Annotated in this window: 59 protein-coding genes, 1 tRNA gene and 1 pseudogene (1 of these 61 only partly in view); 32 read left to right on the top strand and 29 right to left on the bottom strand. The window is 70.2% G+C overall.

Annotated elements, in window-relative coordinates:
• A protein-coding gene (locus ABZ128_RS22330) for an MSMEG_1061 family FMN-dependent PPOX-type flavoprotein (RefSeq protein ID WP_356850529.1) crosses the window boundary here: on the bottom strand, positions 1–463 show its 5' portion. It extends 203 nt beyond the left edge of the window; 463 of the gene's 666 nt are visible here — the first part of the coding sequence; its start codon is at positions 461–463; the stop codon falls past the left edge of the window.
• 112 nt (positions 464–575) lie between these two features.
• Between ABZ128_RS22330 and ABZ128_RS22325 the strand changes: the two genes are divergently transcribed.
• The gene (locus ABZ128_RS22325) at positions 576–1,307 is read left to right on the top strand and encodes a hypothetical protein (protein WP_356850528.1); all 732 of its coding nucleotides are present in this window, start codon (positions 576–578) and stop codon (positions 1,305–1,307) included.
• A 516-nt stretch (positions 1,308–1,823) separates the two neighbouring features.
• Here ABZ128_RS22325 and ABZ128_RS22320 read toward each other — a convergent pair.
• On the bottom strand, positions 1,824–2,306 hold the full coding sequence (locus ABZ128_RS22320) for a nuclear transport factor 2 family protein (protein ID WP_356850527.1): 483 nt from the start codon (positions 2,304–2,306) through the stop codon (positions 1,824–1,826).
• Positions 2,307–2,329: 23 nt separating this feature from the next.
• The gene (locus tag ABZ128_RS22315) at positions 2,330–3,064 is read right to left on the bottom strand and encodes an SDR family oxidoreductase (RefSeq protein WP_356850526.1); all 735 of its coding nucleotides are present in this window, start codon (positions 3,062–3,064) and stop codon (positions 2,330–2,332) included.
• A 147-nt stretch (positions 3,065–3,211) separates the two neighbouring features.
• Between ABZ128_RS22315 and ABZ128_RS22310 the strand changes: the two genes are divergently transcribed.
• A complete protein-coding gene (locus tag ABZ128_RS22310) occupies positions 3,212–4,051 on the top strand; it encodes a helix-turn-helix transcriptional regulator (RefSeq protein ID WP_356850525.1) in 840 nt (279 codons plus the stop codon).
• 96 nt (positions 4,052–4,147) lie between these two features.
• Here the strand turns inward: ABZ128_RS22310 and ABZ128_RS22305 are convergent, their stop codons facing one another.
• Together ABZ128_RS22305 and ABZ128_RS22300 are read right to left on the bottom strand one after the other, a co-directional pair.
• Entirely contained in the window at positions 4,148–4,567 is a 420-nt protein-coding gene (locus ABZ128_RS22305; RefSeq protein ID WP_356850524.1) for a subtilase-type protease inhibitor, read from the bottom strand.
• 405 nt (positions 4,568–4,972) lie between these two features.
• Positions 4,973–5,473, bottom strand: a complete 501-nt coding sequence (locus ABZ128_RS22300; RefSeq protein ID WP_356850523.1) for a lamin tail domain-containing protein — start codon at positions 5,471–5,473, stop codon at positions 4,973–4,975.
• A 440-nt stretch (positions 5,474–5,913) separates the two neighbouring features.
• Between ABZ128_RS22300 and ABZ128_RS22295 the strand changes: the two genes are divergently transcribed.
• Together ABZ128_RS22295 and ABZ128_RS22290 are read left to right on the top strand one after the other, a co-directional pair.
• Positions 5,914–6,414, top strand: a complete 501-nt coding sequence (locus ABZ128_RS22295; protein WP_356850522.1) for a hypothetical protein — start codon at positions 5,914–5,916, stop codon at positions 6,412–6,414.
• Positions 6,415–6,930: 516 nt separating this feature from the next.
• Positions 6,931–7,143 carry a hypothetical protein gene (locus tag ABZ128_RS22290; protein WP_356850521.1) on the top strand — a complete coding sequence of 71 codons (213 nt, stop codon included), beginning with the start codon at positions 6,931–6,933 and terminating at the stop codon, positions 7,141–7,143.
• Positions 7,144–7,219: 76 nt separating this feature from the next.
• On the opposite strand, the gene ABZ128_RS22285 is transcribed toward ABZ128_RS22290, so the two are convergent.
• Positions 7,220–7,690, bottom strand: coding sequence for a flavodoxin family protein (locus ABZ128_RS22285; protein WP_356850520.1), 471 nt, complete (start codon positions 7,688–7,690; stop codon positions 7,220–7,222).
• A 197-nt stretch (positions 7,691–7,887) separates the two neighbouring features.
• Here ABZ128_RS22285 and ABZ128_RS22280 point away from each other — a divergent pair, with 197 nt between their 5' ends.
• Complete coding sequence (locus ABZ128_RS22280) at positions 7,888–9,258, top strand: pyridoxal-dependent decarboxylase (RefSeq protein WP_356850519.1); 1,371 nt, start codon at positions 7,888–7,890, stop codon at positions 9,256–9,258.
• A gap of 92 nt (positions 9,259–9,350) precedes the next feature.
• Here ABZ128_RS22280 and ABZ128_RS22275 read toward each other — a convergent pair.
• Positions 9,351–9,425 (bottom strand) — tRNA-Trp (locus ABZ128_RS22275).
• A gap of 175 nt (positions 9,426–9,600) precedes the next feature.
• Between ABZ128_RS22275 and ABZ128_RS22270 the strand changes: the two genes are divergently transcribed.
• The 3 genes from ABZ128_RS22270 (at position 9,601) to ABZ128_RS22260 (ending at position 12,678) form a co-directional block, all read left to right on the top strand.
• The gene (locus ABZ128_RS22270; protein ID WP_356850518.1) at positions 9,601–10,209 is read left to right on the top strand and encodes an AraC family transcriptional regulator; all 609 of its coding nucleotides are present in this window, start codon (positions 9,601–9,603) and stop codon (positions 10,207–10,209) included.
• A gap of 372 nt (positions 10,210–10,581) precedes the next feature.
• Positions 10,582–12,042: a chloride channel protein gene (locus ABZ128_RS22265; protein WP_356850517.1), complete on the top strand. Its 1,461-nt coding sequence runs from the start codon at positions 10,582–10,584 to the stop codon at positions 12,040–12,042.
• A 69-nt stretch (positions 12,043–12,111) separates the two neighbouring features.
• The gene (locus ABZ128_RS22260) at positions 12,112–12,678 is read left to right on the top strand and encodes an NADPH-dependent FMN reductase (protein WP_356850516.1); all 567 of its coding nucleotides are present in this window, start codon (positions 12,112–12,114) and stop codon (positions 12,676–12,678) included.
• Positions 12,679–12,816: 138 nt separating this feature from the next.
• Here the strand turns inward: ABZ128_RS22260 and ABZ128_RS22255 are convergent, their stop codons facing one another.
• On the bottom strand, positions 12,817–13,083 hold the full coding sequence (locus ABZ128_RS22255) for a protealysin inhibitor emfourin (protein ID WP_356850515.1): 267 nt from the start codon (positions 13,081–13,083) through the stop codon (positions 12,817–12,819).
• Positions 13,084–13,208: 125 nt separating this feature from the next.
• On the bottom strand, positions 13,209–14,144 hold the full coding sequence (locus tag ABZ128_RS22250) for an NADP-dependent oxidoreductase (protein ID WP_356850514.1): 936 nt from the start codon (positions 14,142–14,144) through the stop codon (positions 13,209–13,211).
• Between the two features lie 195 nt (positions 14,145–14,339).
• On the opposite strand from ABZ128_RS22250, the gene ABZ128_RS22245 reads away from it, so the two are divergent.
• Positions 14,340–14,975, top strand: coding sequence for a helix-turn-helix domain-containing protein (locus ABZ128_RS22245; protein WP_356850513.1), 636 nt, complete (start codon positions 14,340–14,342; stop codon positions 14,973–14,975).
• Positions 14,976–15,035: 60 nt separating this feature from the next.
• Here the strand turns inward: ABZ128_RS22245 and ABZ128_RS22240 are convergent, their stop codons facing one another.
• From ABZ128_RS22240 to ABZ128_RS22220, 5 genes are all read right to left on the bottom strand, one after another.
• A complete protein-coding gene (locus ABZ128_RS22240) occupies positions 15,036–18,830 on the bottom strand; it encodes a tetratricopeptide repeat protein (RefSeq protein WP_356850512.1) in 3,795 nt (1,264 codons plus the stop codon).
• A gap of 70 nt (positions 18,831–18,900) precedes the next feature.
• Positions 18,901–19,218, bottom strand: a complete 318-nt coding sequence (locus tag ABZ128_RS22235; protein ID WP_356850511.1) for a trypco2 family protein — start codon at positions 19,216–19,218, stop codon at positions 18,901–18,903.
• 287 nt (positions 19,219–19,505) lie between these two features.
• Positions 19,506–19,796 (bottom strand): hypothetical protein, encoded by a 291-nt coding sequence (locus tag ABZ128_RS22230; protein WP_356850510.1) that lies wholly within the window; start codon positions 19,794–19,796, stop codon positions 19,506–19,508.
• A gap of 115 nt (positions 19,797–19,911) precedes the next feature.
• Positions 19,912–20,061 (bottom strand): hypothetical protein, encoded by a 150-nt coding sequence (locus ABZ128_RS22225; RefSeq protein ID WP_356850509.1) that lies wholly within the window; start codon positions 20,059–20,061, stop codon positions 19,912–19,914.
• Positions 20,058–20,390, bottom strand: a complete 333-nt coding sequence (locus tag ABZ128_RS22220; protein ID WP_356850508.1) for a MazG-like family protein — start codon at positions 20,388–20,390, stop codon at positions 20,058–20,060. The genes ABZ128_RS22225 and ABZ128_RS22220 overlap by 4 nt, the downstream gene beginning before the upstream one ends.
• Before the next feature lie 450 nt (positions 20,391–20,840).
• Here ABZ128_RS22220 and ABZ128_RS22215 point away from each other — a divergent pair, with 450 nt between their 5' ends.
• Entirely contained in the window at positions 20,841–21,095 is a 255-nt protein-coding gene (locus ABZ128_RS22215; protein WP_356850507.1) for a DUF6332 family protein, read from the top strand.
• A 318-nt stretch (positions 21,096–21,413) separates the two neighbouring features.
• Here the strand turns inward: ABZ128_RS22215 and ABZ128_RS22210 are convergent, their stop codons facing one another.
• Both ABZ128_RS22210 and ABZ128_RS22205 read right to left on the bottom strand, forming a co-directional pair.
• Entirely contained in the window at positions 21,414–22,136 is a 723-nt protein-coding gene (locus ABZ128_RS22210; protein ID WP_356850506.1) for an alpha/beta hydrolase, read from the bottom strand.
• 567 nt (positions 22,137–22,703) lie between these two features.
• Entirely contained in the window at positions 22,704–22,961 is a 258-nt protein-coding gene (locus tag ABZ128_RS22205) for a hypothetical protein (protein ID WP_356850505.1), read from the bottom strand.
• A gap of 143 nt (positions 22,962–23,104) precedes the next feature.
• Here ABZ128_RS22205 and ABZ128_RS22200 point away from each other — a divergent pair, with 143 nt between their 5' ends.
• Both ABZ128_RS22200 and ABZ128_RS22195 read left to right on the top strand, forming a co-directional pair.
• A complete protein-coding gene (locus tag ABZ128_RS22200; protein ID WP_356850504.1) occupies positions 23,105–23,917 on the top strand; it encodes a HipA family kinase in 813 nt (270 codons plus the stop codon).
• Positions 23,914–24,564 carry a TetR/AcrR family transcriptional regulator gene (locus ABZ128_RS22195; protein WP_356850503.1) on the top strand — a complete coding sequence of 217 codons (651 nt, stop codon included), beginning with the start codon at positions 23,914–23,916 and terminating at the stop codon, positions 24,562–24,564. Before ABZ128_RS22200 ends, ABZ128_RS22195 begins: the two co-directional genes overlap by 4 nt.
• Positions 24,565–24,702: 138 nt before the next feature.
• On the opposite strand, the gene ABZ128_RS22190 is transcribed toward ABZ128_RS22195, so the two are convergent.
• Positions 24,703–25,386, bottom strand: a complete 684-nt coding sequence (locus tag ABZ128_RS22190; RefSeq protein WP_356850502.1) for a TetR/AcrR family transcriptional regulator — start codon at positions 25,384–25,386, stop codon at positions 24,703–24,705.
• 170 nt (positions 25,387–25,556) lie between these two features.
• Here ABZ128_RS22190 and ABZ128_RS22185 point away from each other — a divergent pair, with 170 nt between their 5' ends.
• Positions 25,557–26,675: a serine hydrolase domain-containing protein gene (locus ABZ128_RS22185; protein WP_356850501.1), complete on the top strand. Its 1,119-nt coding sequence runs from the start codon at positions 25,557–25,559 to the stop codon at positions 26,673–26,675.
• A 284-nt stretch (positions 26,676–26,959) separates the two neighbouring features.
• Here ABZ128_RS22185 and ABZ128_RS22180 read toward each other — a convergent pair whose 3' ends face one another.
• Positions 26,960–28,354 carry an MFS transporter gene (locus ABZ128_RS22180; protein WP_356850567.1) on the bottom strand — a complete coding sequence of 465 codons (1,395 nt, stop codon included), beginning with the start codon at positions 28,352–28,354 and terminating at the stop codon, positions 26,960–26,962.
• Positions 28,355–28,508: 154 nt separating this feature from the next.
• Between ABZ128_RS22180 and ABZ128_RS22175 the strand changes: the two genes are divergently transcribed.
• Positions 28,509–28,895, top strand: a complete 387-nt coding sequence (locus ABZ128_RS22175; RefSeq protein WP_356850500.1) for a helix-turn-helix domain-containing protein — start codon at positions 28,509–28,511, stop codon at positions 28,893–28,895.
• A 270-nt stretch (positions 28,896–29,165) separates the two neighbouring features.
• Positions 29,166–30,194: a hypothetical protein gene (locus ABZ128_RS22170; protein WP_356850499.1), complete on the top strand. Its 1,029-nt coding sequence runs from the start codon at positions 29,166–29,168 to the stop codon at positions 30,192–30,194.
• 79 nt (positions 30,195–30,273) lie between these two features.
• Here the strand turns inward: ABZ128_RS22170 and ABZ128_RS22165 are convergent.
• The 3 genes and pseudogenes from ABZ128_RS22165 to ABZ128_RS22155 form a co-directional block, all read right to left on the bottom strand.
• Positions 30,274–30,513: pseudogene (locus tag ABZ128_RS22165) on the bottom strand (hypothetical protein); the annotation flags it as partial.
• Positions 30,514–30,594: 81 nt separating this feature from the next.
• A complete protein-coding gene (locus ABZ128_RS22160; RefSeq protein WP_356850498.1) occupies positions 30,595–31,239 on the bottom strand; it encodes a glyoxalase in 645 nt (214 codons plus the stop codon).
• Positions 31,240–31,414: 175 nt separating this feature from the next.
• Entirely contained in the window at positions 31,415–32,296 is an 882-nt protein-coding gene (locus tag ABZ128_RS22155) for an AraC family transcriptional regulator (protein ID WP_356850497.1), read from the bottom strand.
• Between the two features lie 138 nt (positions 32,297–32,434).
• Here ABZ128_RS22155 and ABZ128_RS22150 point away from each other — a divergent pair, with 138 nt between their 5' ends.
• The 6 genes from ABZ128_RS22150 (at position 32,435) to ABZ128_RS22125 (ending at position 37,396) form a co-directional block, all read left to right on the top strand.
• Entirely contained in the window at positions 32,435–33,550 is a 1,116-nt protein-coding gene (locus ABZ128_RS22150) for a serine hydrolase domain-containing protein (RefSeq protein WP_356850566.1), read from the top strand.
• A gap of 306 nt (positions 33,551–33,856) precedes the next feature.
• Positions 33,857–34,273: an Ig domain-containing protein gene (locus ABZ128_RS22145; protein ID WP_356850496.1), complete on the top strand. Its 417-nt coding sequence runs from the start codon at positions 33,857–33,859 to the stop codon at positions 34,271–34,273.
• 369 nt (positions 34,274–34,642) lie between these two features.
• A complete protein-coding gene (locus ABZ128_RS22140; protein WP_356850495.1) occupies positions 34,643–35,287 on the top strand; it encodes a DUF4360 domain-containing protein in 645 nt (214 codons plus the stop codon).
• Between the two features lie 47 nt (positions 35,288–35,334).
• Complete coding sequence (locus ABZ128_RS22135) at positions 35,335–36,006, top strand: DUF4360 domain-containing protein (protein WP_356850494.1); 672 nt, start codon at positions 35,335–35,337, stop codon at positions 36,004–36,006.
• Between the two features lie 137 nt (positions 36,007–36,143).
• Complete coding sequence (locus ABZ128_RS22130; protein WP_356850493.1) at positions 36,144–36,710, top strand: TetR/AcrR family transcriptional regulator; 567 nt, start codon at positions 36,144–36,146, stop codon at positions 36,708–36,710.
• Positions 36,711–36,781: 71 nt separating this feature from the next.
• Positions 36,782–37,396, top strand: coding sequence for a DUF4865 family protein (locus ABZ128_RS22125; RefSeq protein WP_356850492.1), 615 nt, complete (start codon positions 36,782–36,784; stop codon positions 37,394–37,396).
• Positions 37,397–38,666: 1,270 nt separating this feature from the next.
• On the opposite strand, the gene ABZ128_RS22120 is transcribed toward ABZ128_RS22125, so the two are convergent.
• Positions 38,667–39,905, bottom strand: a complete 1,239-nt coding sequence (locus tag ABZ128_RS22120; RefSeq protein WP_356850491.1) for a hypothetical protein — start codon at positions 39,903–39,905, stop codon at positions 38,667–38,669.
• 495 nt (positions 39,906–40,400) lie between these two features.
• Here ABZ128_RS22120 and rox point away from each other — a divergent pair, with 495 nt between their 5' ends.
• Positions 40,401–41,837, top strand: coding sequence for a rifampin monooxygenase (rox, locus tag ABZ128_RS22115; RefSeq protein WP_356850490.1), 1,437 nt, complete (start codon positions 40,401–40,403; stop codon positions 41,835–41,837).
• A gap of 64 nt (positions 41,838–41,901) precedes the next feature.
• Positions 41,902–42,510: an Imm21 family immunity protein gene (locus tag ABZ128_RS22110; RefSeq protein ID WP_356850489.1), complete on the top strand. Its 609-nt coding sequence runs from the start codon at positions 41,902–41,904 to the stop codon at positions 42,508–42,510.
• 235 nt (positions 42,511–42,745) lie between these two features.
• Here ABZ128_RS22110 and ABZ128_RS22105 read toward each other — a convergent pair whose 3' ends face one another.
• The 3 genes from ABZ128_RS22105 to ABZ128_RS22095 all read right to left on the bottom strand — a co-directional run bounded on the left by ABZ128_RS22105 (position 42,746) and on the right by ABZ128_RS22095 (position 46,060).
• On the bottom strand, positions 42,746–43,840 hold the full coding sequence (locus ABZ128_RS22105) for a PI-PLC domain-containing protein (RefSeq protein ID WP_356850488.1): 1,095 nt from the start codon (positions 43,838–43,840) through the stop codon (positions 42,746–42,748).
• 168 nt (positions 43,841–44,008) lie between these two features.
• Positions 44,009–45,094 (bottom strand): SRPBCC family protein, encoded by a 1,086-nt coding sequence (locus tag ABZ128_RS22100; protein WP_356850487.1) that lies wholly within the window; start codon positions 45,092–45,094, stop codon positions 44,009–44,011.
• Between the two features lie 3 nt (positions 45,095–45,097).
• Positions 45,098–46,060, bottom strand: a complete 963-nt coding sequence (locus ABZ128_RS22095) for a histone protein (protein WP_356850486.1) — start codon at positions 46,058–46,060, stop codon at positions 45,098–45,100.
• Between the two features lie 213 nt (positions 46,061–46,273).
• Here ABZ128_RS22095 and ABZ128_RS22090 point away from each other — a divergent pair, with 213 nt between their 5' ends.
• The 8 genes from ABZ128_RS22090 to ABZ128_RS22055 all read left to right on the top strand — a co-directional run bounded on the left by ABZ128_RS22090 (position 46,274) and on the right by ABZ128_RS22055 (position 50,148).
• The gene (locus ABZ128_RS22090) at positions 46,274–46,648 is read left to right on the top strand and encodes a gas vesicle protein (RefSeq protein ID WP_356850485.1); all 375 of its coding nucleotides are present in this window, start codon (positions 46,274–46,276) and stop codon (positions 46,646–46,648) included.
• A gap of 28 nt (positions 46,649–46,676) precedes the next feature.
• Positions 46,677–47,138 (top strand): gas vesicle structural protein GvpA, encoded by a 462-nt coding sequence (locus ABZ128_RS22085; RefSeq protein WP_356850484.1) that lies wholly within the window; start codon positions 46,677–46,679, stop codon positions 47,136–47,138.
• A gap of 3 nt (positions 47,139–47,141) precedes the next feature.
• Positions 47,142–47,858 carry a GvpL/GvpF family gas vesicle protein gene (locus ABZ128_RS22080; RefSeq protein ID WP_356850483.1) on the top strand — a complete coding sequence of 239 codons (717 nt, stop codon included), beginning with the start codon at positions 47,142–47,144 and terminating at the stop codon, positions 47,856–47,858.
• A gap of 82 nt (positions 47,859–47,940) precedes the next feature.
• Positions 47,941–48,189: a gas vesicle protein GvpG gene (locus tag ABZ128_RS22075; protein WP_356850482.1), complete on the top strand. Its 249-nt coding sequence runs from the start codon at positions 47,941–47,943 to the stop codon at positions 48,187–48,189.
• A gap of 22 nt (positions 48,190–48,211) precedes the next feature.
• The gene (locus ABZ128_RS22070; RefSeq protein ID WP_356850481.1) at positions 48,212–48,634 is read left to right on the top strand and encodes a gas vesicle protein; all 423 of its coding nucleotides are present in this window, start codon (positions 48,212–48,214) and stop codon (positions 48,632–48,634) included.
• Positions 48,631–49,491: a GvpL/GvpF family gas vesicle protein gene (locus ABZ128_RS22065; RefSeq protein ID WP_356850480.1), complete on the top strand. Its 861-nt coding sequence runs from the start codon at positions 48,631–48,633 to the stop codon at positions 49,489–49,491. Before ABZ128_RS22070 ends, ABZ128_RS22065 begins: the two co-directional genes overlap by 4 nt.
• Entirely contained in the window at positions 49,488–49,727 is a 240-nt protein-coding gene (locus ABZ128_RS22060; RefSeq protein ID WP_356850479.1) for a gas vesicle protein, read from the top strand. Before ABZ128_RS22065 ends, ABZ128_RS22060 begins: the two co-directional genes overlap by 4 nt.
• A complete protein-coding gene (locus ABZ128_RS22055; RefSeq protein ID WP_356850478.1) occupies positions 49,720–50,148 on the top strand; it encodes a gas vesicle protein K in 429 nt (142 codons plus the stop codon). Before ABZ128_RS22060 ends, ABZ128_RS22055 begins: the two co-directional genes overlap by 8 nt.
• 55 nt (positions 50,149–50,203) lie before the next feature.
• Here ABZ128_RS22055 and ABZ128_RS22050 read toward each other — a convergent pair whose 3' ends face one another.
• The 4 genes from ABZ128_RS22050 to ABZ128_RS22035 form a co-directional block, all read right to left on the bottom strand.
• The gene (locus ABZ128_RS22050) at positions 50,204–50,635 is read right to left on the bottom strand and encodes a cupin domain-containing protein (protein WP_356850477.1); all 432 of its coding nucleotides are present in this window, start codon (positions 50,633–50,635) and stop codon (positions 50,204–50,206) included.
• Positions 50,636–50,672: 37 nt separating this feature from the next.
• The gene (locus tag ABZ128_RS22045; RefSeq protein ID WP_356850476.1) at positions 50,673–51,557 is read right to left on the bottom strand and encodes a hypothetical protein; all 885 of its coding nucleotides are present in this window, start codon (positions 51,555–51,557) and stop codon (positions 50,673–50,675) included.
• A gap of 96 nt (positions 51,558–51,653) precedes the next feature.
• The gene (locus tag ABZ128_RS22040) at positions 51,654–52,079 is read right to left on the bottom strand and encodes a subtilase-type protease inhibitor (RefSeq protein WP_356850475.1); all 426 of its coding nucleotides are present in this window, start codon (positions 52,077–52,079) and stop codon (positions 51,654–51,656) included.
• Positions 52,080–52,525: 446 nt separating this feature from the next.
• Positions 52,526–53,218 (bottom strand): flavin reductase family protein, encoded by a 693-nt coding sequence (locus ABZ128_RS22035; protein WP_356850474.1) that lies wholly within the window; start codon positions 53,216–53,218, stop codon positions 52,526–52,528.
• A 360-nt stretch (positions 53,219–53,578) separates the two neighbouring features.
• Here ABZ128_RS22035 and ABZ128_RS22030 point away from each other — a divergent pair, with 360 nt between their 5' ends.
• Entirely contained in the window at positions 53,579–54,100 is a 522-nt protein-coding gene (locus tag ABZ128_RS22030; protein ID WP_356850473.1) for a GNAT family N-acetyltransferase, read from the top strand.
• Positions 54,101–54,156: the final 56 nt, after the last annotated feature.

Here is a 54,156-nt window from a genome sequence, read left to right as displayed (position 1 = left end):
TCGCGCTGCGCGGCGGTTTGCCGACGGGGGTCAGCTGCTCCAGGAGGCGGGCGTCGGTGGAGATGCACGCTCTGCCGTTCACCCGCAGAGTGGACCCCCGCCCGGGCACCAGGAAGATCAGGCCCGCCCGGCCCGTCTCCACGATGTTGTGGGCGCTGTCGAGCCGCTTGTTGCCGGTGGCGTCGGGAACGGCCAGCGTGAACTCGTCCAGCACGGCGACGAAACCGGCCGGGCCGCCACGGGGTGTCACGTCACAGCGGCCGTCGGCGTCTGCGCTGGCGATGAACACGAGGGAGGAACGGCCGATGAAGGCGCGGGCCACGTCGTGGATCCGGTCCACCGCCTTGCGCCGGACCAGTTCGCTGGGCTGCTCGTAGAGGTCGCGCAGCTGGGCAGCGTCCTGCACGGCGGTCGGTTTCAGGGCGTCGAATATGCGGCCGGCGGGCCGCGGCGTTGTCTTCACGCACCGGAAAGGTAGCCCATTGCCGATCTTGCGGCACCGACCGCCGGGCGGCAGCGACGACCGGGGCGAAATACGGATGTGCCGGGTGCAGGGCTGCTGCTAGGTTCCTCCCGTGCCGAAGCTGAATCAGATCATCGCAGTGGAGAAGGGCGTCAAGTCCAAGTCTCTCCAGGAGTTGACCCAAGCCCACCACGACGTCCAGAAGCCTGCGCTGCTCGCCGGTATCTCGCGTACGTACCAGCCCAAGGACGAGGAGGGCGAGCAGCTGCCGCCCGAGTCGACCAGGGTCCAGGTCAAGGCGGAGGACGTGCTGCGCACGACGGCGCAGACGCTGACGCGGCTGTTCGACGTGACGGCCACCAAGGACTGGGCCAACCGTACGGCGGCCGCCGACGTCGTCGTGGACGGAACGGTTCTGCTGTCCCAGGTGCCGGTGCCCTACCTGCTCTTCCTCGAAAAGCAGCTCACCGACCTGCACACCTTCGTGCGCAAGCTGCCGGTGCTCGACGCTTCGGAGGCGTGGAACCTCGACCCCTCGACGGACGCGTGGAAGACCGACCCGGTCCGTACGATCCGCACGAAGAAGGTGCCGCGCAACCACGTGAAGGCCGAGGCCACGGAGAAGCACCCGGCGCAGGTCGAGGTGTACTACGAGGACGTCCCGGTCGGTTACTGGACGACGGTGAAGTTCTCCGGTGCGTTGCCGGCCCGTCGCGTGAACGAGCTCCTCGACCGCGTCGAGAAGCTCCAGCAGGCGGTCAAGTTCGCCCGCGAAGAGGCCAATGGCGCAGAGGTCACCGACCAGCGGGTCGGGGACGCGGTGTTCGGCTACCTGTTCCGGTAGCCTCGTGATCGCCCCCTGTGCGAGCAGGGGGTTGCGTGAAGAGCGCAAGCTGAAACTGATGTTGAAGCTGACCAAGGGGTGTCACGTGGGGGTTCGAATCCCTCCCCCGGCCCGACGAGCCGGGGTGGCCCAAGCCGGCAGAGGCGGCCCCGTAAAACTCAGATTCTCGCTCCAGTCTCAGTATTCGCCGCCGAACACCGGATCGACCGAGCGCGGACGATCATCGACGGATGGGGGTTCAAGTCCCCTCTGCGCCTCTCTCGTGGCGCGGTAGTTCAAAGGCAGAACACGTCGGTCTAAGAATGATCCGCGACTCTTAAACGCCGCCGGTGTGCGCAAATGGGTGGCACACAGGAGCCCGGGAGCTGGATATGCTCCCGGGCTCCGTCACGTGCCCCTGCCCGGGCCCATGCCAGGCGCGGCACGAGGATCGGCGTGGCGGTTGCCGGCGTGGTCACGTTGTCGCTGACGGCGAGCTGCGGCCGTCGGGGTCGGTGGCCGGCCGGCCGGGTGGCCCTACCCGAAGGCGTTCGCAGTGTCCTCGCCCGTGGTCCACCAGATGCCGAGGCGCTGGCGGGCCAGCAGCCACCCGCCGTCCGGGCCCCGCCGGAACTCCCAGTCGTACGGACCGCCCATGGCATAGGGCGTGGACGTCCGGCCGGGTGCGGTCACGGCGACGAACCACATGTAGCCGATGCCCGTCGCCCGGTCACCGTCCTCGTCGACGTCGACGTGCATGTTGAGGATGTGGTGCTGCATGCTCGTGAAGGGCGCCTCCGCCTCTTCCACCTTGGCCCGGATCGCCTCCCTGCCGCGGGTCTTGTCCCACGGTCCGAATTCCAGCACCGCCTCCTCCGCCCAACAGGCGCTCCAGGACCGCCAGTCTTTGCGGTCCAGCGCCCGCCACCCGCGGACCATGAGCGCGCGCAGGGCCTCCTTGTCCTCAAGGATGCGCAGCCTGCGCACCAGGTCCTCGGGATCGACGGCACGGTCCGGCACGGCAGTTCCTTCCGGGATACGGATCACTGGGCACTCGCGGCGGGGCGGACGACGATCTCGTTGACGTCGACCTCCGGGGGCTGCGACAGCGCGTAGGCGATGGCGTCCGCGACGGCGGAGGCCGGCAGGGCCACGGCGCGGTAGCTCTTCATGGCCTCCCTGGCGGCCGGATCCGCAATGCCGTCGGCGAGTTCGGACTCGGTCACGCCCGGCGAGACGACGGTGACCCGGATGTCCCCGGCGGATTCCTGCCGCAGGCCTTCGGACAGGGCGCGGACGGCGTACTTGGTGGCGCAGTACACGGCGGCGGTGGGAGAGACCTCGTACGCGCCGACGGAGGCGATGTTCACGAAGTGCCCGCCGCCCTGGGCGCGCATCAGGGGCAGGGCGGCGGCGATGCCGTGCAGGACTCCCCGTACGTTCACGTCGATCATCCGGTCCCACTCCGCGGTCTTCAGCGCGTCCAGCGGGGAGAGCGGCATCACGCCGGCGTTGTTGACGACCGCGTCGACCCGGCCGTAGCGGTCGCGCGCAGCGGATACGAAGTCCCGTACGTCGGCGGCGTCCGTGACGTCCAGCCGCCGGTACGCGGCGGCGCCGCCCGCGGCGGTGATCTCCCGGGTCAGTGCGGCGAGGCGGTCGGTGCGCCGCGCGCCCAGGAACACGCGGTGCCCCTCGGCGGCGAGCCGTCGGGCGGTCGCCTCGCCGATACCGCTGCTGGCTCCGGTGACGGCCACGACCTTGGGGGTGTCCTTCATGCCTTGTGTTTCCTCTCGGTGCAGTGCGCTGCCGGTGCGGCCCGCCCCACCGAGTCTGGGCAGACCGGTGACGGCCCGCCAGGACGAGTCCTGCCTGGGTGCACGGCACCCAGGCAGCCGCCCTCCCCCCGGCTTAGCCTGGGGGACATGACCGACAACCCGCTGGGAGAGTTCCTCCGCGCGCGCAGGGCGGGCCTGCGCCCCCTGGACGTGGGCATGCCGAGCCATGGCGTACGCCGGGTCCCCGGGCTGCGCCGTGAGGAGGTCGCCGTTCTGGCCGGCGTGAACGCGGACTACTACACCCGGCTGGAACAGGGGCGCGAACGGCACCCCTCGCCCCAGGTGACCGAGGCCCTCGGCCGCGCGCTGCGTCTGGACGCCGACGCCCTGGCGCACCTGCACCGGCTGGCCGGGACCGCACCGGGCATCCCCTTCACCCGCACCACGGACCGGGTCACATCGGATCTGGGCCTGCTGCTCGACGGCCACCAGCAGGCCGCGGCGTTCGTCATCAACCGGACCCTGGACGTCCTCGCCGCCAACGCCCTGGCCGAGGCCCTGCATTCGCCCTTCGAGCAGATGGACAACCTGGCCCGCATGGTCTTCCTCGACCCGGCGGGCCGGCAGTTCTACACCCGGTGGGACTCCACGGCCGAGGCCACGGCGGGACACCTGCGCCAAGCGGCCGGACTCGACCCGGGCAACCCGCGGCTGCGCGCACTCGTGACCGAACTCCGCTCCGCCTCCGCGGAGTTCGACCGACTCTGGAACAGCCATGCCGTACGGGAGAAGACGCGGGAGACCAAACACTTCCTCCATCCCGAGGTGGGCGCGCTGACCCTCACGTACCTCGCCTTCGACGTGCGTGACGCTCCGGGTCAGCAACTCCTCGTCTACCAGGCCGACCCCGGCAGTCCCGGCGCCCAGGCCCTCACCCTGCTCGGCTCCCTGCACGCCCCGGCCCGACCCCGCGCGACCCGCCCTTGACCGGCGTGCTGCGGCCGGGCGGTCGGCATGCGTCCGCCCCCGCCCGGGGAGGGGCGGGGGCGGACGCGCGGGGAGGGCAGTGCAGTGCGCGCGAGGTCAGAACGCGAAGACGGCATTCCCGTTGAGGGTCGCGGACATGGTGCACGCGTTGGCGAACGTGTGCTTCCAGGAGATGCGGCTGCCCTGCCACACGCCGTCCGCGGTCACGGTGACGGGGGCGTAGTGCATCGGGCAGGCGCGGTGCGAGTCCGGGGCTGCCAGGAGCGCGTCGAGGGTGCCGGAGGTGGCGGCGAGGGCCGCACAGGCCGCCTTGGGGTCAGGGTGCGTTCCCTGGGCGGTCGGCGCGCAGCTGACGGTGACCGCCCGCACGGCGGTGGCCGCGTCCTCGCCCTGGCCGACGGTGAGCACCACGGCCGAAGGGGCGTACAGGCCGGCGGGCTGTGCCTCCGCGATGCCGGTGGCGCCGGCCAGGGTCAGCAGGGCGGCGGCGGAGACGGCAGCGATGCGGTGACGCACGACGAAACTCCCTTTCAATTCGAAGGAACGACACAGCGATTGGCTGTGTTGTGTCGACTGGACGTCACCGAGTCTGTCGGGGGTGAAGGGCACCTGCACATTAACGACCGATTTACAGACATCTCGCGCGATTGGCGCTGACCTGTGACTGTTCGTGCAGCTCAGGTGTGGGGCCTGCTCTGTGTGATCACGTGCAGGGGGTGGAGGGCGCCGGGGGAGGCGGCCGCACGGGAGCCGCTGACCTGCTGCCGGCTGTGCGCGCTTCGTCGAACGTCCGTCCAGGGTGACCGGATACCACCGGTTCCTGCGCTCGGTGTGGCGTGCCGCGGCTGATGTGCCGTGGCACGCACGTCGTTCATGTCGTCGGCAGTTCACCGTCCGGGACGGTGGGGCTGCCGGTCCGGATCAGCGGCTCTGGTGGTGTCCGCGGCGGCCCCACGATTCGGTGTCGACGACGTTGCCGCGGTTGTCGCGGAGCGTGGCCGTGTCGCGCTCGTCCCAGATCTGGTGGCGGCGGTTCTGGTAGAGGTCGTGGCGGCTGTCGCGGCCCTGGCCGGTGTGGACCTTGACGCTGGAGCGGCCCTCCAGGCGGAAGTCGCGGAAGCGGTAGCGGTTGCCCTGCTGGTCGGTGAGGGTGTAGCCGTCGAGGTCGACGCTGTGCCGGCCGGTGTTCCGCACCTCGATCCATTCGGTGTTCAGGGCGCGGCTGCCCTGGCGGCGGCTGCCCTGGCCGCGGCCGTCGTTCTGGACGTCGCCGATGGCGAGGGAGGAGTGCGAGCTGCGGTGGTCGCGCCGGTGGTCGCCCCGGTGGTCGTCGGCGGCGGCCGGCAGCGCCGCCGCGCCGACGAGGGCGCCGGCGACCAGGAGCGCGGCCAGGGTGCGGTGGGTGGCGGAAGTAGCGGACATGTGGATGGCCCCTTCAACGGTCAGCCGGCCCGGCGTCTTCCAGGCCGGGCGGGCTCCGAACGGTTCCCGGCGTCCTGCCGAGGAGCCACACTCTGTCCCCGGGCACGGAGCGAAAGCAACGCAATCTGCCCGTGTTGCCCAAGCAGGACATATCCGTAACTCTCCCTTGTAAGGGGCAAAGGTCAATGCCGTGTTGACCTCGGGGCCGGCGGTGCCGAGGGTCGTCCCAGCAGTCCCATGGGCCGCAGCGGCCCGCCCGACGGGTGCCCGGCTTCTTCACCGCCCGCCGTTCTTGCGCCGAACGGGTGCGGGGCTCTGTAACAGCCGCGGCCGCCGTGCCGGGCACGGCGCGCAAGAGGGCGGGGCGGGCCGACGCGCACCAGGTCGACAAGGACGACCGGGGCGACAATGGGAGGGGCAGGAAGCGTCAGGAGCCGGCCATGGCGATGATCGGGCTGTTCTGGATCACCGACGAATCGGTGTACGTGGGTTCCCCGCCGAACGCGGACGGCCACTGCGTCCGACTCACCCCCGAAGGGGTGGCGGCGTCGGGCCCCGACGGCGACCGGGCGTGGACGTGGTCGAGCCTGCGCTCCGCCGTCGTCAAGGGTGCACCCGTCCGGGGCCGTTCGGGAGGCGCAGGCCGCTACCTGGCTGCGGTGGTGGAGGCAGTGGTCACGATGGCATCCGGCTTCGGAGAAGGGCCGCCGGAGATGCTCTTGGGCCTGGAGACGGCGGACGGCACGCAGGAGCTGCCGGTGTCGGCGGCGGCGCGCGGCTACACCGCCGAGGAGATCGCGCTTTCCCAGGTCCTCCTGGCCCGCTTCCTGGAGGGCACGGCCGACCCCCGGACCCTCACCGGCTGGAGCCGGCACCACGGCGGTACGACGCCGAAACCGCCCGGGCGAGAGGCCCTGCTCCGCGAATGGACCCGATCATGAGGGACGTCTCTTGAGGCCGTCCGTCCTCCGACGGCCATCCCGCCCCCAAGTCGCCCGTGGACCGGCGTGTCTCCCCCCCGCTGGAGAACCACTGGCCGTACGGTTGTCGTACCGGTGTCATGCCGGACTCGTATGCCGAAGGCGTGACCGGGGAAGGCGCGTCGGACAGACCTGGCAGCCCCCCAAGGCCGGCACCCTCCGGCTCGGCGCCACCGGTGCCGGGAGGCCTCCTTGTCCAGGTGAAATCCCCTGCCTGCGCTGGACCATGCGGGCTGCCCGCACGTCCGCGGCCGGCGTGCGCAAGCATGCACAGCACATGTCCGCAACGGCGTACAGGGCGCCGACCAGGCAGTTCGCAGAGGCGCGGGCCGTGCACGGGGATCCGGTGACACGCAAGCGGGATCGCGGGCCGCCCGAGTCTCTTGCTCATCCAACCGATGCAGGGCGTGTTTCCCGGGTCGGTGCAGAGGCGATTCCTGAGACGCCAGACAACCCCTCACCTCTCAGGGAGAAACCATGCGCATCCGCGCCGCAGTCACCGCCGTCACCCTCGCCGCCTCCATAGTCGTCGGCGGAGCAGCCACCGCCACGGCCTACGGTCACGACGACGACCACTACAGCAAGGGCGGCTCGGCCCACTACGGCGGCTGTGACATCTCCGCCGCCGTCATCCACGGCAACCCGCTCTTCCACGGTGCCTGCGAGCACGGCCGCTTCGACTGGCGCTGATCACCCGACGCAGCAGCTGTGCACGGCGTGGCCCGGGACTCCTCCGGGCCACGCCGTCTCGCGGTTTCGCCCGCGTTCAGGACACCGGCCCCGTCCCGTTCCGCAGCCGTTCGGCGAACGCCCGCGCGGAGGCGAGGTCATCGGCGTTCGGCCGCTGCTTGTTGATACCGCCGACGAGTTTGAAGGGCGTCCAGGTGTCATACGCCCGACAGGAGAAGCTCCCCTCCACCTCGTGGCCCCTGCCTTCGAGGAGCCGGACCAGGGGGCGGGTGAAGGGCGCCGGCGGCAGCTCGGGGAGTCCGCTGGTGGCGAATACGAACGCCCGGCCCCGCCCGGCGGGAAGCGCCTTGACGAAGTCGGTCAGCCGCGGGTGGAGCCTGCCGTAGAAGACGCCCGAGCCGAACCCGACGAGGTCGGCGCGGGCCAGTTCCGCAAGGTCGGCCCCTTCGGGGGACACCACCTCCGCGCCCAGCACCCGGGCCATGGCGTCGGCGATACGAAGCGTATTGCCGTGCGATACGGACGTGCACACGATGACGGTCTTCATCCCGAGGATCCCTTCTCCGGCTTCCGCAGCGAGGACCGCGCAGCGGCGCCGGATGTGACACCGGCGCGCTGTGACGGCGGCCACTGTGCACGGGGAAGGCGGCGCGCCCGGCGTGGGACCGGGCCCGCGTGGTCGCGGGGGCCGCTCCTCGGGCGTGGCGGTTGCGAGGCCCCGGCGACTGTCCCATAGTCCGAGGTATGGACGCGCGCGAGGCGGCGCTGCGACGGGCGCACGACCATGCCGTCCGCTGGCTGGCGAGCCTGTCCGACCGCCCGGTTCCCGCGCGCGCCTCGGTCGACGAGATCGTGCGCGCGCTCGGTGACGCGCTGCCCGAGGGTCCCGGCGTGCCCGCCGACGTCGTCGACCTGCTGGCCGAGGCCTGTGAGCCGGGGCTCACCGCGTTTCCCGGAGGTCGCTTCTACGGGTTCGTGGTGGGCGGCACCGAACCCGCCGCGCTGGCCGCGGACTGGCTGGTCAGCGCCTGGGACCAGAACTGCGTGATGCGCGCCGCCTCGCCCGCGTACGCGGCGGCCGAAACCGTCGCGGGAGCCTGGCTGCTCGATCTGCTCGGCCTGCCGGACGGCAGCGCCGTCGGCTTCACCACGGGCGCCACGATGGCGAACTTCACCTGCCTCGCCGCCGCGCGCGACGCCGTGCTGCGGCGCACCGGCTGGAACGTCGTCCGCGACGGCCTCGCCGGCGGGCCGGCCGTGCGCGTCATCGCCGGCGCGGACCGCCACATGGCCGTCGACCTGGCCCTGCGCTACCTCGGGCTCGGCGGACCGGAACTCGTCCGGGCCGACGACCAGGGCCGCATCGACCCCGTGGCCCTGCGTCAGGTCCTCGCGGCCGGCGGGCACCGTCCCACGCTCGTCGTCCTCCAGGCCGGAGACATCCACTCCGGCGCCTTCGACCCGTTCCCGGAGGCGATCCGCGCCGCCCGGGAGGCGGACGCGTGGGTGCACGTCGACGGGGCCTTCGGCCTGTGGGCGGCAGCCTCCCCGACGTACGCACACCTGGCCGCGGGCTGCGCGGGAGCCGACTCCTGGGCGACGGACGCCCACAAGACCCTGAACGTCCCCTACGACTGCGGCCTCGCGATCGTGCGCGATCCGGGAGCTCTCCGGGCGGCCATGGGCCAGCGCGGCGACTACCTCATCCAGCACGAGCAGGGCGACCCGGTCGACAAAGTCCCCGAACTCTCCCGGCGCGGCCGGGCCTTCCCGGTGTGGGCCGCACTCAGGTCCCTGGGCCGGTCGGGCGTGGCAGACCTCGTCGACCGGCTGTGCGGGCACGCCCGCGCGTTCGCCGCCGGCATCGCCGCGATCGACGGCGCGACCGTCCTCAACGACGTCGTCTTCACCCAGGTCTGCGCCGCCTTCGGCGACGACGACGCGCAGACGGACCGGGTGCTCACCCGGCTGCTCGCCGAAGGCACGGTGTGGATCAGCGGCTCCACCTGGCACGGCCGGCGCGTCATGCGCGTCTCGGTGAGCAACTGGTCGACCACCGACGACGACGTACGCCGCGCCCTGGGCGCGATCCGCCGCGCATCCACCGACGCCTGAGACGTACCCCCCGGGCCGGCTGACCCGACGGCCGCTGCCGGACGGCGCGAAGGGCCGCTTCGCGCACGCGGGCGGCGCTGGGTCCCGGCAGGCGGAGCCGACCGGATTCGAACCGGCGTCCTCGCGGTTTTGGAGACCGCGCGCGTCGACCTCTGCGCTACGGCTCCGCCCGCCCTGCATCGTAGGGGTGCCGGCCCGGAACACGGCGGGCGGGGCCGCCCGGCCGCCGACGGCGGGCGGGCACCGCCGCAGGAGAGCAGGCCACTTGAGGCGGATTGGCCCAGGGCCGCCCACGCGGTGGGTGGAAGACTGGACGCCCGACGCCGCAACCGAGGAGTTCCGATGCAGGTAGCCGTGGTCACCTTCGACGGGTTCAACGAGCTCGACAGCTTCATCGCCTCCGCGCTGATCAACCGCTGCCGGAAGGACGGCCTGGAGGCCTTCATCACCACACCCACACCGGTGGTCACCTCGATGAACGGCGTGGAGGTCAGGGGACAGCGCCCTATGGAGTTCATCCCTGACGCCGACGTCGTCCTCATCGGCAGCGGGGTGAAGACGCGTGACGTCATCGCCGATGACCGGCTGCTCGCCATGCTGCCGCTCGACCCCGCCCGTCAGCTGATCGGTTCGCAGTGCTCCGGCGCCCTGGTGCTCGCGCGGCTGGGGCTGCTGGCCGGCATGCCGGTCTGCGCGGACATGACGAGCCGTCCGTTCGTCGAGGACTGCGGCGTCACCGTTCTGGACGCACCGTTCCACGCCGAGGGCAACATCGCATCGGCCGGCGGCTGCCTCGCCTCGCAGTACCTCGCCGCATGGGTGATGACCCGGACGCTCGGCGAGAGCGCCGCGCGCGGCGCCATCGGCTACGCGGCCCCGGTCGGAGAACAGCAGGAGACCGTCGAGCGGGTGATGAACGCCGTCCGCTCGGGCGAAGCCGCCCTGCGCTGACGGCGGGCCGCCGTCGAAACCGGCCGGAGCGGGCCTTGACCACCTACGGGACGAGGGACGCGGCGGCATCGAAGGCGCCCGCCGCCGCGACGACCACCTCAGGGCCGTCTTCGTCTCCGACCTGCGCTCCCGCCACATCGACGAACCCTTCCCCGGCGGCCAGAGCTACCGGCGGGTGAACGGGCACATGGATCCTGGTCGTCGCCCACTCGGCCGACACGTGGGCCCTGGACTGCCTCCTGGCCGGCGCCCGGACGGCGTGCCGCCCGCCCGGATGTGCGAAGCGTCGCGCCCGGTGTTGGAATGGGCGTAGGTGGCGTCCACTCCCGCCGGGACCCTCCGTACCCGGCGCTCCGGACAAGAGACGGACCGATGATCCGACCGAGCCCGCAGCCGAACGACCGGCACGCGCGTTCCCCCCAGCAGCCGGTCACGCCCCCCGACACCGCGCCGCAGCCCGCTTCGACGGCCGTGGCACCGCCCGACGAGGCGGTGCTGCTGCGCGGTGTTCTGAGGAGCCCGGGGTACCTGAAGACGCTGCTGTTCTGCGCCCTCGTCGGCGTACCCGTCTCACTGGCCGCGTTCTGGTTCCTCGTCGGCCTCCGCCAACTGGAGCACCTGGTCTGGGCGGACCTCCCGCACGCCCTCGGCCGCGACGGCCCGCCGTGGTGGTGGCCGCTTCCGCTGCTCCTCCTCTCCGGAGTGTGCGTCGCACAGATCGTCACCCGCCTGCCGGGCGCAGGCGGCCATGTCCCCGCCTCCGGCATGCACGCGGGCGGCACGGGACCGGCCGCGCTCCCCGGAGTGGTCCTCGCCGCGGTCTTCAGTCTTCCGCTGGGCGCCGTCCTCGGACCGGAGGCGCCGCTCATCGCCATGGGCGGCGGGCTCGCCATCGCCTTTCGCCGTCTCGCCCGGGCCCCCATGTCGTCGCGGAGCACCGCTCTGCTGGGCGCGGCGGGGGCTGCCGCGGCGATCGCCGCCATCTTCGGCAACCCACTGATCGCCTCGGTGCTGCTCATGGAGATCGCGGGTGTCGGCGGCCCCCAGCTGTTCGCCGTCATGCTGCCCGCGCTCCTGTCGAGCGGAGTGGGCTCGCTCGTGTTCACCGGCTTCGGCCGCTGGACCGGCCTGGGCACGGGAAACCTCTCGCTGAAGCTCCACATGACCGCCTCCCGCCTGGACGCGGGCGACGTGGTCTGGGCCGTCGTGATCGGCGTGGTCCTCGGCGCAGTCGTCCACCTGATCCAGTACGTCGGCCGACTGGCCGCAGTGCAGGTGGCCCGACGGCCCCTGCGCGCCACCACCCTCTGCGCGTTCGGCGCCGGGGTCTGCGCCGCCTGCTACGCCCTGTTCACCGGGCGCACGCCCGTCGACGTGGCCTCCTCCGGCCAGGCCACACTGGCCACGCTGACCGCGGACCCGCACGCCTGGGGCGTCGGCGCGCTCATCGCCGTACTCCTCTGCAAGGGCCTCGGCTACGGCCTGTGCCTCGGCAGCCTGCGCGGTGGTCCGATCTTCCCGGCGATCTTACTCGGTGCCGCGGCGGGCATTCTGTTCGCGCCGCTGCCCGGCCTGGGTGTCATCCCCGGCCTGGCGGCCGGAATGGCGGCCACCGCGACGAGTGCGATGCGGTTGCCGGTGAGCAGCGTGGTGCTCGTGGTTCTGGTGCTCGGCAGCACGGTGATGATCCCGGTGGTGATCCTGTCCGCGGTGGTCGCCTTCGTGACGACCGCACTCCTGCCGACCGGGCCGCCGGTCCCGCCCGTTCCACGGGTCACGCGCACACAGCCTTCGGGGGCCCCGGGGACCCCGCCGGACCCGCCGGCTCCGTAACGCCCCTGCCCCGGAGCCCGGTTGCGGTGCGGCCGCCGGATCCTCCGGCGGGGCGGGTAAGTTGAGCCGATGACCTCGCTGCCTGTCATCCTGTTGCTGTCCGGAAGCCTGCGGGCCGGCTCCTCCAACGAGTCGGTCCTGCGCACCGCCCACGCAGTGGCCTCCCCGCGGTGGCGCACCGTCCTCTACGACGGCCTGGCGGCCCTTCCGCACTTCAACCCCGACGAGGACACGGACCCGCTGCCGCCCCCGGTGGCCCGGCTGCGCGCGGCCATCAGCGCGGCGACGGCGGTGCTGATCTGCACCCCGGAGTACGCGGGCACGCTTCCGGGCTCGTTCAAGAACCTGCTGGACTGGACGGTCGGTGGCACCGAGATCTGCGACAAGCCCGTGGGCTGGATCAACGCGGCGAGCGCGGGCCGCGGCGGCGGCGCTGAAGCCACGCTGCGGACGGTACTCGGCTACACCGGCGCCGCCATCGTGGAGGCGGCGTGCCTGAGGATTCCGGTGGACCGTCAGATGGTCGGCGCAGACGGCACCATCACCGACGAAGGCGTGCGCGAGCAGCTCGGCAAGGTGCTGGAACTGCTGGCGGCCTCCTCCCGCGGACCGGTCTCGGACACCGGGCAGGCGTAGACCCCGTCCGGTGGTTCACAGCCGCCCGCCCGTAGCGCCTAAGCAGGGGCCGGCGCCCCGCGATGCGGGGGCGCCGGCCCCTGGCCTTCTTCGCCGCAGTCCGGACGCCCGGTACGGCATCCGCAGCCGGCCGGCCGCTCAGGCGCCTTCGCCCAGTACGGCACCCACCAGCTGCCGCTGCTCCTCGGTCAGGTAGGGATCCCGTAACTCCACCGTCTTGCCGTCGACGCGGACGAGGTAGTGGAAGCCGTCCGGTAGGGGTTCCCGACCCGCAGCGTCCTCGGCGCTCAGCGTGCGCTCGGCCAGCCGTTCCAGCTCGATGCCGTCAGGCCGGCATTCCGTGTCGAGGGAACCGGTTCGTTCCCTGCCCGCGAACCCGCCGGTACGCGTGACGGTGATCAGCATCGTGAGACCTCCTTGAGGGGGTGGGTGTGGTCACCCTTCGCCTGCCCTCGAAAGCCGTACGCGAGCGTCCGGGCGCGGTATCGGCGGAAGATGTCCGAAAGTGGCCGGGCGCCAGGAGCCGTCGGTCAGGGGCGGACAGCGATGACGGTCTTGCCGCGCGCGCCGCCGCGCTCCACCTTGAGCAGGGCGTCGGTGGTCTCGGAGAGCGGGAAGACCGTCTCGACGATCGGCTGGAGCTCTCGGGACTCCACCAGGCCGGCGAGCCGGGCCAGCTGTTCGCCGTGCGGGCGCATGTAGAAGCTGCGCGCCTCCACGTTCCACTGGGCCTGCTTCGCCTCGGCGTCCGGGACGGGGACGATCGACACCAGCGTCCCGCCGGGCTTGAGCACCCGGAAGGAGCGCTCCTGGGTGTCCCCGCCGATGGTGTCGAGGACGACGTCGAGGTCGGAGAGGACCTCGTCGAACCGCTCGGCCCGGTAGTCGATCACCCGGTCGGCGCCCAGCTCGCGGACCAGGTCCACGCTGCCGGCACTCGCGGTGGCCACGACCTCGGCGCCGAGGTGCTTGGCGATCTGGACGGCGGCCGAACCCACCCCGCCGGCACCGCCGTGGATCAGCACCCGCGTTCCCTCTCCCACCTTCGCCTGCTCGGTCAGGGCCTGCCAGGCCGTGAGGGCGACCAGCGGAAGCGCGGCCGCCTCCTCGAACGTCAGCGCCTTCGGCTTGGCGGCGACCAGCGACGCGTGCACGGCCGCGTACTCGGCGAAGGCGCCGCCCACGCGGGGATCGACCCGGGCGAAGACCTCGTCCCCCACCGAGAAACCGGTCACCTCGTCGCCGATCGCGGTCACCACGCCGGCGACCTCGCTGCCGATGACCAGCGGCTGGGAAAGCTCCCCGGAGGCCATGAAGCCCTTGACGATCAAGTGGTCCACCGGATTCACCCCGGCCGCGCGGACCTCGATCAGTACGTCCTGGGGGCGGACGGCGGGCACGGGGACGTCGGTGACCTCCACCACGTCGCCGACCTGGCCGTACTGGCGGATGACTGCTGCCTTCATGGCTGACTCCTTGATCACGTGCTGGTGGGCCGGCCCCGTCCGCGGTGCCGGGCGGGTAGCGGCGCGGCGCCTGTGACGCCCGGCCCTTGGGGTTCCGGACCGCTCGTTCCACAACGTACCCGGTTCTGGAATGAACGGTCAAATAAATGGTTCCGGGCCTCACCTCCCCGACCGACCTTCGATACCGTGGGACCCATGGCGAGACCACGCACGTTCGACGAAGAGGCGGTCCTGGACCGCGCCATGCTCCTGTTCTGGCGCAAGGGGTACGAGGCCACGGCCATGAGCGACCTGGTGGAAGAGCTGGGGCTGGGCCGGGGCTCGATCTACGCGGCGTTCGGGGACAAGCACCAGCTCTTCATCCGCGCGCTCGGCCGCTACCTGGACCACCAGGCCCACCTGCTCACCACCGCGTTCAGCGAGGACCGGCCGGCGCTCACACAGCTGCGCGACGTCCTCGACACCCTGCTCGCCGCCGACGCGGCATGCGGCAATGCAGGCTGCTTCAGCGTCAACAGCATCGCCGAGCTGCTGCCGCACGACCAGGAAGTCGCCCAGCTGGCGCGCCGCAGCCTGCACATCGCGGAAGAGGTCCTGACCGCGCAGCTGGAGCGCGCCGCACGGTCCGGCGAACTCTCCGCGGCCATCACGCCCGCCCAGGGCGCTCAGATCCTGCAGAACCTGCTCCAAGGCCTGCAGATCATGCGCAAGGTCAACCCCGACCCCGCCCACGCCGCTGCCTGCCTGGACTCCGCGTTCGCCCTCCTGACGGCCTCCCCGGCCCCCGCCCCGCCGCACCCGGCCCCGGCAGCCCTGGCCACCACCGCCTGATCACGGACGCGCTCGCTACGGAAGGGTCTTCACCCGGTCAACGAGCGCGGATGGCGACCGTCAACTGTCCTTGACCTGTTCAAGGTCGGCTTCGGCAAGCGTGAGGTAGATGCCCACTGCTTCCCCGATCGCGGCCAAGCCTTCCTCCCTGCGCCCGCATGCCGCCAGGGAAACGGCGAGGTTGTTCAGGGCCGTGGCGAGGGCAGGGAGGTGCGCCTCCGGGCTGGCTTCGGCGAGCGTACGGTAGTGGTCGACGGCCGTTCGGGCCGCGGTCAGGCTTTCCTCGCCGCGTTCGAGTACCCGCAACCGTACGGAGAGGTCGTTCAGGGTTGCGGCGAGGGCGGCCAGGTGCGCGTCCGGGTCGGCCCCGGCGAGCGTGCGGTAGTGATCGGCGGCTTCCTCGTTCGCGGCCAGGCTCTCTTCCCTGAGCTCCACCTCCCACAACCGTACGGACAGGTCGTTCAGGGTTGCGGCGAGGGCGGCCAGGTGTGCGCCCGGGTCGTCCTCGGCGAGCGTGCGGTAGTGACCGGCTGCCTCTCGGATCGTGGCCAGGCTCTCTTCCCGGCGCCCCGCCTCCCACGAGCGACTGGAGAGGTCGTTCAAGGTTGCTGCGAGGGCGGCCAGATACGCGTCCGAATTGGCTTCGGCGAGCGTGCGGTACAGGCCGGCCGCCTCCTGGATCGCGGTCAGACTCTCGTCGGTGCGTCCCGCCTCCCTCAGCCGGCCGGCGAGGTTGGTCAGGGCAGTGGCCATGGCGGGAAGGATTGCGTCCGGGGTGGCTTCCGCGAGTGTGCGGTAGTGAACGGCGGCCTCTTGGATGGCGCTCAGGCTGTCCTCCGTGAGCCCTGCCTTCCTCAGAAAGCCGGAGAGGTTGTTGAGTGACATGGCGAGGTCGGCGAGGTGTGCGGCCGGGTTGGCCTCGGCGAGTCCGCGGTAGTGGTCGGCCGCCTCCTGGCCCGCGGTGAGACTCTCATCCAGGCGCCCCGCCTCTCCCAACCGTATGGAGAGGTTGTTCAGGACGGCGGCGAGGTCGGGCACGTACCTGGCCCAGTTGGCCGCGGCGAGCGTGCGGTAGTGGGTCGCGGCCTCCTGGATGGTGGCCAGACCCTCCTCGCTGCGCCCGGCGTCCCCCAAGTCGACGGCGAGGTTGTTGAGGGCCAGAGCGAGGTCCGGCAGGTACGCGTCCGGGTTGGCCTCGGCGAGGGTGCGGCGGATGCGCACTGCTTCCTCGATGGTGGCCAGGCCCTCGTCCTTACGGCCCACCTCCCCCAAACAGACGGAGAGGTTGTTCAAGGCCGCGGCGAGACGGGCCAGGTGAGTGTCCGGGTGGGCTTCGGCGAGCACGCGGTAGTGCTGGGAAGCCTCCTGAATCACGGTCAGGCTGTCCTTCGTACGCCCCAACTCCCTCAACCGGCCGGAGAGGTTGTTCAGTGACATCGCGAGGGAGGGCCGGTGCGCGTCCGGGTCGGCTTCGGCAAGCACGCGGTGGATGCGCACTGCCTCTTCGATCGCGGCCAGACCCTCGTCCGTACGCCCCATCTTGCCCAGGTCGACGGAGAGGTTGTTCAAGGCCAGGGCAAGGATGGGCAGATAGCCGTCCGGGTCGGCTTCGGCGAGCCCCCGGTAGTGGTCGGCAGCCTCCTGGATCGCGGCCAGACTCTCCTCTCCCCGTCCCACGCCTCCCAGACAGACCGAGAGGTTGTTCAGGGCGGTGGCGAGTTGGGGCAGGAAGGTGGCCGGGTCGTACTCGGCGAGCGCGCGGTAGCGGGCGGTGACGTTGACGGCGAGTTGAGCCGCCACGTCGGCAAGTCGCCGACTGAATTCCGGCAGCCGGTTCTGGAGCTTGCCCAGGTCGATCAGAGAGGTGGCGGGATCGTCGGTGATCTTTTTGAGGGCGGTGATCAAGGGGGCGGGATGATCGGTCTGGGTGGCGGTGGTGATGACCTGGCTCGTCAGTGTGCGGTGGTGCCGTGTGCACAGATTCGTCAGATGGGTGTCGAGGCGCCCGTGGAAGACGGGATGGGCGGCAGCGCGGCTGTAGACCGTCAGCAGCTGAGCCGCTTGGGCGTCGTCGGCGTCCTGGAGGAGATGGTCGGCAAAGGCCGGGTCGGCGTCCAGAACCCGCCCGATGTGGCGTTCGGCGAGCCGGTCGGGGTGGAGGCTGCCCCAGGGTCGGCCGGGGGCGGTGGGCGGATAGAGGGCGCCGATCCAGCCGGTGACCGCATCGCGGCGATCACGAGCCTGGTCGGCCAGCGCGGGGAGCCTGCGCCAGGTCCGGTCCGCTTGTTCGCGGTCGGTGGCACCGGCCAAGTGGGCGGCGGCCAGCGCCCTCTCCAGGACGTCGAGGCTCAGCGCGGCCGTCAATCCGCGGGAAGTGGCGGTCTGGTGCCAGTAGCGGGACTCGTGACCGAGCAGCCGGTCCTCAACCCCCTCGGCCTCTTGCAGCAGTGCATCGCCCGGGGCCGGTTCGGCAGGGGCGGTGGTGTCGGTGTCGGTGTCGAGGAGGTCGGCGAGGGCGGTCATGTGGAGTGTGAGCGCGTTGGCGTAGCCGTCCTGGTCGAGGCGTGGCGTCGGCAGCTTGGCCGCTGCGGCCGACCAGTCGTGCGTGGCAGAGGCGGTGACGTGGGGGAGCGTTGCGGCCAAGGCGCGGACAGCCGCGCGATAGGCCCGGGGGCGGTCGGCGGGGTTGTCCTCCAGCGGAGGCAGGCGGTGGGACGGGGCGCTCTCCAGGTAGTCCTGGACGAGGCTGGTGGCCCTCTTCGCACGGGCCCACCAATCGCCGTCGGTTCGGGCCAGGAGCAGGACCTTGAGAGGGGTGGTCCCGGGGTGGTCGGCAGCGGCCTCGATCAGGGCGTTCAGTTGACCGGTACGGGTCTCGGCGTAGTCGAGGACGACCAGCAGGGGCTTGGCAGCGTGCCGGATCTCCTCCAGTTCAGCCGCGGAGGCACCCGCCCGCGGCTGAAGTACGGCCCAGTTGTCCGCGGTCAGGAGGGCGGAGAGGTGATGGGCGAGGCGTGTCTTGCCCTGTCCGCCCGGCCCGTGCAGCAGCCACGCGCCGAATCCGCCCAACGCACACCACGCCCGCAGCCGTGCGAGCAGGTCCTCACGTCCATGGAAGGGGACGATCTGCCGCCTTGCCTCCAACAGTGCTGCAGGCGAACGCAGTTCGCCACGCGGCACCAAGCTTGCCGGATCGGCGAGGTGCTGGAATTCCACGGCCTCCAAGCCGCTTCTGCCGCCGCCGTGCTCGGCGAGCGCAGCACGGAAGGCGGGGTCGTGGTGGAGGACGTAGGCGGGTACGACATTGAGCTGGCCGTGCGCAGAGTGTTCACGGTCCGAGGCCACGACGCCCGTGAGCAGGCGACTGCAGAACACCGAGGCTCCTGACAGACCACCCCACGGCGAGGTGCCGGGTAGCGACCACTGTGGTGGGTGCTGGCGCAGATCCATCACGTACTGGTTCTCGACGAACCCGCTCCCCGGGTTCATCCGCCCCCGCAACTGGGCAGTTCCCACCGGGGCACCGGGCCGCTGGGCGACGTCCGGTACGCCCCAGGTCTCGCAATCGGTGCCGGGCCGGTCCGTCACCAGACGCCCCCAGCGCACACCCCCTGCCGGCGCCTGCCAGTGCGGCGAGTCGACCCGGACGAGTGCAGCGTCGTCCCTTCCGTCCGGCGTGCCGCACCAGACGACCACGCCGTGGAAGGTGTGTGTGCCGGCAGGGTGGAACACCTCCACCCGTTCACCGGCCCGGCCGACGACGTGCGCCGACGTCAGTACCAGCCGACCGCCGATCGCGTACCCCGAACCCGCATGACCCGGCCGGGTGATCCCCACCAGACGTGCCCGCTCCACCCAAAACTCCAAGACATGTGAGCAACCCGACCGCTGCCTCCGGCCGGAGGCGGTCCTCCCGCGCGCCGGATCAGTCCGGGATGCGTTCCGAGGTGTCACCCGGACCCGAGGGACGCTCAAGCGCGCCGCTGACCAAGAGGTCGCCACCGCGCTTGTTCCGCGGTGTCAGCGTGAACGACACGCGGTGCGTGCGACCGCGGGACACTCCGGCCTCTGTCTCCGCTCCCACTGCCCACAGCTTGAACCCGGCCTTGGCCTTCGCGTCCGCGCGCAGCTCGACCTCGAACTCCATCTCCACCGGACCCACGGCGAACACCACCTCCGGATGGTCCCCGCCCAGCGCAGCCGCTGCGATCAATTCGTCCCTCACCGCGGCCACCGCGTCCACCAAAGGAATGTCCACTGGTTCCCACCCCGATTCGCCACACGTCACCTGGAGGGACACCATAAGGACCACCCCCCGACCCTCCGCAGCCAAATCCACAAACCTGATGTGCGGGCCCTCCAGGCGGTCACGCGGGCCGAACCTCAGTTCGGTGAGGACCGAGGCTGCATGCGTCGGAAATGCAGGTGCGCGTGGGGGCGTGGTGACGTGCCGTCCTGGTCCGGACGCCGTCGATGGCGAGGCAACCCGCCCGCCTGCTCGGTGGACGGGTTGCCTCGCCCGTGACCGACTCAGGCGCGGTTGCCGACGTAGAGGCCCTGCGGTTCCCCGGCCGCAGCCTTGGCCACGAGGTCGGGGATGAGATCGCGCAGGTAGAGGGGGACGATCCGCAGGGAGCCGATTCTGCCGAGCGGCACCCACGCCACACCGCGCTGGACACCGTCCGGGACGCTGCCACCGAGCGCCGCCGGGACCGTGAGGGGGCGGCACCAGAACAACGCATCCACGCGGTGGGCGTCACCCTCCCCGTCGGCGGGAATGCTCTCGCGCAGATGCAGGAGCGGCCCGGTCTCCCCTCGCACGCCCGTTTCCTCCACGAGCGCGCACGCCCCGGTCCTGATCCGGATCACGGCCACAACGGGCTCCCCTCACGGAGGTAGACGGCGGTACCGCACCGGGCGGCGGCGTGGAGCGCCGTCAGCGCCACCACTGACCCGGGACGGGCTGACCGTGGCCGTACCGGAGAAGGAGGATGCGGTCGTCGGGGTCCAGCATCATGACGCAGGAGGCCACGACCGTCTGGGGCAGCGTCTTGATCCACTCCTCTCGGGGAATCCACACGCTCATGCCTCCCGGACGGAGAGGGTCCGGGCTGCGGTCTTCTCCAGGTGCGCGGCGAAGAACGCGGCCGGGTCCACAACGCCGAGCCGGTGGAGGGCGACCATCGCCGTGACCAGGACGTCGCACACCTCCGACTCCACGTCCCGCCACGAATGCGACCGGCCCTTGCGGGGGTTGGTGCCGGTGACGCCGATGACCGCCTGGGCGGCCTCGCCGAACTCCTCCCCGATCTTGAGTACCTGCAACACGCGCCGCTGTTCCGCGGGGACATGGGCAGCCGCCTCGTCGAAGAACGCGGCAAGCTCGCCGGTGATATCCCAGCTGTTCTTCTCCACGGTGGTTCCTTTCCTCTGGCCGTTGTTCGTGCTCCGTCCTCTCAACGAACCAGAACACGCTCCGGATGCCCGACCCGCCCGCCGACGAGCCGCCGGCGGCCGGCCGGCCCGTGTCGGTGGAGTGTGGCAGCATCCGCCGAATGACGACTGAACACGCAGAACGCGGCTGATCGAGCCGACCGGACAGGACCCGGCCCGGCTCGACGCGCACATGCGGCCGCTGGGGCTCGTCCCGGGCGAATGTTCCCCCTCCCCATCGCGTCCTGTCGCTCTGCGAGAACGTCTTCGATATCCGGCTGACGCACCCGGGGGAGGCGGACGAGCCGCGTAGGAGCGGCCGGTTGGCCCCTTTGCCGAAGTGACTCCTCACGCCAACCGGGCTGTCCCGGTTCGGTCGAGAGGGCTGTCAGGCCCGGGCGCAACGGCTGACCGTGATGGGAGACTTGCAGCATGGACATGGGGCGTGAGTCGCGGTGGGATAAGGACGCAATGACGGTGGAGATCGTTTTCGCCCTGGTGACTGCCGCCCTGCTGGCTGCGGTGATCTTCGCCGTCGCTTTGACTCTCGCCTGGGCCCTTGGCATCTCCGGTGCAGCGGAGAAGGGCGTGTTGATGGGGGGCGCGCTGCTCGGAGCGATGGCCGGCGTGTGGCGTCTGGTACGGGTGCTGCTTCGGTTCGACGAGCAGCGCCGAATGGGTCGCTGACTACGGTCCTTTTCCTTGAGTTCGGTAGCCGCCAGGGTGACCGCGAGATGGTGGCGGCGATCGTGTTCGTGGCGACATCAAGCCGTACGTGGCAGCGGCTGCCTGTCGCGTCGTTCTGGCCCTCCGGCAGCCACGACCCATCGCGGGTTCAGCGAGCGGACGGTTCCTGACTCACCCCCGACACCCTGCCGGAGGGTTTCGTTGGCACGGCCCCTGCCGTGTTCGCAGGGGCCGTGGTGGAGGGAGCTGAGGAGGGCAGCGACCTGCCTTTGACGAGCAGCGCTTACCGCGTGCCGGCGGCGGCCTGACCGCCCGGCCTTACTTCAGGTGCCGGCCGAAGAACCGGTCGCCGTCGTCCACCTCGAACCACGGCGTTCCGGCGTGCCCGCCCAGATTGGCGTGCAGCGTCTTCTCCTTGCTGCCGAAGGCGTCGAACAGCTCCAGGGCCCGCTGCCGGGGGTTCCCCTCATCGTCCCACTGCAGCAGGAAAAGCAGCGGAACGGTGACCTTCCGGGCCTCCTCGCGCTGGGCGCGGGGCACGTAGCCCCCGGCGAAGAGGCCGGCGGCCGCGATGCGCGGCTCGGCCACCGCCAGCCGGATGCCGATGGCGGTCATCCCCGAGTACCCGACCGGGCCGCCGATCTCGGGCAGCGATAGGAGGGCGTCCAAGGTGGTCTGCCATTCCGGGACCGCCTTCTCGACCAGCGGGCCGACGAAGGACTCGAAGATCTCGTCGACCGGCTCGCCGGCCTGCATCGCCCGGCGCAGGTCGGCGCGGGCCTGCTCGTCGGCGGCCGAACGGGGCCGGTCCCCGTGCCCGGGGTGGTCGATGGCGGCCACCGCATAGCCGTACGCAGAGGATTGACGGGCCCGGGCCACCAGCCGCGCCTCCCGCCTGTGCAGGCCGCCGTTGTGGCCGATCAGGATCAGCGGAGCCGATGCGGCGGATTCAGGCGTCCAGAGGGTGCCGGGGATCTCGCCGAGGGTGAATTCGCGTTCGAGGACGCCGTCGTCGTGGCGCTGCGCAGAAGTGAAATGCATGGTCGTGCCTTTCGGGAGTGCTCTGGAACGGCGCTCCCGGACGACCTATCGCCCGACCGTGACCCCGGAGGGGAGCACCCATGTCGATACTGCGTTCACGGGTACCACCTCCTCGTTCTCTCGCACGGCCTCCGGAAACGTAGCAGTGGTCGCCGTGGTCCGCCAACGGTTTTTGCTCGGGCTCCGTGACCGGCCACTCCCGAGGCTGAGATCCCCACGGGAATCGCCATGGCAAGGCCAGTCACCGTTCACTACTGTCACACCGGGAAAGGAAGTGGAGTGGACATGGCATTGGTCAAAAAGGGATCACGGCTGATCACCGTCGACGGCACCCCCTACCGATGGCGCCTGCGCGGCCGACCCACCTACGACCAGGGGCTGGTCCAGTCACCCCTCAGCTACGCGGTCGAGCACGCCGACTCTCCAGGCACCACCTTGGTGATCACCACTGACCAACCGCATCCGAGCAACTGGTTCTGGGCCCAAGGCAGCCCGGTCCTGCCCGCCCAGGTCGCCCACTGCATCCGCACCGCCCTTGCCTGTGGCTGGGCTCCACAAGCGCCGGGCTCACCGTTCCACCTCGACCGTGGCGCACGACGCACCGCGACTGTCTGAGGGCGAGCTCTCTCCCGCGTACCGGGCGCGTGCCTGCTCAAGGGCGGCGTCGAAGTCGCGCTGGGTGTCGGCGCACCAGTGCAGCAGGTCGGCGAGGGCGAGCTGCAGGGTCTCGCCGGGGCTGTGTCGCCAGCCGTCGCCCGACAACGTGTACGTCTCCAAGGCCGCGTTGGCACGCGTCACCGCGGCATCGTGCTGATCCGTCGTCATCGGCCTCGTTCCTCTTCCTCTGGAAGCTGTGGAGCTCGCCAAAAGTATAGTGCGTTGTATATTTACAGTGCATGGTATTTCCAGGCGAGGCGCGGCGCGGGTGCAACGAGCGTGAGCGAGCAGGAGTGGAGGGCAGGAAACGTATGGAGACAGCCTCGGACGGGCTGCGCACGGTGACTGCCGTCCGGTACGTCACCCCGCTGCGGAGCGGCGGCTCCGTCCCCGGCGTCGTGGAGGCCGACGACCTGGGGACGTACGTGGTCAAGTTCACCGGCTCGGCGCAGGGGCGCAAGGCACTCGTCGCCGAGGTCATCGTGGGCGAGCTGGCGCGGCATCTCGGCCTGCGCGTACCCGAGTTGGTGCTCGTGCACTTCGATCCCTCGGTCGCCGCCGAGGAGCCGCACGAGGAAGTGCAGGACCTGCTGCACGCCAGTGCGGGAATCAACCTCGGCATGGACCATCTGCCGGGAGCCGCCGACTTCATTCCGGGTCCACCGGGCCCGCCGGGTACCGCGGTTGTCGATGCGGTGGAGTCCGCCAGGATCCTCTGGCTGGACGCGTTCACCGCGAATGTGGACCGTACGGTGCACAACTCGAACCTCATGATGTGGCCGACCTCCGGCCACCAGGAGCCCCGTCTGTGGCTCATCGACCACGGCGCGGCGCTGGTGTTCCACCACCGGTGGGAGAGCGCGGCGGACGCGGTCGGCAAGGCGTACGACTTCCGGTCGCACGCCCTCGGTTCGCCCGGCCTCGACATGGCCGCGGCGGACGCAGAGCTGGCGCACCGTGTGACGCCGGGCTTGCTACGCCGGGTCCTCGCAGCCGTACCGGACGCATGGCTGGCCGATGAGCCGGGGTTCGCCGCCCCGGACGACGTTCGAGAGGCCTACGTGACCCACCTCGCCTCCCGTGCACGGGTGTCCGCCCGTTGGCTCCCCAAGGACGTGCCATGAACGAAGGGCCGCGGGAAGGGCTGCGGGAACGCAAGAAGCGGCAGACGCGGCAGCGCATCTCCGAGGCGGCCCTCGGGCTGTTCGTGGCGCGGGGCTTCGACAACGTCACCATCGCCGAGGTCGCGGCGGCGGCGGAGGTCTCCGTCAAGACCCTCTACAACTACTTCGAGGCCAAGGAGGACCTCGTCCTGCCACCGCACGAGGCCTCCCCGCAGCGGCTCGCCGACATCGTGCGCGCCCGCAGGCCCGGCGAATCCGCCGTGCGGGCGGTGCTCGACCGCCTTCGGGACGAACTCCGACGCCGAGACCGGAAGGTGGGCCTGAGCGCGGGCTTCGGCCCCGTATTCGAGATGATGCGGGCCGCCCCCACGCTCACCGCCCGCCTGGAAGACCTCGGCCGACAGATGACCGACGCTCTCGCCACGGTCCTGGCCGAGGAGACCGGGGCCCCGCCCCACGACCAGACGCCGCGCGTGGTCGCCGGCCAGATCGGCTGGTTCCACTCGCTGGTCTACAGCGAGATCGGCCGGCGCATCGTGGCGGGCGAGAAGCCCGACACGATCGCCGAGACCCTCCTCGAACTCCTCGACGTCGTCGAGGAGATGCTGGGCGAACGAGCGCTCGGATACGCCGCCCGCGAAGGCTGACGCCGTCGGCACCTCATCGGGCGCCGAGGGCGCTGGCCATAAGAGCTGCACCGGGCGCACGGTGCATGCCGTCGGTATGAACTCGGGCCGAGAGGCAGGCGGAGCTGTGACGGTTGGCCGGCTTCTGCAGCCCCGTGGTCAATCGTGGGTGGGGGTGGGGTGATCCCTTGATGAGACAGCTGCTTCGACGTCGGCGAGTTGGGCGGCGAGGATCTCTTCGAACGCGGCGCGGCGATCCGCCCCGAGGGGACGGACGTCGCGGGCGAAGTGGGCCAGGGCCGGGAAGCGTTCGGGGTCGGCGCCGAGAACCGCCACGCGGAACAGCTCCATGCCCTGTTCGTGCTCTTCGGGGGTGACGGTGCTGAGCCCGGCCTCGGAGGCGATCAACGCGGCGATGAGGACCGCGATCCGGTGGTAGCGCGCCGGGATCTCCTCGTCGGGCAGCCCCGACGCGCGCAGGGCTTGGAGCACCTCTTCCATGACCAGCCGGGAACCGGTGCCGCTTGATGCGTAGCGTCCCCAGACCGCGGCGAGCTGGGGCTGTCGTCCGAAGGCCTCTCTCACATGCAACGCCAGCGCCGTGATGCGCTGCTTCCAGTCACCCTCGGACCGGTAACCGTCCATCGCGGCCAGCAGAATCCGGTCGGCGACCGCGCGCAGCAGTTCGGTCTTGCTGCGGAAGTGCCGGTAGAGGCTGGAGGAATCGGTCCCGAGGGCCACAGCCAGTTTGCGCACGCTGAACGAATCCGCGTCGCTCGTGCGCAGCAGTTCCGCCGCCGCGTCCAGGATCTCGTCGGTTGACCAACGCCTTCTGCCTGCCATCTTGCTCCTCTCGCCGGACCTCAGCCTAACCTATGCACTTGGCGTTGCACGCACCGCGTGCATAATGAGGACATGAGCGTGCCGGGCGGGCCGGCATGCCACTCGTGCCCTGTTGTCCGGGTCAGGCGACCGATGAGGAGCCCACCGGGGAACACGAAAGGACGCATGACGTGAAGAACCCACTGGATGGCGCGGCACTGGACGCGGCCATCGAAAACGTCCACCGCGCCGGGATGCCGGGACTGTTCGCCGAGGTGCGGGACGGCGACCAGGTCTGGCGCGGGGCCGCCGGGGTCGCCGATGTCGTCACCGGCCGCCCCGTCACCGCCGACATGCGCCACCGCGTCGGCAGCATCACCAAAACCTTCACCGCCGCCGCAGTTCTGCAGCAGGTCGAGAGCGGTCAGATCGGTCTCGACACACCGATCGGCCGGTACCTTCCGGAGCTGGTTCCCGGGGAACGCGGTGACTCGATCACGGTCCGGATGCTGATCAACCACACCAGCGGCCTGGCCGAGTACCTGCCGTACGCCTACCCCTCCCTCAAGGCGTACCCCGCCCTCGCGGACACCGGCCCCCAGAGCCTGGACGACCACCGGCTCACGCGGTTCGACCCCATCGAGCTGATCGAGATGGGCGTCACCGCACCTGCCGTCGGAACCCCCGGCGGTACCCCGGGCGTGTACTCCAACACCAACTACCTGCTCCTCGTCCAACTCCTGGAACAGGTGACCGGCACCACGGCCGAGCACTACATCACCCGCAACGTCATCGAGCGCGCCGGGCTCCGGGACACCGAACTGCCCTCCGGACCGTACGTGAACGGGCCGCACTCGCAGCTCTACGAGGCGTGGTTCGGCATGATCGACCCGCCGCGCGACTACAGCGTCTACGACATGTCATGGGTGGGGCCGTCCGCCTCCCTGACATCGACCGTCGCCGACCTCAACCGCTTCTTCGGCATGCTGCTGGCGGGGGAGATCGTCAGTACGTCGTCGCTGGCACAGATGCAACGCACCGTCCCGGTCGTCTCCCAAGAGGGAAAGATCATCGACTACGGCCTCGGCCTGCACACGATGGACAGCCCCGGCGACGAGACCTTCTGGGGCCATGGCGGCACGGTCTGGGGTGGTGGAGCGCTGGCCATGACCCGTGCCGACGGCCAACGGCAGATGTCCGTCGCGGTGAACCTGCAGAGGTGGAACAGGCTCGACTCCTCCGGCAAGCCGCAGCCCCATCCCATCGACGACGCGCTCCTGACCCTGTACCGCGTGGCGATGTACGGCTGACCGGGCAGGAAGTCGGTAGGGCGGAGGACGGCCGCCGTACGGCTCTTGGCCCTGCCACGGCGGCCGGCCCCGCTCCTCGTACGCCGGTGAACTGGCCCTGGTGGCGGTCCTCCTGGCGGATCAACCACGACCGATCGCACACGGGCCACGGCCGAACACGCGCCGGCCGCGTCGCCAGCCTGCCCGGACGACACACGCGGCGGGCCGGCGAAACGCCAGGCCACGGGCGCGGCTCCTTGGGCAAACACGGATCCTCCCCGGCCCAGGGCGGCGTCGCCGTCTGGTCAGCGAGTGGCGTCCTCGGTGACCGGCTTCTTCTCGGCCGCTGGACGTGGTGCCGTGGCGGCAGGGCGCAGCAGAGTGGCGGCGAGGAGGAGAGCAGCGGCCACGACGCACGAACCGATGCGGAAGGCGAACTGGTAGCCGCCCGTGAGTGCTGAGGTGGAGTCGGCGCCGTCGCCCAGCAGGGCATTGGTGTGCGAGGCGGCGAGGGTGCTGAGGGCCGCGAGGCCGAAGGCGCTGCCGATCTGCTGCATGGTGTTGAACATGCCGGAGGCGACCCCCGAGTCCTCGGGCGTGGCCGCTGACATCGCGAGCGTGGCCAGCGACGGCATCGCCAGGCCGAAGCCGATACCGAGCGGTAGCAGTGCGGGCAGGACGTCCACGAGGTAACTTCCGTCTGCCGGTACGCGGCTGAGGACGGCGAGGCCCGTCGTGATCAGGAAGAGTCCCGGAAGGAGTACGCCACGGGGGCCGAAGCGTGAGATCAGCCTGGGTGAGAAACCGAGCGACAGTGCGCCTATCGCGACCGAGACCGGGAAGATGCCGAGGCCGGTGTGGACCTCGTCGAAACCGAGCACCTTCTGCAGGTAAAGCACGCACAGGAACTGGAAGCTGAACATCCCGGCCACCATGAGGGCCTGGATGCCCATCGCTCCGGAGACGTTGCGCGAGCGGAACACGCGCAGCGGCAGGAGCGGGTGACTCGCCCTCGCCTGACGGGTGACGAATGCCAGGAGCAGGGCAAGCGCCGCGGCGCCGAAGCCCAGCGTGTGCGCGGATGCCCAGCCGTAGCCGGTGGTCTCGACAATCGTGTAGACACCGACCATCAGTGCCCAGGTGACCAGGAGCGCGCCCACGGCATCGACCCCCTTGCCGAGGCCGACACCGTGCTCGGGCCCGAGTATGCGCCCGGCCGACAATGCGGCCACGAGCCCGATCGGAACGTTGACGAAGAAGATCCAGTGCCAGCTGATGGCCTGCGTCAGGACGCCACCGGCCAGGAGGCCCAACGAGCCACCGGCGGACTGGACGAAGCTGTAGACGCCGATGGCCTTGGCCCGTTCCTTCGGCTGCGGGAACAGCGTCACGACCATGCCGAGGGTGACGGCGGAGGTCACCGCGCCACCGATGCCCTGGACGAACCGGGACGCGAGCAGCGTTGCCGAATCCTGCGACACCCCGCACAGCAGCGAGGCGGTCGTGAAAATGCTCAAGCCGGTGATGAAGATGCGTCTGCGCCCCATCAGGTCGCCGAGCCGACCGGAGAGCAGGAGCAGACCGCCGAAGGGGACCAGATAGACGTTGACCACCCAGGCCAGGCTCGACGAGGAGAAGCCGAGGTCTTGCTGGATGGCCGGCAACGCCACGTTCACGATGGTCCCGTCGAGGATGACCATCAACTGACCGGCGCAGAGCACGGCCAAGGCCGCCCAACGGGAGGTCGGCGCTGAGGAGACGGTTCTGGGCACGAGGCCCCCTTCCCAATGGTGCACGACTTGTTACAGCCGTCATCTTCTGTAACCATGACGCGCACCGGAAGGAGGCACTTTCGTGTCACACCGTCACACCGATGTGTCCGACCAGGTCAGCAACGAGGCGTGCCCGCTCACCGAGGTCCTCGACCATGTCGCGGGAAAGTGGAGCATCGGAATCCTCGTCGCCGCCGCGAACGGGCCGGTCCGGTTCACCGAGTTGGAGCGCGCCATCACGGGCATCAGTCGACGCATGCTCACCTTGAACCTGCGCAAGCTGGAACGCGACGGCCTGCTCATCCGGACCGTCTACCCCACTGTGCCGCCCAAGGTGGAATACAGCCTCACGCCCATGGCCCGCGAACTCCACGCGACCCTCACCGGGCTCGTCGGCTGGGCAGAACGCCACCGCGCCGACATCACCACCGCCCGCGCCACCTACGACGCCGCCGCATCAACTCCCTGACGCCTGCGTGCCGTCAGGGAGCGATATCCGGGCGCGCGCGACCGCGGTGGCCGACCGCCCCACGGGGCGGGTGTGCCCCGAGGAGCACGCCTGACGCAAATCCCTGCCGACGCCATTCTCTGATCTCGATGTCGGTTCTACGCTGATGTCGTGGCAGGCAGGGGTGAGGGTTCAGGTCCAGATCCTCGAAGCGTGATGCGGTGGTCGCTGAGCCTGCACGTTGCCGTTGTGCTGCTGCTGTCCGCCTTCACAGTCGGCATTGTCGCGGCAGTGCTCTGGCTGCTTCTGGGTGCGCCTCGACTGCACGTCACCGGACCGCTCAAGCCCGGAGACATGTACGACGGCATCAAGATCGCCCTGGCGATCGTCGCCGGAGCCGGCGGTGTCGTCGCTCTTGTCGTCAGCTACCGGCGCCAGCACCTCAACGAGGTGAGTGAGGAGCGCGAGCACGGCAAATTTTTCACCGACCGCTTCGGGGCCGCAGCCGATCAGCTCGGAGCGGATCAACCAGCGGCCCGGATGGCGGGTGCGTATGCCATGGCCCGGCTCGCCGACGAGTGGCGTCAGGAGCGTCAGACCTGCATCGACGTGCTGTGCGGCTACCTCAGGATGCCCCATGCGCCCGATCCTCCGGCTGACGAGCCGGCCTGCACCGCCTGGCAACGCGAACGCGAGATACGCAAGACCGTCCTCCGGCTCATCTGCGCCCATCTGCGGGACGACTCACCCGAATCCTGGCAGGGGTACGACCTCGACTTCACCGGCGCCGTGGTCGACGAGGCGGACTTCCGCGGCGCCCGCTTCACCGGCGGCGACATCATCTTCATCAAGGCGCTCTTCGTTGGCCATGACCGCGAGCAGGTGATCTTCGACGAGGTCGAATTCGCCGACGGGAGTTACGCCTACTTCCGTCTCGCGGAGTTCCGCAGCGGCTCCGTCCGCTTCGACCGGGCCGTCTTCAGCGGTGGCTGGGTCACCTTCGACAGCGCCCGATTCACCGGCGCCCGCGTGAACTTCCGTGATGCCGCCTTCAGCGCGGGAGAAATCCGCTTCGAGGACGCGGAGTTCTCCGCCGGTCTCGTTGACTTCACCGGCTCCACCTTCACCGGCACCCTCGTGGACTTCGGCGAGCACCGCCTGGAGAACCTGCACGTCACAGCCCCGTCGGCCCGCTTCACCGGCGGCACCGTCGATCTTTCCCGTACCGCGGCGTTCACCCACCCCCCGCGCTTCGGCCTGCGAACAGCGCCTGAAGGTCTCCTGCTACCACCCGGTACCCAGCTCTCCGACCTGTCCTGACAGCGCCGACGCTCGATCGTCCGCCGGCTCACCAGACCCACCGCACGGTCGAGCACCTGGCCGACCCCCTCGGCCGGCCTCAGCCCACCGCCCTCTTCACGAGGGCGCTGATGCGCTGTTCATCGGGCGCGGTCAGCTCCTTCAGGGCGAAGGAGGTCGCCCACATCGCACCGTCGTCGAGGGCCGCCTGGTCGCTGAAGCCGAGCATGGCGTACCTGGACTTGAACTTTTCCGCGCTCTGGAAGTGGCACACGACCTTGCCGTCCCAGGCGTACGCGGGCATCCCGTACCAGAGCTTGGGCGCGAGGTCCGGAGCGGCGGCAGCGCTTTTCCTCTCGTGCAAGGTGAGACAGGGCGGTGTGCAGGAGTGTGGGGTCCAGAGCCAGGACGGCGGGGGAGGCTAAGCGGTGGCCTCCCAGGCGAAGCCGTCCGGGTCGGTGAAGGTGTCGGCGGTGCTGCCGAGGACGATGTGGTGCGAGCCGGTGCCGTCGGCGGGGACGCCGAGGTCCTTGGCCAGGGCACGGCGCTTGTACAGCGCCAGCTTGACGCGGCCGGCGGTGCCGGGGGCGAACTCGGCGTACTTGCCGCCGAAGCTCTTGGCCACGGCCAGTCCCCTGCCGACGTAGAACTGCTTGGTGGCCTTCACGTTCTCGACGCCGAGCAGGAGGACGAACTCGTCGATCTCACGCGTGGCGGGGCCGGTGTCCTTCTTCGCCGAGGTCGCGATCTTCCAGATCGTCCCGTCCGGGGCCTGGATGACGCCGCCGTAACCCCACAGCGACTTCGCGGCGGGCTTCAGCACGGTGGCGCCGGCGTCCACGGCGGCTGCGACGAAGCCGTCGACGGTGGCGGGCCCGGACACCGTCAGCGCCAGGGTGAAGCCGCGGAAACCGGTGGAACGGGCCTCGGAGGCCCGCAGGCGTACGTACGCGTCCACACCGAAGGCGGTGTAGAAGCGGCGGGCGGCCTCAGGATCGGCCACCTCAAGGGTGACGGACGCGAGGGACGTGTGGGCTGCGGTGGAAGTGGTGATTGCCATGACCATCACGCTAGGGGCTGCACCGTCGCCGGGGCTTCTCGATTCCTGACCGGTCTTGCCACCTGCTTCGCCACACGCGCCGGCACCACCTCCACCCTGGCCGCCCCGCCGCAGCAGCGCCGTCGCGCGCTCGGGCTCGACCAGCAGTTTTACGGCTGGACGCGGGGGACAGGCCCAGTGATCACACCCCAGGGCCCCCGCTGCCCCGCTCGACCGGGATCCACAGCTGGGAGTCGGTCTCCGCGCCGATCTCCACCGGCCGCGTCCGCAAGAGCTCCGGACCTTGCCGGCTCACGTACGGGTTCGAGGGGAACCACTGCGTGAACACATCTCGCCACAGCTGCTGGAGGGCGCTCGGATAGGGCCCGCGGTTGTCGAAGACCGCCCAGGTCCCGGCCGGCACGTCAAGGGCGTCCAACTCCTCGGCGGCCGCCTCGGGGCCCGTCACCACGCCGATCCAGTAGTCGACCTCGGCGCCCTCTTCCCGGCTGTCTGTCAGGTACACCGCCGCCGACAGGATCCCCTCCGGCTCACGGCCGGCCAGCTCCTTCAGCCGTACGATCGCCTGCCCGTCCAGGCTCTCCACCTGCGCCGCAGCGGCCGCGTTGACCCCGTCGTGTACGAGCGGGACCCGGCCCTTCCTGCCGACGATCCGAAAGGATTCCTTCTCCACGATCCGGTACCGCATGGCCGCGCTTCCTTCGACGACGACACGGAAGGACATGCGCGGCTGCGCCGTGAGCACCGCACCCGTACGCCGCGCCTCGCCCGGCCCGATGCCGTGCACCGACCGGAACGCCCGGGCGAACGCCTCGCCCGAGCCGTACCCGTACCGCACCGCGACATCCAGCAGCGTCAGCTCCCCGGCCAGCACCTCGGCCCCGGCGAGCGTCATCCGTCGGCGCCGCACGTACACCGGGAGCGGCATCCCGGCGAGCGCGGAGAACAGCCGCCGGAAGTGGTACTCCGACACCGCGGCGATCCGGGCCACCTCGGCCATGTCGACGTCACCGTCGAGGCAGGCGTCCAGGTGGTCCAGCGCCTGATTCATCCGCTCCAGCATGCTCTCCGTCCTTCTTTCTTGTGTCTCGCCGTCAGACCGCCTCGCTGGAGCAGAGAAGATGTGATCGCGCCCCGCCCGACAAAACCAGTGCGGACATTGTCGGGCAGGAAGTCATGGGCGCACCTGAGGCTTACGCCCATGACAGACATCAAGGGATTTTGTGATCCGCGGTTTGCCGCAGTCCGTGCGGCCCTCGCAGCTTCGCTCGGCAAGGACGACGTGGGTGCTTCGGCGGCCGTCTCCATCGACGGCGAGCCGGTGGTCGACATCTGGGGCGGGTACGCCGATGCGGACCGCTCCGTCAGCTGGGAGCGCGACACCCTCACCGGCGTGAACTCGGTGACCAAGAACATGACCGCCCTGTGCGCGCTGATACTGGCCGATCGGGGCGAGCTCGATCTGTCTGCGCCGGTCGCCGCCTACTGGCCCGAGTTCGCCGCGGCCGGTAAGGAGAACGTGCTGGTACGGCACGTGTTGTCACACACGGCGGGGCTGCCGGACCTGTCCGGGCCGAGGACGGTCGAGGAGCTCTACGACTGGGACGGCGTGACGGCAGGGCTGGCCGCGCAGGCGCCCGAATGGGAGCCGGGGACAGCCGCCGGCTATCACGCGCTCACCTTCGGCTTCCTCGTGGGCGAGATCGTCCGCCGCATCACCGGCCGCAGTCTTGGCGAGTTCTTCGCCGACGAGGTGGCCACACCGCTGGGCGCAGACTTCCACATCGGGCTCTCCACCGAGCATGACCACCGCGTCGCACCGCTCATCCCACCGCCGTCACTGACCGACGAGTACGCCGCCAGCGCACCACTGAGACCGGATGGCACACGCCGGGAGAGCACCGGCGCCGCGATCCGGGTCAAGGACGCCAACTCCGTGCCCTGGCGCCGTACGCAGAACCCGGCGGTGAACGGCTTCGGCAACGCTCGCTCTGTCGCCCTTGTCCAGTCGGTACTGGCGAACCGGGGTTCGGCCGGCGGCGTGCGACTGCTGTCCCCCCAGGGTTGCGAGCCCGCGTGGCAGGAAGTGTTCCGCGGTGACGACCGCGTGCTGGGGACCCCGATGTCCTGGACCGCGGGCTTCGGTAAGTTCGGCAACACCTTCGGCTGGGGCGGCTGGGGCGGCTCGCTGGTCGTGAACGATCCCGATTCACGCATGACGGTCGCCTATGTCATGAACCAGATGATCGACCGGGACCGGCAGGAGGACAACCGAGGCATGGAGATCGTGATGGCCGCCTACAGCGGCCTGCACTGACAGAGCAGCGGGGGCAGTACGACCATCAACGAAGTGTGACGCAGACCTTCCCGCCGACGCCGCGCCTGAACGCGTTCAACACCTGGGCCCGACGCGCCCGCGCTCGGAAGGCCATTGGTTCACGCGCGGCCCCCGGCGGGTCTGAACGTCTCGGTCCGGCTGGACGGCGTCGACCCCGCGCTCGGCGTCACCCTATGATTCCGACGCCCCATCGCACCTCGAACACACTTACCCGGTACGGGGGAGTGGTGGCGTCCGGAACCCATTCCGGAACGGCGCCGTCTCCCGACGAGTTCGGAGGTTCCGTTGAGCACATCCCTGCGTATCCCGCGCCGTCTGGCCGCGCTCACCCTCGGCCTTGCGGCCCTGTTGACCGTGCCGATGGGTCAGGGTGTCGCGGCCGCCGCCGCCCAGCCCGGCGCCCCGGCGGTCCGGGAGGTGGCTGCCGCCCCGGTGGTGGCGAATCCCGGCACCCAGGTCAGCCTCCAGTACGACTCCGCCTACCTCCAGATGTCAGCCACCGGGGGCGTGAAGCCGTACACCTGGTCGGCCGTCAACCTGCCGGTGGGCGCCACGATCAACTCCTCGACCGGGCTCATCACCGGTCTCCTGCGCGGCAGTGGCAGCCGGACCGTGACCGTCGTCGCCAAGGACGCGACCGGCGCTTCGGGCAGCACCGTCTTCACCTGGCGCGTGATCCGCGACGCCTGCCCGCTCTGCTGATCCACCGACGCCCGGCGCCCCGCCGGGCCGGGCCCGCAGACGCCGCTTCGGCCAGTCGCAGTGCCTTGCACTGACCGTATCGAGTGGCGGAGGCAGGGCCTCGCAGGCGTGAGAGCCGGCGCCGTAGGCCGCGGCCGCTCCCCGCCCGGCCGTGCGTTCCCGGACTTCACGGGCCCTGTCGGCCTCCCCTCCCGCACCGCCACGGCGGGCCGGCCTCTTCGGAGGCCGGCCCGTTTCCGTTGTGCGGAATTCGGCCAGCGCGTACCCCCGGCGGGCTGTTGGCCGTATCGCGGCCTTCTCAGGCCGTGCAGCGCGTGGTGGCATGTGCATGCCGAAATTCGCGGCGACTCCGATTGAATGGAGAAACGCATGGTGCTGCGCAAACTGACCGTCGGCGCGGCGGTTGCGGTGTTGTCCGCATTGGCCTTGCCCGCGCAGGCCGATACGGCGACTTATCCGCCCGGGAGAATCACGGTCGACGTGGTCGGCGTCAACGGTTCGGGGTGCCCGCAGGGCACCGCGAGCGTCGCGGCCGCCTCCGACAACACCGCCTTCACCGTCACGTACAGCAACTACCTCGCCCAGGCGGGCGCCGGCTCCAGCGGGACCGACTTCCGCAAGAACTGCCAGCTCGCCCTGCAGATCCACGTGCCGCAGGGCTTCACGTACGCCATCGCCCGCGCCGACTACCGCGGATTCGCCCACCTCCAGCGCGGGGCGTACGGCCAGGAGCGCGCCAACTACTACTTCCAGGGCATGGCGCAGACGGCCCGCACGACCCACCAGTTCAACGGCCCGTACTCCGACAACTGGCAAGCCAGTGACCAGACCGAGTACGCCGACCTGGTCTGGGCGCCCTGCGGCGAGGAGCGGAACCTCAACGTCAACAGCGAGCTGCGCGTCTACGCGGGAACCTCCAGCCCACAGGCCCTGAGCTTCATGAGCATGGACTCCACCGACGGAAGCGTCAGCACCGTCTACCACTTCGCCTGGAAGGAATGTCCCGGGGCCTGAGACGGCGTGAGCGCAGGAACCACCCACCACGGTCAGGAGCGACAACGATGTCCCCTTCCCTGTCCCGCACCCTCTTCACCGGCGCCGCAGCCGCCGCACTGATCGCGACGGCGACCCCGGGAGCCGCAGCCACGGGCCACACCCCGCAGATCACCGCACCCCCCGACAAGATCGTGATCGAGCTCGCCACGGTGAACGGATCCGGCTGCCGCGAGGACACCGCCCAAGTCGCGGTCGCGCCCGACAACACCGCCTTCACCGTCACCTACAGTGAGTACCTCGCGCAGGTCGGACCCGGTGCGCCGCCGACCTCATTCCGCAAGAACTGCCAGCTCAATCTGCGCGTTCACGTTCCTTCGGGATTCACCTACGCGATCGTCCAGGCGGATTACCGTGGATTCGCATTTCTGCAGCCGGGTGCGTGGGGGCAGGAGCGGGCGAACTACTACTTCCAGGGAATGCCCCAGACCACCCAGCGCACCCACCAGTTCAACGGCCCGCACAATGACAACTGGCAGGCGACCGACAAGACCGAGTACGCGGATCTCGTCTGGGCGCCGTGCGGCGAAAAGCGCAACTTCAACATCAACACCGAACTGCGGGTCAATGCCGGCACATCCAACCCGCAGGCCGTGACCAGCTTCATGACGATGGACTCCACCGACACCAGCGTCAGCACCCTCTACCACCTCGCCTGGCAGGTGTGCCCCAACCCCTGACCCCCCGTCAACAACGGTCGACCACCGTCAACGACCGTCGACCACCGGGCAGCCCCGGGCCGTGGAGGCCGGGGCTGTCCCCCCGAACCGCCTCGGCGGATCGTCGCTCTGTACCTACTGGTATGTACACTCCTCGCATGAGCACTGCCGAACGCCTCATCGAAAGCACCCGCGAACTGCTGTGGGAGCGCGGGTACACCGGCACCAGCCCCAAAGCGATCCAGCAGCGGGCCGGCGCCGGGCAGGGCAGCATGTACCACCACTTCGCCGGCAAGCCGGACCTGGCACTCGCCGCGATCCACCGCACCGCCGAGGAGATGCGCGCCAAGGCCGAGGAACAGCTCGCCGCGCCGGGTACCGCCCTGGACCGCATCACCGCGTACCTCCGCCGGGAGCGGGACGTCCTCAAGGGCTGCCCGATCGGACGCCTCACCCAGGACCCGGACGTCATCGCCGATCCGGCGCTCCGGGCCCCGGTCGACGACACCCTCGCCTGGCTGCGCGAGCGCCTCGCGGAGGTCCTGGCCGAGGGCCGCGAACGCGGCGAACTGGGACCCGGGCTGGACCCGCAGGCCGCCGCCGCGACGGTCGTCGCGGTCCTCCAGGGCGGCTACGTCCTGGCCCGCGCCGCCGACTCCGTGACGCCGTTCGACCAGGCCGTCACCGGCGTACTCGCCCTGCTGACCGCACACGGCACCCGGTGACCGAGCCCGCCTCCACAGCCGACGGCCGCCCGCCGACCCCCTGACCGTCCACCGCGAAAGGCAGCACCTTCGTGTACGCCAAGCAGTACGAGATCACCCTGCCCGCCGACTACGACATGCAGATCATCCGCAAGCGCGTGACCGAGGGCGGCCACGTCCTCGACGGGCGCGCCGGGCTGGGCCTCAAGGCGTACGTCATCCGTGAACGCGGCGTCAACGGCTCGCCGGTCAACCAGTACGCGCCCTTCTACCTGTGGAACGACACCGGTGCGATGGCCCGGTTCCTCGTCGGCGGCGGCGGATTCCAGAACATCATCCGGGACTTCGGGCGCCCGGTCACGCGGCACTGGACCGGCATCGCCTGCCACGCCGGCCCCGCCCGTACGACGGCCCCCCGGGCCGCCTCGCGCCGCCTCACCCCGCTCCCCGACGACTCCGGCTCCGACCCCACCGGCCTGGAGCTGACCGCCCGGATCGAGCGGGAGGCCGAAGAGCTACGCGAGCTCGCCCGCCACGCCGACGTCCACACCGCAGCCCTCGCGGTCGACCCGCACCACTGGCAGCTGATGCGGTTCGTCCTCTGGAAGGACACCGCCGCACCGGACGCGTCGGCCACCGAGCATTACGAGGTGCTGCACCTGTCCGCACCCGGCCTGAGCCACCTGCCGGAGGGGCGGTCCTGGTAGCCCCCTCGGCCCGCTGCCGGGTCTGCTCTTCCTGCCGGAATCGCCAGTGCCACGTCGGTCCGGCCTGCGCGGAAGAGCACACCCGCCGGATGGGCCCCCGCCGGATCCGCTCGATTCGCATGCCGACTGACTGTCGAAAGGGTGGATGCTTTCGGGCGGCCGCCGGAGAGGGATGCCGTGGAATAAACGCCGAAAAGAACCTCGAATTTCCGACTCGCCCCCCATGCGGTCCCCGCGCGGCCGGATTCCAGGAAGTGAAGCGCTGGGCGACCGGCGTGAACATACCGGCCGACCTCGACGGAATCTCCTTGGCGCGTGCCCTCACGGAACAGGTCCGGCGCAGGGGGAATCATTTCCTGCCGCCGAGGACACTTGACCAGATGCGCGACGTCCGTGACCTCCACACCGTGGACCGGCCGTTCCTCGAAGCGTTCCTCGACTGCACGTTGGACAAGCACGAAGGGCGCTTCTGGAACCGGAGCTATCTCGCGCTGCCGTTGCTGGAGCTCCTGCTGGAGGAACGGCATTCGGGGCTGGCCGGCCGGACCCGGCGATCCTGCGCAAGCGGCTGCGTCACGCCCTGCGGTTCGTGGGCGGCCGGCTCGGCCCCTCGGATGCCCACGACCTGCCGGCCCGAGTGGCCGAGACGGCCGAATCGTGGAAACGAAGACCTTCTCGCCCGCCTGCCCCGGCCTCCGGCGACGGACGCCGGCCATTGGTTCGACGTATCCGTCCAGCCGGTGTACGTCGTGCATGACGAGTACTTCTTCATCCGAGCCCTTCGGGCTCATGAAATGATTTCACCGCGATCTCGACGGACATCAAGGAATCCGTCAGGGCCTTGCGTGAGCGGCGCATCGAATCCTTCGTGGAGCGTGTGGACCGTGCGACCGCAAGGTTCGGGCGTTCCGCAGCACTCTTCCGGATGGTCGCCACGATGCGCGCGGAGCAATTCTCCACCTTCCGACAGTTCACCCAGGGAGCCGGCGCCATCCAGTCCGAGCAGTACAAGCGGTTCGAGACGGCGTGTGGCCTGCCGACCGCCCCCCGGATGCAGTCAGCGCTGGAAGTCCACCCATCGGAGCCTCGCCGTGCGCATGCTCGGAGATGCCCGCGGTTCAGGTCGTACAGAGGGAGTTCCGTACCTGACCGCATGCATGGACAACCGCCTCTTCTGGCGGCTGAACGAGGTCCACTCGAAGGCATCGAAGGCCTCGAAGGCATCGAAGGCCTCGTGAACCGGTCCACACGCCGCTGCGCGCCCCCGCGGCTACACCAGCACCCCGGCGAAGAACATGGCCCCCAGCAGGGCGTACTGGACCAGGCAAAGGGCCAGCAGCGCTACCTGAACCCATCGGGCCATGTACCTGACCAGGACGGCCCCGACGAACATCTGTGCATGGTTGCGGTACCACGACATCTCCGCGCCGGCGAAGAACGGCAGCCAGAAGATCGCCACCGTCAGGACCAATGCGGCCCACTCCTCGGTGGCGAGCCGGCGGTTCCGGGCGAGTCGAACCGCGGCCGTCGCCACGATGAGCACCACGAAGGCGATGTTCAGCCAGAGCTGGGTCCGGTGCGCGGAGAGACCGTGTTCCACCAGCCACGGCAGGTGCCCCTCGGGTGTGTACCAGGCGCTGAACGGAAAATCGTAGGCCTTCCTCATCTCGGTGAAGGGCTGGCGCAGGCCGCCTTGTTTGTAGCTGGACCTCTGGATCGTCTCGTACGCGTCCCAGCGGCCCGTCGCCTGCCACATCAGCCACTTGGCCCAGAGCACCCCGCAGCCCGCGAGCGCCGCAGCCGAACCCGCCTTTGCGACACGTACCGGCCGCGTGTCGCTTCGCCACGCGAAGAACGGGCTCAACAGCAGCATGCCGACGGCAGCCGCGCCGACCAGATGACAGGCGGCCGCCACGAAACCACCGGCAGCGGCAATGCCCCAGGAACCGCGCTTCACCCCGGCGATACAGACGAGCAACGCCAGCGTTCCGAGGGCGATCGGGAACATCGCATGGAAATAGACGCCGCCCGGGAAGACCGTGGCCAGGGCGAGAGTGAGGCCGGTCGCCCAGGTGAGGCGGGCGCCGAGCAGCCCCCACAGCACCGCGAACATGCCGAACAGCGACACCTCGGTGACGACGACAGCGGACACCTCGTAGGAGAGCCCGGTGGCGGAGAGCGCCCGGACCGACATGGGGTAGCCGGGAAACCAGGCGACATTTCCACACACGACATCGGGAAAGTTCGCGTAACGGTCCCGGCACCGGAACATCTCGTAGCCGCGCTCGGCGATGGACAAGTAGTGCTCGGAATCCCAGCGGCGGCGGCCGTCCGTGGACCAATAGGAGACGGCGGATCCGTCGCCGGTCACGGACGCGCCCGCGACCAGCCAGGTGATGAGGTTCGTGACCAGCCATGCGACGGCCGGAGGCAGCAGTCGGTGGCGCCAGCCGGGGCGCCATGGCAGGGCGGGTTGCGCCCGTGCACGTCCGGGAACCATGTCGATCATCGGCGGGATACCCGCACCGCACGGCCAACCGGCCGCGCCGTTCCGACGGGACGCACGGACAGGGGAACTTCGATCATCTCCGGCTCCGTGCTCGTCTCGTCGGGGTGAGCTCGATGGACCGCAACGTGTGCGGCATCGCCCAGGCCGCGCCTCCGGTACGGTGCCGTGCTTCCCGATCAGTGTGGCGAACGCCTGACGGGGCTGCACCTGGAAGTGCTCCTCCGGCGTCCGAGGACCGGGACCGCCAGCTCGCCGTACGCGAGACCGTGCCGTGGAAGGAATGCCACGGAAGAGAAGGGGCTTGTCCGTCCGCGACGGACGGAAAAAGACAATGGCAAGGAGATTGCCCACTCCTTGCCACACTCAACATATAGCGCACGGGGGGCCTTGCGGCAAGGCCCCGGTCGTACTGCAGAATCTCCCACCGAAGCCGGAACCTGCGGATATCAGTGATTCGCGGAGTGCATGGGCTTTGTCCGCGGAATGGGGGATTTGATGATTGACGTCATCGTTGCCGGCGGTGGACCGACCGGTCTGATGCTGGCCGCCGAGTTGCGGCTGCACGGTGTCCGCGTGCTCGTGCTGGAGAAGGAGACGGAGCCGCCCAGGCAGTCCCGTGCGCGCGGTCTGCACGCCCGCAGCGTCGAGGTGATGGACCAGCGCGGCCTGCTGGAGCGGTTCCTTCCGCTCGGTGAGCAGTTCCGGGTCGGCGGCTTCTTCGCGGGCCTCGGCACCTCGTGGCCGGACCGGCTCGACACGACGCATTCGTACGTGCTCGCCATCCCGCAAACCGTCACCGAACGCCTGCTCACCGAACGCGCCACCGAACTCGGCGCCGAGATCCGGCGCGGCTGCGCACTGGTCGGGCTGAGCCAGGACGACCACGGTGTGACCGTCGGGCTGGCCGACGGCACGCAGCTGCGCTCGCGCTACCTCGTCGGCTGCGACGGCGGCCGCAGCACCGTGCGCAAGCTGCTCGGCGTCGGCTTCCCCGGCGAACCCGCCACGATCGAGACGCTGCTGGGCGACATGGAGCTGACCGAGGATCCGGCCACGGTGAGCGCCGTCGTCACGGAAGTCCGCAAGTCTCAGCTGTGGTTCGGGGCCATTCCCGATGTGGACGGCAACGAAGGGGTGTACCGCATCGTCGTGCCCGCGCAAGGAGTGGCCGAGGACCGCACGGCCGCCCCGACCCTGGAGGAGTTCAAGCAGCAGCTGCGGGTGTTCGCCGGCACCGACTTCGGCGCGCACTCACCGCGCTGGCTCTCCCGCTTCGGCGACGCCACCCGGCTGGCCGAGCGCTACCGGACCGGCCGCGTCCTGCTGGCCGGCGATGCGGCGCACATCCACCCGCCGACCGGCGGGCAGGGACTCAACCTCGGCATCCAGGACGCCTTCAATCTCGGCTGGAAACTGGCCGCCGAAGTGGGCGGCTGGGCGCCGGAGGGGCTGCTCGACAGCTATCACGCCGAACGCCACCCGGTGGCCGCCGACGTACTGGACAACACCCGCGCGCAGACCGAGCTGATGTCCCCCCGGCCGGGTGCCCTGGCGGTACGCCGGCTGATGGCGGAGCTGGTGGCCTTCGAGGAGGTGAACCAGTACCTCATCGAGAAGATCACTGCGATCGGGGTCCGCTACGACCTCGGCGAGGGGCACGACCTGCTCGGCCGGCGCATGCGGGACCTGAAGCTGAAGCGGGGAAGCCTCTACGCGCTGATGCACGGCGGCCGCGGACTGCTGCTCGACCAGACCGGCCGGCTGTCGGTGGCGGGCTGGGCCGACCGGGTCGACCACGTCGTCGACGTCAGCGCGGAACTGGACGTGCCCGCGGTGCTGCTGCGGCCGGACGGGCACGTGGCGTGGGCCGGCGAGGACCAGCAGGATCTGCTGCGTCGCCTGCCCAGGTGGTTCGGCACGGCCACCGGCTGAGGCGGCGGTGGCCGTACGCGCTCCACCACGGGAAAGAATGGTGGCGGCCGCGTGACGGCATGCGGTGGACACGGATTGCACGGGGAGTGCTCAGGTGGGGACGACGAACGTAGACGAATACGGCCGGCCGTGGACGACCTCGGGTGGCGGCCCGATCGTCGTGGTCCCGGCGGAGGCTGCCGCACACTGGCGGGGAACGCTGCCTCCCTCGGGCGTCGAAGTTCCGGAGGGGTGGACCTGGGGTGCGCCGGGCGGCCCGGAATGTGACTACGACCGGGCGTGCTGTCCGGCCGTTTCGGAGCCGACGCCGTTCGGGGGCTTCGGATGGGTCGAGGTACAGGAGCAGCCGGTGCTCGTGCTCGACGGCGAGGTCCCTACGCGGTTCGAGGCGGACGGCGAAGGCGGGACCCTGGTCCGCTCGTCGGAGTACGAAGCCGACGACGATCCCCGGAGGGTCTCCGCGGAGAGCTGGCGCTCCGTGGGGACCGAGGTCATCTCGCTGGTCGATGGCCGGCTCTTCATGTTCGACTCGGCCTTCGCAGGCGCCGGCGATCCGGAACGGATCCCGGCCGACGACGGCGTGGGCGTCATCACGCTCGGGCCCGGCCACTGGCGTGTCGAGTTCGCCACCAACGCCGACGAGGTCGACTTCGTACGCTTCCGACCGGCCTGACGCCTGCACGCGCAGCGCAACGGACCTGCTCGTCGGAGGCAGGCGCGGCCACGCCGAGCCGGCCCGATACCGGGCTTCGCGAAAAGAGAGAGTGGGTCAAGGCACTGGTCGAGCGAGGCGACCCGGAACGACGTGCCCGGCCGCGCCACCTCGGCACGACCCTCGACCACCACGCCCCCACGGTCCTCCGCGAAGCCCTCGGGCACCTACCCGGCGCCTGACCGCCGCTCTTCGCTCAAGGGCCCGCGTTGAGCTCCGCGACGATCGAGGCGGGGGTGTGGCCGCTGCCGTCCGACAGACGGTGGAAGTCGACGGAGACGTAGTTCGGGGTGCGGCCCCCTGCCGCGGTCCGGCACTGCTCGGCGATCCGGTTGCGCAGCTTGGTGCCGTTGTCCAGGGACGCCGTCAGGACGGTGGGCACGTTGCGGTGGTGGCTCATCGTGAACAGCCTGCGGAATCCGGGCTCCTGGCGGTCCAGGGGAAGATCGGACCAGCGGCTGACGCACGCGAGGTCGTTGCCCAGGTCGCCGAGGCTCCAGTAGTTGCTCACCGTCCACGCCTTGTCGTACATGACGCCCAGGTGCTCGCGGTCGGAGCGGTCGGAGAAGATCAGCAGGCGTTTGCCGGCGGTGACGAGGTCGGCCACCTTCGGCCATCCGTTCTGCCGGACACCCCACTCGTCGGCCCGGAACAGCAGCTCGGGCAGCCCCCTGACCCGCCCGAGGGACTGTTGCAGCTGCTCGGCGCTGACGTAGTCCTCCAGGAAGACGGTCACCACCTCCTCGGGGTGGGCGGCGAGGAAGTCCACCACCGTCTGCATCGTGCCCTGGAAGGACTGCCGCGGCAGGGCGTACGTCGCTCCGGCGAAGGTTTTGCAGTCGCCGTGGCACAGGTAGACGTCGCTCGGGTAGCAGTCGCTGCCGAAGCTGATGACGCACAGCCATGTGCTGCGCTCGTACCAGTGCGTGTCCAGGCTCAGGCCCCGTACGCCGTTGTCGAGCTGTGCCCGTACCGACTCGGCCTGGTTCACCGAACTCCAGCGGGAGTCCTCATAGTTGGTGAAGGCGTTGTGAGTGGTCAGGAACGCGACCTCGTCGAGGCGGCGGGCGCCCCACCGGGCGGTTGCCGCGGCGGTCGGGCGCGTGCCGGCGGAGACCGTGACGGGTGAGGGCGCCCGGGCCCCGGCCGAGGCCGCCGAGGTGGCCGCGGTGCCCAGGAGGGTCAGGAGGAGGACGCACAGGAAGGCGTGCCGGCCGGTTCGTCTCAGGGGTGCGCAGGCGGTGGTCCGGGGTGCAGGCGACCACCATCGCATCATGTCCATGCCAATCATGCGCGGGAGGGTAGCGCGCGGGCCGTCGATCCGCTGCTCCGGCGACACGTTCGGCCGGTATTCGACGCTGCGCCCCCCACAGCGCGCGGCGCGCTGTGCCACCTCCGTGCGAAGGGCCGACGTTCCCGTCGGCCCTTCGCCACGTTTCGACGGCGTGGAAGCTGCCGTCTACTGCCTCTGCCGCTGCCTCCGTCGGGGTCGGTACTCTTCCTCGGCTTCGTCCTCGTCCTCCTCGTCCTCGGCCTCCTCCTCGTCGGGGGCCTCGTCCTCGTCTTCGTACTCCTCCTCATCGGCGTACTCGTCCTCGGGTTCCTCCTCGTCCTCCTCGGCTTCTTCCTCGTCTTCTTCGGCGCCGTCCCCTTCCCCGCCTTCTTCGTACTCGTCCTCGTACTCGTCCTCGCCTTCGCCTTCCTCCTCGCCCTCGCCTTCCTCTTCCAGAGCCTCCTCGTGCGTGCGGACCACCTCGCCGTCGCGGATCTCGCCGCGCCAGCCTTCCGGCTCGTCGGTGGTGAGGGAGACGTGCCGCAGGAAGTGTTTGAGGTCCAGGCGCAGGCGGCGGCCCTGAGCGCGCCAGATGTTGCCGGTCTTCTCGAAGAGGCCGGAGGGGTAGTACTCGACCACGACGACGATCCGGGTCAGCGACGGGGCGAGTTCGTGGAAGCTCACGCAGCCGCGCGTGGTTCCTTTCGCACCTTCGGAGGTCCACACGATCCGCTCGTCGGGAACCTGCTCCTGGACGGTGGCCTTGTACGAGCGGGTCGACGGGCCGACCTTCACCTTCCAGTCGCTGGTGGTGTCGTCGTTGCGCGAGACGTCGCGCACCCCCTTGGCGAAGCCGCTGAAGTCCTCGTACTGCGTCCAGTGGTCGTACACGGTGCGCAGCGGCAGACCCACGTCGATGAACTCGATGATGTTGATGACCTTGCCGCCGCCCTTGCGGCCCTTCTTGCCCTTGCCGAACATCTGGGAGGCGGCGTCGGTCACCTTGTCCTTCAGGCCGCCGATGCCCTGCCCCACCACGGCCTTCAGGGGCGAATCGCCCTGCAGCAGCCGGCCTCCGATGCCGGCGACGTCGGAGAGCTTCCCGCTGCCTTGGGCCACGTCCTGGAGCTGGTCGGTGACGTCCCCCAGCTTCTCCGAGGCCTTGTCGGCGAGCTGTTCGGCTTGGGCGCCCAGAAATGCGGACAGCTCTTGGAACAGCTGGTCCAGCCCCGACTTGGATTCCTGCGCGTTGGCGCGGTCGGACTGTGCCATGACCTACCTCCGCGTGGACGGCTTGCGAGTTGCCGTTTTCTTGGCCGCGGTCTTCTTCGCCGCAGTCTTGCGTGCCGGTGTGCGCGCCGCGGTCTTCTTCGCCGCCGTCTTGCGTGCGGGACCGCGCGATGCAGCCTTCTTCGCCGGTGCGGTCTTGGCCGTCTTCTTGGCAGCCGTCTTGGACGGGGCCGTCTTCTTGGCGGCTGCGGATCGTCCTGCCGTCTTCTTGGCGGCCGTCTTCTTCGCAGCGGTCTTCTTTGTGGCGGTCTTCTTGGCCGCGGTCTTCCTCGCGGGAGCCGACGGTTCCGATGCGCCCGGTCGTCGTCGCGGCGTCTTACGGGCGGGCGGCCTGGCGGCGGTGCGGGCCCGTGTCGGCGGTCGGCCGCGCGTTCGCGGCGGCGGTTCTTCTTCCGGCTCTTCTTCCTCTTCCTCTTCCTCCTCCTCGGGCTCCGGCTCGTAGGCCTCCTCCGCTTCCTGCTCGTCTTCCTCGCCTTCCTCCGGCTCCTCCTCTTCCTCCGGCTCCTCCTCCTCTTCCTCCTCCTCTTCTTCTTCCTCTTCGGCCTCCGGCTCTGCGTAGCCCTCCTTGCCCTCGTCCTCGCCCTCTTCCTCGTACTCGTCCTCGTAGGGCTCTTCTTCGGCTCCCTTGCCGCCGGCGCTGGTGAGTTCGAGCGTCCGCTGGTGGAGGGAATCGGCGAAGTCGGCGAGCTTGCGGTTGGCGGCGGCTCCCAGCGCCCTCTTGCCCGCGTCAAGGGCCTCGCCCCGAAGCTGGTCACCGAGTTCGGCGAACTGCGGCATCTCCTTGAGCTTGCCCAGACCCTGCGTCATGAGCTGGCCCGGTTCAAGACCGAAACGGCGGCCGGCGAGATAGGTCGCCGCCGTGAACGCGAGGCGGCCCTTCTTCGCGCGTCCCAGTACATAGCCCCCGGCCACGGCGGCCGCGAGCGCGATTTTGGTCGTGTCCTGCATGAGCTGCTGTCCCTTCACCAGGGCGCTTGCGGGTTGTCGTCGCCGCCCAGAAAGCCGTCTGGGTCCGCGGATGTGCCCGGCTGTGCTGCGTACCGGCCGGGAGACGGCCCCGCTCAGGCGGTCCGTAAGCCGCCTACCCCCGATACGGGACATACCTCCATATATGATGACATTGTAGTTTCGGCAAGTGGTGTTCCCCCAGTGGAGTGACCTATGGCCGCAGGAGAACCGACACGTCCGCGTAGAGTCCGCCGCCCGGCCGACGACGCCGAGGAACCGGACAGGCCGCCCGTCCGCCGCGCTCCCGCCAGACGGCAATCCGACGGGGTCCCCGACGCGGCTTCGGCGATGCGCTCCGCAGCCGGGCAGCTGGCGTACCTGCTGGGTCGGGCTCCCGACTCCGTCTCCTCCCTCAAGCCGACGGAGGACGGCTGGGAGGCCCAGGTGGAGGTGGTGGAACTCGAACGCATTCCCGACACGACCAGCGTGATGGCCAGCTACAAGGTCGCCCTGGATCCGGACGGCCGACTGGTCTCCTACGAACGGACCCGCCGTTACAGCCGAGGCATGATCGACCGGCCGACCTGAAGACAGGCCCGCCGGGAAAGGAGGCGTCATGACCATGGTGCCGCAGAGCGGCAGCAGCGTGAGCAGGGGCGGAGGAGGCGGCACGGGCACCCTGTACGACGTCCTGGAGCTCATTCTCGACCGTGGGCTGGTCATCGACGTCTTCGTGCGCGTCTCACTGGTGGGCATCGAGCTCATCAAGATCGACGCCCGGATCGTGGTGGCCAGCGTCGACACCTACCTGCGTTTCGCCGAAGCATGCAACCGACTCGACCTCGAAGCGGGCCGCAAGGCTCCCGCCCAGCTGCCCGAAGTCGTCGGGAACATGATGGAAGGCGGGGCCCGCGGCAAGTCCAAGGGGGCGTTGAGCGGGGCGGTCGACGCCGTGACCGAATCCCTGACCGGCCGCTCCTCCAAGGCGGAGGAACCGGAAGAGGAGGAAACCGAAGACGAGGCCGCGCCCAGGCGGCGGCGTCCCGCCCGGCGGCCGGTACGCCGGGAAAAGGAGTAACCGATGGCGCTTTACGTGTATGCGATCACCGGCAAGGACCACCCCCACCGCCTCGACGGTCTGACCGGCGTGGGTTCCGAGCCCTCGCCCGTGCGCACCGTCACCGCCGGACCCCTGTCCGCAGTGGTCAGCGACGTCTCCGAAGAGGTCAAACCCAAGCGCAGGGACCTCCAGGTGCACCAGGAGGTGCAGCAGCGCCTCATGGCGGACGCGGTGGTCCTGCCGCTCCAGTTCGGCTATGTGGCCACCGACGACGCCGTGGTGCAGCAGGCCCTCGAAGACAACGCCGACGGCTACCTGGCCACTCTCCGGCGACTCGACGGCTGTGCGGAGTACCACGTGAGGGCGTCCCAGGAGGACGAGGAAGAGCTGCTGCGCCAGATCCTGCAGGATTCCCCCGACGCGAGGGCACTCAACGAACGGATCCGGGGCGGCGACCAGGATCCGCAGCTACCCCTCGCCCTGGGCGAAATGGTCGCGCGGGAAGTGCAGGAACGCCAGGACACGCTGGCCGCGGGCCTGGTCCAGGCGCTGCTGCCCTACGCCCGCGAGCACGTCACCCGTCCGCCTTCCAGCCCCGATTTCCTCAACCTTTCGCTGCTGGTGCCGCACGAGAGCAAGGACGACTTCCTGGCGGCGCACGCCAGCCTCGCCCGCCAGATCGAAGGCGGCGTCGACTTCCGGCTCACCGGACCCCTGCCCCCGTACAGCTTCGTCTAGTGACCACCGGTGCCCCTGCACCCGAGGGACGCCCCCGCACCCGGGACGCTCCCCGCACACCTGCCAGAGGAGGACACGGACCATGGGCCTGCTGACACATCTGCTCACCCTCCCCGTCGCACCCGTGCGCGCCGTCGTATGGGCCGCCCAGCGGGTCGCGGAGAAGGCTGAGGACGAGTACTACGACCCGGCGCCCGTATGGCGCGAGCTCGCCGACCTGGAGCAGCGCCTGCTGCGCGGCGAGATCGACCAGGACACGTTCGACCGCAGGGAGGACGAGCTCATCGACCGGCTGACCGAGATCGCAGAGTTCCGCGAGCAACGTCCCTGACGGGGGAAGCGAGGCCGTCATCGTGTCTGAGCCCCTACCCGGCCGACTCGGATCCGTTCCCTCCCGCGCCGCCCCCATGCCGTACGGGCAGAGCACCTCCAGCCTCGCCGACATCCTGGAGAGGGTCCTGGACAAGGGGATCGTCATCGCCGGTGACATCCGCATCAACCTGCTCGACATCGAACTGTTGACGATCAAGCTCCGGATCCTGGTCGCCTCCGTGGACAAGGCGAAAGAGATGGGCATCGACTGGTGGGAACACGACCCCTCGCTCTCCTCCCGGCACACCGGCAGCCCCCTGGAGCAGGAGAACCGCCGCCTGCGCGCCGAACTGGAGGCCCTGCGCCGCGAACGGCTCGACGGAACGGAATTCCCCCCGGGCACGACCGACGAGGAACCCGAGAGCGGTGCGGGCGGCGGGCCCGCACGGGGGCGCCGACGATGAACACCTCCGAGGGAACCCTCACGTACGTCTACGCCGCGGCCCCGCTCACGGAAGAGCTCCGCGACGTGTCGGCGCGCCTTCGCGGGATCTACGGCTCGCCCGTCGACTTCGTCACCGCAGCCTCCGCACCCGGCGCCGACGACGCACCGGCGCCCCTGGCCTTCGCCGTCAGCCATGTACCGCGGAACGACTTCAACGAGAACGCGCTCAAGAACCATTTCGAGGACCTGGAGTGGCTCGAAAACGTCGCGCGGGCCCACCACGACGTCGTACAGGCACTCTCCGCGCACGCCACCGTCCTCCCGCTGCGCATGGCCACCGTCTACCAGGACGACGACCGCGCCCGCCGGGCCCTCGCCGAGCAGCAGCCGGTGCTCGCCGCACGACTCGCCCGGCTCACCGCCCACACGGAATTCGGCGTGAAGATCTACCTCGCCCACGCCGGTGCCCCGACGGATTCCGGACCCGCCGCCGAAGCCGGAACCGACACGCCCGAGAGCCCCGGAAAGGCGTACCTCCGGCGGCGCAGGGCCCAGCACAACGCCCTCGAAGCCATGTACGGACGCGCGCAGGAGGCCGCCGCGACGATCGAAGCCACGGCCTCCCGCTACGCCACGCAGCGCGTACGCCACCCGGCCCAGAGCGGCGCCCTGACCGGGCCGGCGGAGAACGTCCTGAACGACGCATACCTGGTCCCCGACGAGCATGCGCACCTGTTCCGCGCGGCCATCGAGGAGGTGGCAGGCGATTTCGACGGCGTTCGGGTCGAGGTGACCGGCCCCTGGGCGCCCTATTCCTTCGCCATGCCGGCCGGCGAGCCCCAGGACGCGGCCCCGGGCGAGGAGCACGGCCCATGACCCTCGCGGAGCGCGGCGAACCGCTGCCCGGGCGCCAAGTGGCGCTGGTGGACCTCCTCGACCGGCTGCTCAGCGGCGGCGTCGTCATCACCGGCGACATCGTGCTGTCCATCGCAGACATCGATCTCGTCCGCATTTCGCTGCGCGCCCTCATCGTGTCCGTCAGCTCCGAGACGACTCCCGCCGCGGAGGCACGGGCGGGGCCGGAGACCCGGAGGAGCGGCCGACATGGATGAGGAACGCCCCGAGCGCGACCCCGGGCGGGAGGATCCGGGCGGCGACCTGCGGGGCATCGGCGACTCGATGTCGCAGGCGTTCCGGCTCGTCCAGGCACCCCCCACGCCCACGCCGCGCAACGGGCCTGCGCGCGCGGCGCACCGCATGTACACGGACCGCGAGAGCGTGGAAGAGGACCTGCTCAAACTCGTCCTCACTCTGGTGGAACTCCTGCGTCAGCTCATCGAGCGCCAGGCCTTGCGCCGGGTCGACGCAGGAGACCTCACGGACGAGCAGGAGGAGGAACTGGGGGCCACGCTCCTCGCCCTCCACGACCGACTGGCCGAGCTGTGCGCAGAGCACGGCTACACGCTGGAAGACCTCAACCTCGACCTCGGGCCGCTGGGTCCGCTCCTCCCGCCCCGAAGCCGACCCCCTTGAACGGCGTGCGTTCTTGAACGACCTGCGTTCCTGACGACCTGCGTTCCGTGAGCCGTCACAGCATCTCGAAGTCCTCGAAATCGAATCCGGGCGCCACGACGCACGTCACGAGGACCGGCTCGTCACCGGCCGGTTCCGCGCTCTGCCAGACGCCGGCCGGTACGAGGAACTGCGGCTGCTGCCCCCGTTCGACGTCGGGCCCCACCACTGTGGCCGCCCCCTCGTCGGGCGCGGCCCCGCTGCCGCCGAGCCGCAAGGTCAGCGGGCCGCCGCGGTGCCACAGCCACAGTTCGTCCGAGCGCACCCGGTGCCAGCGGGAGACCTCGCCGGGGTGCAGGAGGAAATAGATGCCGGTCGCGAACGGGCGCGGCCCTGCGTACCCCTGCGGAACCGCTTCCGGCCCGGTCTGCCAGGTCCGCCGGAACCACCCGCCCTCGACATGCGGCTCCAGTCCGAGGCACGTCACCAGTTCGGAAATCTCACCCATGCGCACATCCTGATGCATGAGGCCCTTCACCTGACGGTCAGTCGCCGGGCCTTCCAGGGCCGGAGGTGCCTGAGGTGCCCGAGGTGCCGGTGGTGTCAGTGGGGCCTGTGGGCGTCACCTCGGAGCGGGACGTCTTGTCGCCGAGGGCCTTGGTCAGCCAGCCGCCGGCCACGATCAGGACGACGCCCGGCCACCACACGTCGGTGAAGATCAGCACCGCTATCCCGATCGGCACGAGGAGCCCTGCCAGCGGAAGCAGCAGACCGGCCAGCCGGGGTTGCTCCGTCACCGGTTGTCCGCTCTCGCGCCGGACGCGGGCGCGGACCACCTCCGGGTACCAGCCCGTGAAGCGGAGGGCGGCCACGATGGCGAGGATCTGGATGATCCAGGCCGTCCAGATGTTGTCCGGGTTGTGCAGCACCAGGTCCCCGTAGCCGCCCGCCACCGCCGCCACGAGGAAGGCCAGCCCCCACACCGCGGTGATCATGTAGTTGGCGTGCAGGAACGCGGGGCTGTGCCAGCGCGCGGGGTCGACCTGTTCGCGGGCGTACTGGAGGGTGAAGGGCAGGCGGACGGCCATCGAGCCGAAGGCGATCAGGACCAGCGCGATGTTGGACACTTCGCCCGCGTACGTTTCCAGCCAGCGCAGCGTGCCCGGACCGGCCAGGGCGCCGACGACGGCCATGCCGGCGAAGAAGACCAGGTCGGCCAGTTCCAGGAGCTTCCACGAGGTGCCGCGGCGGACGACGCGGCCGAGGACGACCAGGGCCAGGGCACTCGCCAGGGCCAGTCCGACCGCGACCTCGAACCGGCCGGGTCCGACCAGCAGGGAGAAGACGATCCACGGGGCCATGCCGACGACGGGGTTCTCCAGGAACCCGTTCGCGCCGGAGGCCGCAGCCGCGCGTCCCGCGGTATCCACCCTTTCAGGGTCTGCCCGTCGGGCGCCTCCGGCCACTCGGTCGCGTGTGGGCGCGGTGGGGGGTCCGGCCCGTGGCGGTCGGGCCGGGAGCGGGGATCAGAACGCGAAGACGGCGTTGCCGTTCAGGGTCGCGGACATGGTGCAGCTGTTGGCGAAGGTGTGCTTCCAGGAGACCCGGCCGCCCTGCCAGACGCCGTCCGCAGTCACGGTCACGGGCGCGTAGTGCATCGGGCACGCGCGGTTCACGTCGGGCGCGGCCAGCAGCCTGTCGAAGGCGCCGCCGGTGGAGTTCAGGGTCGTACAGGCGGCCTTGGGGTCGGGGTGGGTGCCCTGCGCGGACGGCATGCAGCTGAGGGTGGCGGCACGCAGGACGGTGCCGGCGGCGGCGTCGTCCCCCTGGGTGACGGAGAAGACCATGGCGGAGGGGGCGTACAGGCTGGTGGGCTTGGCCTCCGCCATGCCGGTGGCGCCGGCCAGGCACATGAGGGCGGCGGCAGAGACAGCAGCGAAGCGATGACGCACGACAGACTCACTTTCGATATGAAGGTCAAGCGCGACAATCCCTTGGGTTGTCGAGCTTCGGTGGGGTCGAGTCTGTCGGATCTGAAGGTGCGTCGCACATCGACGGCCGATTTACGGACACCTCGTTCGAATATCGGATAACGAAATGGTTGTTCGGGCAGCTCGCGCGGGGTGCGAGCACTCCGGCTCCGAGCGGAAACGGGGCGTGACGGCAGGAACACCCGCCCGGATGTGCGCCACTGACCTGGCATCGGGCGTCCTGCGTTCACCTGGATGCCATTCAGCTTGTCCGAATCCGTGCGCTTGCGGGGTGACTGCGTTCCCGAGGACGGAGGACAGGCTCTTGCCGTCGTCGTCGACGTCGGAAGGGACGAGCACGACGAGCCGGCCTACTTCGGCGGGGAGTTGGGCGGCTGTGGACTCGTAGCCGGGTATCCGGGGAGTCCTCAGACCACCGGCTCTGATCGTTGCTGCACGCCGTCACCGAGGTGTCCGGCGCCGGCCGCTGCGTTCAACCGGCGCTGGTGCGGCATGTTCCAGCCTTCGGCGAGCCTCGATGGATGGACGTTCCGGCCACCGCCGAAGAACTCGCAGAACTTCATGATCAGCGGATCCCAGCCGAGCGGGTCCACGTAGGAGGTCCCCGGGATGACCAGCTCCTCGTCGACATGCGCGCGAAGGACCTCCACCTGGAAGGCGGTGGCGAACGGAACGGGACCGCCGAAGGGATGGGCCGAGACGACCCTGCACTCCAGCTGGACCGGACATTCCGCGACCCTCGGTACGCCGACCACTTCCGAGGCCTGCCGGGTCAACCGCGCGGCGGCGAACTTGTCCGGCTCGTACCGGTAGCCCTGCTTCACCTTGTATTCCGGCACGGCGGGTTTCCCCGTGGTGAGTGCCATCCGGTCCACGGCGTCCACCATGGCCGCGGAGGGCAGGTTGAGCACGCATTCGCCGTCCCGCAGCAGGTTCGCGGTGGTCTGGGCTTCGTTGCCGAGTCCGAGCATGCAGGACTGGCCCAGCCACCAGGCGGAGGACATCGGCGCGAGGTTGGCCGTGCCGTCTTCGTTGCGTGTGCTGATCAGCACCACAGGAGTACCGAAGTACAAGACCTTGAGCCCGGGGACGACGTGCATGTGCAGTACCTCTCGCAAAAGTGCCGGACGGACAGGCTCGGAATCGGAACACGAGCCGTCGCCGACTCTCTCCTGAGCGGGACCGTCACCGCTGGCGGGAATACGACGTCGCGTTCCGGTGCGGGCCGAGTGGGACACCGCCCCAGCCGGCCGGTCCGTCGCAGCCGACGACCGCGGTACCGGAAAACGCTTTGCTCCTACCGGAGCCAGTTGGTACCGTCGCGCCGCGCAGGAAGCGCGTGATCACAGGACAGGGAGGTTGATGAATATGGCCGCCGACGGCCCGCTTCAGCATGCCCTTGTCCGGACCGCGCACTGACGGAGCACGGTCCGGGTCGATCCAACGACCAGGAATGACACGTGCACTTCTCCCTCTCATCTTCATCAGCCCACGCCGAACTGACCACCGATCGTCTCGTCCTGCGGCCCTGGACCGCCGCCGAGGCCGCTGCGGTCCTCGACGACAGCAGGTCTGCCCAGTGGGCCGACGACTTCCCCGCTGAAGGCGACCGCGTGATCGCGGGCCTCTTCGAGCAGTACCCCGCCTGGCTCGGCGAACACGGCCACCGTCTCGTCGTCGAACGCGACAGCGGCCTGGTCGTGGGCTCGATCGGCCTGTTCTGGCCCCCCGACGAGGGGATCCTCGAACTCGGATACGGCATCGTGCCCTCCCGCCGCGGCCGGGGCTACGCCCCCGAGGCCACCCGGGCGCTCGCCGCGTTCGCACTCACCGCGCCCGGCGTCCACACCGTGGTCGCCGGCGTGGAGTCGTCGAACCCGGCTTCCGTTCGCGTGCTGGAGAAGGCCGGCTTCCATAGGTGGACCACCGAGGAGAACGTGACCCGCTTCAGGGTCACGAAGCCGGACCTTCAGGAGCGATGACCCCGTGGGGGGGGGGGGCGCCCCCGGCCCGCCCCCCCGGTGCTGGGGCGGGAAGG

The sequence above is a fragment of the Streptomyces sp. NPDC006326 genome (assembly GCF_040612915.1).
Taxonomy (GTDB): domain Bacteria; phylum Actinomycetota; class Actinomycetes; order Streptomycetales; family Streptomycetaceae; genus Streptomyces.
This window is presented reverse-complemented; position numbering and strand designations above follow the sequence as displayed.

What these genes read in the sequence shown, in the direction of transcription:
- ABZ128_RS22085 (WP_356850484.1), top strand. Translation starts at nt 46,677, where the DNA reads ATGACCATGGTGCCGCAGAGCGGCAGCAGCGTGAGCAGGGGCGGAGGA.
- ABZ128_RS22315 (WP_356850526.1), bottom strand. Translation starts at nt 3,064, where the DNA reads ATGAAGGACACCCCCAAGGTCGTGGCCGTCACCGGAGCCAGCAGCGGT.
- ABZ128_RS22155 (WP_356850497.1), bottom strand. Translation starts at nt 32,296, where the DNA reads ATGCTGGAGCGGATGAATCAGGCGCTGGACCACCTGGACGCCTGCCTC.
- ABZ128_RS22225 (WP_356850509.1), bottom strand. Translation starts at nt 20,061, where the DNA reads ATGAGCGTGTGGATTCCCCGAGAGGAGTGGATCAAGACGCTGCCCCAG.
- ABZ128_RS22080 (WP_356850483.1), top strand. Translation starts at nt 47,142, where the DNA reads ATGGCGCTTTACGTGTATGCGATCACCGGCAAGGACCACCCCCACCGC.
- ABZ128_RS22105 (WP_356850488.1), bottom strand. Translation starts at nt 43,840, where the DNA reads ATGATTGGCATGGACATGATGCGATGGTGGTCGCCTGCACCCCGGACC.
- ABZ128_RS22090 (WP_356850485.1), top strand. Translation starts at nt 46,274, where the DNA reads ATGGCCGCAGGAGAACCGACACGTCCGCGTAGAGTCCGCCGCCCGGCC.
- ABZ128_RS22120 (WP_356850491.1), bottom strand. Translation starts at nt 39,905, where the DNA reads ATGATCGACATGGTTCCCGGACGTGCACGGGCGCAACCCGCCCTGCCA.
- ABZ128_RS22100 (WP_356850487.1), bottom strand. Translation starts at nt 45,094, where the DNA reads ATGGCACAGTCCGACCGCGCCAACGCGCAGGAATCCAAGTCGGGGCTG.
- ABZ128_RS22130 (WP_356850493.1), top strand. Translation starts at nt 36,144, where the DNA reads ATGAGCACTGCCGAACGCCTCATCGAAAGCACCCGCGAACTGCTGTGG.
- ABZ128_RS22150 (WP_356850566.1), top strand. Translation starts at nt 32,435, where the DNA reads ATGACAGACATCAAGGGATTTTGTGATCCGCGGTTTGCCGCAGTCCGT.
- ABZ128_RS22140 (WP_356850495.1), top strand. Translation starts at nt 34,643, where the DNA reads ATGGTGCTGCGCAAACTGACCGTCGGCGCGGCGGTTGCGGTGTTGTCC.
- ABZ128_RS22260 (WP_356850516.1), top strand. Translation starts at nt 12,112, where the DNA reads ATGACCTCGCTGCCTGTCATCCTGTTGCTGTCCGGAAGCCTGCGGGCC.
- ABZ128_RS22215 (WP_356850507.1), top strand. Translation starts at nt 20,841, where the DNA reads ATGGACATGGGGCGTGAGTCGCGGTGGGATAAGGACGCAATGACGGTG.
- ABZ128_RS22160 (WP_356850498.1), bottom strand. Translation starts at nt 31,239, where the DNA reads ATGGTCATGGCAATCACCACTTCCACCGCAGCCCACACGTCCCTCGCG.
- ABZ128_RS22075 (WP_356850482.1), top strand. Translation starts at nt 47,941, where the DNA reads ATGGGCCTGCTGACACATCTGCTCACCCTCCCCGTCGCACCCGTGCGC.
- ABZ128_RS22050 (WP_356850477.1), bottom strand. Translation starts at nt 50,635, where the DNA reads ATGGGTGAGATTTCCGAACTGGTGACGTGCCTCGGACTGGAGCCGCAT.
- ABZ128_RS22195 (WP_356850503.1), top strand. Translation starts at nt 23,914, where the DNA reads ATGAACGAAGGGCCGCGGGAAGGGCTGCGGGAACGCAAGAAGCGGCAG.
- ABZ128_RS22255 (WP_356850515.1), bottom strand. Translation starts at nt 13,083, where the DNA reads ATGCTGATCACCGTCACGCGTACCGGCGGGTTCGCGGGCAGGGAACGA.
- ABZ128_RS22280 (WP_356850519.1), top strand. Translation starts at nt 7,888, where the DNA reads ATGGACGCGCGCGAGGCGGCGCTGCGACGGGCGCACGACCATGCCGTC.
- ABZ128_RS22095 (WP_356850486.1), bottom strand. Translation starts at nt 46,060, where the DNA reads ATGCAGGACACGACCAAAATCGCGCTCGCGGCCGCCGTGGCCGGGGGC.
- ABZ128_RS22310 (WP_356850525.1), top strand. Translation starts at nt 3,212, where the DNA reads ATGACCGACAACCCGCTGGGAGAGTTCCTCCGCGCGCGCAGGGCGGGC.
- ABZ128_RS22065 (WP_356850480.1), top strand. Translation starts at nt 48,631, where the DNA reads ATGAACACCTCCGAGGGAACCCTCACGTACGTCTACGCCGCGGCCCCG.
- ABZ128_RS22200 (WP_356850504.1), top strand. Translation starts at nt 23,105, where the DNA reads ATGGAGACAGCCTCGGACGGGCTGCGCACGGTGACTGCCGTCCGGTAC.
- ABZ128_RS22190 (WP_356850502.1), bottom strand. Translation starts at nt 25,386, where the DNA reads ATGGCAGGCAGAAGGCGTTGGTCAACCGACGAGATCCTGGACGCGGCG.
- ABZ128_RS22245 (WP_356850513.1), top strand. Translation starts at nt 14,340, where the DNA reads ATGGCGAGACCACGCACGTTCGACGAAGAGGCGGTCCTGGACCGCGCC.
- rox (WP_356850490.1), top strand. Translation starts at nt 40,401, where the DNA reads ATGATTGACGTCATCGTTGCCGGCGGTGGACCGACCGGTCTGATGCTG.
- ABZ128_RS22035 (WP_356850474.1), bottom strand. Translation starts at nt 53,218, where the DNA reads ATGCACGTCGTCCCCGGGCTCAAGGTCTTGTACTTCGGTACTCCTGTG.
- ABZ128_RS22285 (WP_356850520.1), bottom strand. Translation starts at nt 7,690, where the DNA reads ATGAAGACCGTCATCGTGTGCACGTCCGTATCGCACGGCAATACGCTT.
- ABZ128_RS22295 (WP_356850522.1), top strand. Translation starts at nt 5,914, where the DNA reads ATGGCGATGATCGGGCTGTTCTGGATCACCGACGAATCGGTGTACGTG.
- ABZ128_RS22055 (WP_356850478.1), top strand. Translation starts at nt 49,720, where the DNA reads ATGGATGAGGAACGCCCCGAGCGCGACCCCGGGCGGGAGGATCCGGGC.
- ABZ128_RS22250 (WP_356850514.1), bottom strand. Translation starts at nt 14,144, where the DNA reads ATGAAGGCAGCAGTCATCCGCCAGTACGGCCAGGTCGGCGACGTGGTG.
- ABZ128_RS22135 (WP_356850494.1), top strand. Translation starts at nt 35,335, where the DNA reads ATGTCCCCTTCCCTGTCCCGCACCCTCTTCACCGGCGCCGCAGCCGCC.
- ABZ128_RS22180 (WP_356850567.1), bottom strand. Translation starts at nt 28,354, where the DNA reads ATGGTCATCCTCGACGGGACCATCGTGAACGTGGCGTTGCCGGCCATC.
- ABZ128_RS22210 (WP_356850506.1), bottom strand. Translation starts at nt 22,136, where the DNA reads ATGCATTTCACTTCTGCGCAGCGCCACGACGACGGCGTCCTCGAACGC.
- ABZ128_RS22060 (WP_356850479.1), top strand. Translation starts at nt 49,488, where the DNA reads ATGACCCTCGCGGAGCGCGGCGAACCGCTGCCCGGGCGCCAAGTGGCG.
- ABZ128_RS22205 (WP_356850505.1), bottom strand. Translation starts at nt 22,961, where the DNA reads ATGACGACGGATCAGCACGATGCCGCGGTGACGCGTGCCAACGCGGCC.
- ABZ128_RS22300 (WP_356850523.1), bottom strand. Translation starts at nt 5,473, where the DNA reads ATGTCCGCTACTTCCGCCACCCACCGCACCCTGGCCGCGCTCCTGGTC.
- ABZ128_RS22290 (WP_356850521.1), top strand. Translation starts at nt 6,931, where the DNA reads ATGCGCATCCGCGCCGCAGTCACCGCCGTCACCCTCGCCGCCTCCATA.
- ABZ128_RS22270 (WP_356850518.1), top strand. Translation starts at nt 9,601, where the DNA reads ATGCAGGTAGCCGTGGTCACCTTCGACGGGTTCAACGAGCTCGACAGC.
- ABZ128_RS22265 (WP_356850517.1), top strand. Translation starts at nt 10,582, where the DNA reads ATGATCCGACCGAGCCCGCAGCCGAACGACCGGCACGCGCGTTCCCCC.